The sequence below is a fragment of the Tepidamorphus sp. 3E244 genome, assembly GCF_046159835.1.
Classification (GTDB): Bacteria; Pseudomonadota; Alphaproteobacteria; order Rhizobiales; family Tepidamorphaceae; genus JACKJK01.
The window spans coordinates 113,642-169,772 of sequence record NZ_JBJXCY010000001.1; the positions used below are offsets into that span (position 1 = coordinate 113,642).

Consider the following 56,131-nt stretch of genomic DNA (forward strand, 5'->3'; position numbering starts at 1 on the left):
GAACGCGTTGGAAACCGAGCGCCGCGTCGCGCTCATCGAGCTGGCGCTGGCCAACCCGCCGGTGAAGTTCGACACAGTGGTCGCCTACGGCGCCGACGGCAGCCCGGTTGCGACCGGCAGCATCAGCCGGCCAACGCCTGCCGCGCACGCCGCACGCAAGGTCATTGCCGACATGACGGAGACGCCGTCACCATCAACCGTGCAGGGTCTGCGCGGCACGATCGAGCCGGCCGTCACCGAGTAGAAGCCTCAGGAGGCTGCGTCGAGAACGCCGGTGGGGCAGGTGACGCCCGTTCCGCCGAGCCCGCAATAGCCGCCCGGATTCTTGGCGAGATACTGCTGGTGATAGGCCTCCGCGAAATAGACCGTCGGCGCCGGTTGGATTTCGGTGGTGATGGTGCCGTAGCCCGCATCGTTCAGGCGCGACTGGTAGGCCTTGCGCGAGGCTTCCGCCTGCGCGATGTCCGCCCGGTCGTCCAGATAGATGCCGGAGCGGTACTGCGTGCCCACGTCGTTGCCTTGGCGCATGCCCTGCGTGGGGTCATGGCTTTCCCAGAACGTGGAAAGAAGCGCCTCCAGCGACACTTTCTCAGGCTCGTAGACGACGAGCACGACCTCGTTGTGCCCGGTCTGGCCGCTGCAGACTTCTTCATAGGAGGGGTTCGGTGTGTGGCCTGCGGCGTAACCAACCGCGGTGGTGAAGACGCCGTCCATCTTCCAGAAGACGCGCTCGGCCCCCCAGAAGCAGCCGAGGCCGAAGATCACCTGCTTGGCGCCTTCGGGGTACGGACCCTTTATCGGGGTCCCCAGAACGAAATGGTCGATTGCCGTCTGGATCGGCGTGTCGCGTCCCGGCAGCGCATCGGCTGCGGACGGCATGGTCACGGATTTGCGTAGAAAGAACATCTCTCGGCACCTTTCGTTAGATGCCGATATGGGGTGGTGCTCAGCGCAGGTCTAGCCCGGCGCGCACCTTCGTGCGCCGGCGGCCAAGGAAGGCAAAGATCAGCGCGATCACCATGAAGACCAGCGCTGCCGGCGATTTCAGGATCGACAGCATGATCGGGTCCCACAGGTAGGGATGGATGTTCCGCTCGATGATCGCCTGCGTCAGGTTCAGACCCGGCGGGGAATAGGCAAACCACATTTCGCCCAGCGACGTGATGACGAGTTCGGACGCCGCGATCGACAGCGCGCCGTCATGCACCATGGTGATGAGTGCGGCCGCGAAAATGATGAAGCCCAGGAGGCGGGCGAGAAGCCGGAACATGTTTGCCGTTGAAACCTTGCGCGCCCGCCGCCGACGGGCCGTTGAATTGCCTCGTCTCAAGTTAGTCAGCGGAAGGGGTATCAGCAAGTGCGGATCACGGAAACTTTGTCGTGTTCATGCAGTTGCAACACTTCGCGCACTCGCTTAAACACGGCCCCTGACTCTGGAAACGGGCTGCCCCGTCGCACCTGTTTGCCGCCAATGCCGGACCCTGTCCGCATCAGTGGCATGGAGCTTGACCCGGTTGGTCGAAGGCGCACGGCTTATCCCCTTGAGGATATGCATCACTTGAGATGGTGACGTACGCTTGAATACGACGACCAGGGACCTGCGCTTCGTGTGAGTTGGTATGGAGAGGTGGCCGAGTGGCTGAAGGCGCACGCCTGGAACGCGTGTATACGGGCAACCGTATCGAGGGTTCGAATCCCTCTCTCTCCGCCATCCCGTCCTGGCAGGCATTTCCGACTTCCGAGTAGAATCGAATGCCAATCCGGGACGACCGGGCTGCGAATTGTTCTCGCGGTGAGGCGGATTGCGTTACGATGGCCGCTCGGCAATCGGTCGACGACCGTGATTCAGCAAGCGGCAGCCATTCCATGAGCGACGAGAAGATCAAGGGCCCGGCGTCCTACTTTCCCTCCATCGAGACGAAATACGGCCAGCCCATTTCCCATTGGAAGGATATGGTCCGCGCAGGGCTTCCCGCGAAGCACATGGAACTGGTCGCCATGCTGAAAGAGCAGCACGGGCTGGGGCATGGCCATGCCAATGCCATCGTGGCTCATACCCTTGCCGAGACGAACCCGGACTGACTTCCCGCGAAGTGGGGCCGGATTACGCCGCGCCGTTCACCCCTCGAATGTCCCTGCCTCGCCTTCGCGGTAGCCGGTTCGCGCGGGCAGCGGCGGCTGGCCGCAAGCCGAACACACAACCTCTGGCGTGCGCGGCGTGCCGTCGGCTTTGTCGAGGAAATGCATGGTCGGGCGCGCGCCGGGCATCAGCCAGCGGTCGCCCCACGTCTTCATCAGGATCATCGGCCCGTAGATCTCGAGGCCCATGGCGGTGACGGCGTAGCCCGCACCGCCGCCGGCCGGGCGCGCCACCATGCCCGCCTCGGTGAGGAACTGAAGCCGCTGGGCAAGGATGTTGCTGGCGATCTGCAAGTTTTCCAGAAAGTCCTGGAAGGTGTGGTTTCCGTGGAACATCTCCCGCAGGATGAGGAAGGTCCAGCGGTCACCAACGATGGACAGCAATCGCTCCATGGAGCAGGCGCGCACGCCCATGTGGCCTTGCGCCTTCACGATGCGCCGCCGTCGCGGTTCCTGGCGGCTCTTCGCCCGCCAGTAGTTCGCTTCAAGCCGCACCGCCATGTGGCGCGGGTCCACCCGCTCGCCGGTCTCGGCCCACACGATGCGCGGTGAGAACCAGCTTCGACAGTCATGGTGGAACAGCGCCAGCGGCGGCACGCCCTGCGCCAGCCAGTCATCACCGAAGCGCATGAACCCCAGGTAGATCGGGAACAGCTCGCGCCCGCTTTCGCTTAAAGCGTAGGTCTTCCATGACGAGCCTTCCGCGTGGCTTTCCGTCTCGATCAGCCCGTCCTCGACAAGCTTGGTGAGGCTGGTCGAAAGCGTTGCGCGCGGAATTTCCAGCGTGCGCACGAAATCGGAAAAGCGCCGCGCGCCGAAGAAGATTTCCCGCACGATGAGGAAGGCCCAGGGCTGCGAGAGCAGGGTGATGGTGTCGCCCATCGCGCAGTTGCGCTCGCAGCCGGACGGGACATGCCGGTCCGGCCGCTCACCCGCTGCGGTATCAGGCGTCATGATGGCGGGGGAGGCAGGCGTCACGGTGAATTCGGGCTTTCTCTCGTCAGCGCGGCGATGCCTCGGAAACCTCGCCGGCAAGTTCCATCTCGCGCATGCGAAAGCGTTGCACCTTGCCGCTCGCGGTTGCGGGAAACTCTTTCACGATTCGCACGAGCGCCGGGATCTTGTAGGTGGCGATTTCGCCCTTGCAGGCGGCTCGCACGCTGTCGGCATCGATATCCGCGCCGCTGGCCGGCTTCAACCAGCACGCGACGATCTCGCCATACTTGTCGTCAGGCAGCCCGAAGACATAGGCCTCGCCGATGCCCTGCACGGTGAGCAGGAATTCCTCGATCTCGCGCGGATAGACGTTCTCGCCGCCCCGGATGATCGTGTCCTTGATGCGCCCGACGATCTGCACGTAGCCGTCATCCGTCATCACGGCCATGTCGCCGGAATGCATCCAGCCCTCGGCATCGATGGCCTGCGCGGTTTCCTCCGGCTTTTTCCAGTAACCGCGCATCACCGAGTAACCGCGCACGCACAATTCGCCGCGCTGCCCGCGCGGCAACGTCTCGCCGCTTGCTGGGTCCACCACCTTGGCGTCCAGGTGGGGGTGGATGCAGCCGACGGTCGAGACGCGAATGTCGTTGCTGTCATCCGGCAGCGACTGGAAGGAAATCGGCGAGGTTTCCGTCATCCCGTAGACGACGGTGATCTGGCCCATGTTCATACGTGCCACCGCCCGGCGCATGGTCTCGATGGGGCAAGGCGCGCCGCCCATGCAGCCGGTTCGCAGCGAGGAAAAGTCGCCCTTTGCAAAGTGGGGGTGATCGAGCAGCGCCATGTACATCATCGGCACGCCGTAGAAGGCAGTACAGCGCTCCGACACAATTGCTTTGAGGCAGGCGACGGGGTCGAAGCTCTCGCCCGGCAGGACGATGGCGCTGCCGTGGGTCAGTGCGGCGAGCGCGCCAAGCCCGATCCCGAAGCAGTGAAAGAACGGGACCGGCAGGCAGATCGTGTCGTCTGGAGAAAACCGCTGCCGTTCGCCGACGAAATGACCGTTGTTGAGCAGGTTGCGATGGGTGAGCAACGCGCCCTTGGGCTTGCCCGTCGTTCCTGAAGTATACTGGATGTTGCAAGCGTCTTCGGCGGTGACCTTCTTTTCCGTGTCGATCAGTGCCGCAGTGGAAACTTCGGCGGCTTTGGAAAGGAACTGCGCCCACCCGGTTTCACGGTCCTGCGTGCCGAAAAATACCACGTGCTCAAGGGCTGTGAGACGTGGACGCACCGCCGCGACCGCGTCGACGTAGGAATAGTTGCGGAAGGCAGGCGCAGCGAACAGGAAGCGCGCGCCTGAATCGTTCAGCGCATAGGCCATTTCTTCCGCTCGGAAGGCCGGGTTCACCGTGACGACAATCAGCCCGATGCGCGCCGCAGCATGATGCAGGATCGGCCAGTCGATCCGGTTCGGGCTCCAGATCGCCAGCCGGTCGCCCTTCGCCGCGCCGTGCGCCAGCAGCGCGCGGGCCACGCAGTCCACTTCGGCATCCAGCTCGCGATAGGTCAGTCGCCGGTTCTCGAACAGGCTCGCGATGGCAAGGTTGTCGGGATGGGTTTCGGCAGTACGGCGAAGTGCCGCGCCGATGCTGATCTCAAGCAGCGGCGGCTCGGCGGGGCCGGAGATGATGGAAGGCTCGCGCATCGCTCAGGCCGCCGACCGTTGTTGTGTCGTGGTGGAAAGCGCGCCGTCGAGTGCGGTCCCCTCCGGGTCGGCAAGTGCCGCGGTGCGTGCTGCCGCCAGTTGCGGGGCGATTGCTTCCCCGCGCTGAATCGCCGGCTCCACGAGCTGCGAGAAGATGCGCTCGAAGTTCTCCACGCCGCGCCGGTAGGTGCTGCCATATCCCTTCACGAGGTCGGCACAGCGCGCGGTTTCCACGCCAAATGCGTAGTCGACTTTCGCGGCGCTGCAGACACCATCGATCCAGCGGCGCGTCAGGTCGCACTCGCGCGCGTGCCGCCATGATTTCCGCCGCAGCGCCTTCATCCGCGCCAGCAGCCGGAACATCAGGTGCCCGGTGAGCGTATCTGCGCGCAGGTGCAGCCCGACGTGGAAGCGCTCCAGCCGACCGCGCATTTCAAGGCTGTCGAGCAGGCGCTGCCCCATGCGCTCCGGCAGCAGCGCGCAAAGCTCCTCCGGGCCGGGCTTCAGGTAGTCGGTGACGTGAATGACGGTCTCGTCGCCCGCCATGGATTCCGCGCGGATGCCGGCGAGGCGATCGGGCCGCGTCTTCAGGTCGGCAACCCGCATCACGTCCTCGTAGGTCATGCGCAGTGCGAGGTGGCGCGCGGCCTCGTTGGTCAGCATCCAGCCCCGGCTTGCACCGCCAAGGTCACGGTCGAGATCGGCGACATCGAAAACGCAGGCGAGGTATTGCTCGGCCCAGTCCTGGTCCTGGTAGTCCATACAGCGGGCAAAACCGTTGCCAGCGATGAACCGGGTTTCCAGCGGCAGGTTGGCCACGGCTTTCTCGCTCGCCGTGTCGAGTTCAAGCGCGCCGCGCCCTTCGCTTTGCACGTCCGGCAGCAGACCCTGGCTCGCCGCATCGAAGCCGGTCCGGTATCCGGCCATGTTCGCCTCGACCGCCTTGCCGGATGCCTTCAATGCGTCCTCGAAATGCAGCGGCTCCACGGGTAGCGCACCGGAGCCGGCGAGCGCGCCCAGCAGGATCGAGTTCATCACCGTGCCGGTGCGCTCGGCAACGGCGTTCATGTCGAAGACGATGGCGCGCTTCGAGAAGTCGTGGACGACCTTCAGCGCCCGTTCGGTATCGAAGCGCCCGTCGCCCATCTGGATCTTTTCAGGCGTCGCGAACACCCGGTGCGCCGAGGCGATCATCGTCGTACGGTCCGGCGAGATAAGTCCGTTCTGCACCGCGCGCGCGGCCTCGACGATCTCGGACGCCACCATCACGTCGACGCGGCCCGGAACCGGGTTGAGCGCCAGCACCGGCCGCCGCTCGCCAAGCTCGTCCAGCGGGATGCGGCAATACTCGATGTAATAGGTTGTCGCGCCGGTACGCTGCGCCACACCGGGGATCGACGTGCCCTGTGCATAGAGCCCCGCGCGCCATAGCGCGTCGGTGATCCATCCCGCCAGCACGCCGCCGCCTTCGCCACCCAGAGCGGCGATGAGGATGGAGCCTGTTTCGTCGCGCGTTGCGCTCACCGTGCCATCTCCCGCGCCGGGCTGATCGCACCGATGGCCATGCGGCGCACGCGCGCCAAAGCCCGGTCGAACCAGTTCGGGTTCTGGATGATGTCGGTGCGGTAGAAGGAGGGGCACAGGATTGCCGCGTGGGCGATCTCGCCGCAATTGCCGCAGCCCAGGCACCCGTTGGTGACATGCGCAACCGGGCTGGTGCGCAGCGGATCGCGCGGCTGCTTGATGGTCAGCGTCGGGCAGGCCGAAAGCCGGATGCAGGAATGGTCGCCGGTGCAGGTGTCCTCGTCGACACCGTAGCGGGTCCGCACCACGCGCTTTCCGCTGGCCAGCGCCTTGGCGGTCTTCGGCTTCTCGCGCCGCTGCCGCGCCAGCATGCACTCGCCGTCGGCGATGATGACGCGCAAGCCCTTGCCCCTGGCGCGCACGGCATCCTTCAGCGCGTCCACCATCCGCCCGACGCGGTAGGCGGGGATCTCGCGCACCCACTTGACGCCGATGCCCTTCAGCGCGGCGGCAATGTTCATCTCGCTTGCCTGGTCGCGCGAGTTAGTACCCGTCGACGGGATGTGCTGGTGACCGGTCGCGGCGGAATAGCCGTTCTTGAGGATGACGAGCACGCCTTCGTCCTTGTTGTAGACGTGGTTGGCGACGGACGTCGTCAGCCCCTGGTGCCAGAACCCGCCATCGCCCATGATCGAGACGACCGGATTCTTCATCATCGACGACAGCCCCGTCGAGGAGGCGAGACCCAGCCCGTAGCCGAGGATCGTGTTGCCGACCTTGAACGGCTCCAGGGTTGCGAAGCTGTGGCAGCCGATATCGGCGCTGACGTGCAGCTTTCCGACCTGCTCCTCGACGAGATTGATCGCGCCGAAAACGGGCCGTTCCGGGCAGCCGGTGCAAAAGCCCGGCGGGCGGCCCGGCACCGGTTCGCCGAGCACGTCCAGGGCTGCGCGCTTGCGGTCATCGATTGCCTTCACCGCCTTCATTGGCGGTGCGGCGGCGATCTGCGCCGACTTGGCAAGCCCGAGAAACTTCGAGATGCCTTCCATCAATACGCCGGCAACATATTCGCCCGCCATCGGCAGCACGTTCTTGCCATGGACGCGGGTGGAGACGTCGGCATCCGACAGCAGCGCCTTGATGTCCTTTTCGATGAAGTTCGGCTGGCCTTCCTCGACGACGAGGACGGCCCGCTTGTCCTTGCAGAACTCCTCCACCTCGTCTGGCACCAGCGGATACACGCAGTTCAGCACGTAGAGCGGGATATCGCTGTTGCCGAACGTGTCGGCGAGGCCGAGTGCGCGCAGCGCGGCGATGACGTGATTGTACATGCCGCCCTGCAGCACGATGCCGATGTCGGAGGCCTCGCCGGCGCGCATTTCGTTGATCTTGTTCTCGGCGATGAAGCGGATCGCCGCCGGCCAGCGCACGTCGACCTTCAGCTTTTCCTGCACGTAGGTCGCGGGCGGCAGCGAGATGCGGTCCTTGTGGAAGACCGGCTCGGGAATCACGTTATTGAGATTGAATTCCGGCTGCTTGTTGTCGCGCGCGGTGAACGCGCCGGTCATGTGGCAAACGCGGATGCGCAGCTCCATCAGCACCGGCGTGTTGGAGGCCTCGGAAAGCTCGAAGCCCTTCTCCACCATGTCGACGATCAGTTGCAGGTCCGGGCGCGGGTCGAGCAGCCAGAGCTGCGACTTCATCGCGATTGCGTGCGTGCGCTCCTGGATGATGCTGGAGCCTTCGCCGTAATCCTCGCCGATGATGACCAGCGCGCCGCCGACAACGCCGGGCGATGAGAGGTTCGACAGCGCGTCCGCCGCGACATTGGTCCCGACGATGGACTTGAAAGTGACAGCGCCCCGGATGGGATAGTTCACCGAGGCCGACAGCATGGCTGCCGCCCCGGCCTCGTTGGCGTTGGTTTCCAGATGAATGCCGAGATCGCGCAGCAGGTCGCCGGCGTCGCCCAGAACGTCCACCAGAGCGGAAACGGGCGCGCCCTGGTAGCCGCCGACATAGGACACACCCGATTGCAGCAGCGCCTTGGTGACCGCGAGAATGCCCTCGCCGGTAAAGGTCTCGCCGTCACCGAGGGTGAGTTGTTCGACCTCTTTGCGGAACGAGCGCTCGGGCATGGCGGTGGACCTCAGGCCTGGTCCTGCTTCATGGCCGCGATGCGTTTCTTCAGCTTGTCGAGCGGCATGACCGCGCGCTGGTGCGTGAAGGACCCGATGACGGCGCCCTTGCGGCTGACCTCGGCTTCGAACTCGGCACGCCGGCCGTCGAACTGGGTCATGTGCACGCGAATGTGAACCGTGTCGCCCTCCACCGCACCGCCAAGATGCTGGAGCTGTGCGCCGACGCCGACGCTGTCGTTGCCGTCCGCCAGGTGCTGGAGCAGCAGGTCGCGGCAGGCCATTTCTACATCGAGCAGCATCCGCGGCGTGCCGTAGACGCGCAGGTCCGGCCCGAGAAATGTCACCAGCCGAGCCTCGTCGATCACGAGGTCGCGCTCCAGTACGTCGTCACTGCTCATCTTGGCTCCGTTGTGGTTCATATATGCAAATCAGCGCTGGCGTCTTTTCCAGTCATGGAAAGCGTATACGCATTGCCCCCCACAATAAACCCGTGCAACCATCCTTCGTAACACGATTTTTCCCCACCATGCGCCGCCTTAATTGCGAATATGAACCACTTATGCGATGAGATGGTCATTGGAATTGTCGCAGGCAGGAGATGCGGTCATGACGGGTGCGCAATCGGAGATCATGGACGCGGGGCGAGGCGGCCCTGACCTCACCGGTGATTTCGACGTGGACAGCGCAGCCTTCTCGGACCACTGGACCGGGCAACTTGCCGAACTCGACGCCCTGCCGCCAAAGGCGCAGCGCAGTGCGGCGCAGCAGGAGCAGGCCGTGGCCCTGTTGAAGGCAGGGCGCGAAGCGCGAAAGGCTTATCTCCGGCGTCACGCCGCCGCACTCTATCGCGCGCTAACCGATGATCTGACACGACACGTGCGCATGGAGGCGCTTTGCTTCGATGCCGCCGACAAGGTTCCGGGGCTGGTGCCGGACCGGGCGCGGATCGAGGCGGAGAACCAGCTCGACCAGAAGGACAAGGACGGCCACGAGATCGACCAGGGCTACCTGTTCAACTACTTTCTGGCGGATCGCGACTGCGGGCTGCACCTGTGCCACACGATGATGCTGCCGCGCGCCGAGGCACTGGAGCTCGCGCCGCGCCTCAAGACCGAGGATCGCATCGACCTTGGTACGGCGGTCTACGAGCGCAAGGGCGACGTCTCCACCGTTTACATCAAGAACCCGCGCTACCTGAACGCCGAGGACGACAGCACCGTTCACAGCGTGGAGACGGCTGTCGACCTCGCGCTGCTGGACGAGCGCACGTCGATCTGCGTGCTGCGCGGCGCGGCCATCGACCGCGGCAAGTACGAGGGTCGCGGGGTCTACTGCACCGGCATCAACCTCACGCAGCTCTACCGCGGCAACATCTCCTACATCTGGTACCTCGTCCGCGAGTTCGGCTTCATCAACAAGATGTATCGCGGCCTGGCGCGCGACGGCGTTCCCCCCGACGAGATCTTCGGCGACACGCACGAAAAGCCGTGGGTTTCACTGGTCGAGAAATTCGCCATTGGCGGCGGCTGCCAGTACCTGCTGGTCTGCGACTACGTGCTGGCCGGGTCCGATGCCTACCTCACGCTGCCGGCCCGCAAGGAGGGGATCATCCCCGGTGCTGCGAACCTGCGCATGTGGAAATTCACCGGCGACCGGCTGACGCGGCAGGCGGTGATGTATGACCGGCGCATCGACTGCGACACAGCAGAAGGCAGGCTCATCTGCGACGAGGTGGTGCCGCCTGAGCAACTGGAATCCGCGCTCGCCGACGTGACGTCGCGGCTGACGAACTCCGGCGTGGTCAGCGCGGCGAGCAACCGGCGCTGTTTCCGCATCGCCGCCGAGCCGCTGGACGTCTTCCGTGAGTACATGGCGGTCTATGCCCGCGAGCAGGCCTATTGCCACTTCTCGCCGGCGCTCATTTCCAATCTCGAAAGGTTCTGGAACGCAAGCCAGCGCGCGGCCTGAGGGTTGGCGCCGGCGCGCCTCACGGTTCGTTCTGGTAGGCTCGCGCCACGCTCTCCACGTCGCCCAGCGCGACGTAGTGCAATTCGCGTGCAAGCCGCAGCATGGGCTTGGTGAGGAAGAACAGCGAGCCGAACAGGAAGCACCAGATCGCCGGGGTCTGGTACTGCTGGAAAAAGAACAGCGCGGAGCCTGCGACGAACAGCACCGCAGCGGTCACGTCTGCCGCCGTGAACGCGATTTCATAAGCCGCGTAAACAGCTTCATGGCGCGGTGTCTTGCGCCGGTTGTCTGGATCGAAGATAGCCATGGCTGCCTCCGGTTTCGTCGGATGAATGTCAGCGCGTCAGCGAAGCCCGGTCAGGATTTCGCCAGTTGCCTGATTGAGCGTGAAGACGATGATGCGCGGCACCTGCACGTCGTTCTCGAAGATGCTGCCCGGCACCGTGAACGTCAGCCCGGTCGCCGGATCGTAGCTCGCGTCCAGCTGCCCGAAGTCCAGCCCCGGAAACCCGATGCCCGGCGCATACGAAATCACGCGGCACTGCCGGTCGCCGAGTTCGCTGCGCGGCGGCGACAGCACCAGTGAATGCAAGGCCCCCGCAGCCGGTTCCACGGTGTCCAACAAAGCGATGCGGACCTCCCCGTTGGAGAAGGTGCGCGTGTAGTCACCCCACGGTTCGACGAGGTTGCGCGCCGAGGCGACCCAGTCGCAATCGTTGACGCTTTGCGCCTGCCCAGCGAATGGATACAGCGTCGCTGCGGCCAGTGTTGCGAGGCCAACTGCCCCTGCCCGGAATGGGCGTGTCGGAACTGATCTTGCCAATTATCCATCTCCTGTCCTTGCCAGCGACGAGGGGCCAGAATGCCTCGCCGCGCGGCTTGCGTCAGCCCTCGAATTCGCCATTGAGAAAAGCCGGTATCTGCGCACCGTTTGCCGCGTGCTTCACGATCCGGTCTGCTGCCGACAGCGCCAGGCCGATGGCGACGTCCATGTCGATATACTTGAAGGTCGCCAGCCGCCCGACGAAGCTGACGCCCGATGTGCCCCGCGCCGCCGACACGTAGTCTGACAGCGTCGATGACCCGTCCGCGAGATTGACCGGGTAGTAGAGCCGGTCGCCGGGTCCTGCTTCGCGCGGTATCTCATACGAGATGATCGTTTCGTCGTGGCTCTCCCACGGCGCGAACCACTTGTGCTCGGTGATGCGCGTCTGTGGAACATCCTCGCCGGGATAGTTCACGCTCGTCGCTGGCAGTGCCGTCCCTCGCTGGCGTTCGTGCCGGAAGTCGAGCGTGCGATAGGCGAGCCGCCCGTGGGCATGGTCGAAATAGGCATCCAGCGGGCCCGTATAGATCGTGTGATCGAAGCCGGCTTCTGCCCGGAATGCCGCCGCGTCGCAGCCGTATTGAACATCGATGCCCGGATGATCGAGCATCGCCTGCGTCATCGCGGTGTAGCCCTCGCGCGGAATCGCGATGCGGGCATGGTGGAAGTAGTTGTCGTCGTGGTTGAAGCGCACCGGCAACCGCGCAAACACCTTCGCTGGCAGGTCCGTCGGCGCGCGGCCCCACTGCTTGCGGGTGTAGCCGCGAAAGAACGCGCCATAGAGTTCCGGCCCGATGGTTGCGAGCGCGGCTTCTTCGAAGTTGCGCGGCTCATGGTCGAGCACGACGCGACGGCTGGCGATGAAGGCCTCCGCCTCCGCGCTGTCCATCTGGTCTTTGAAGAACGCGTTGATCGTGTCGAGATTGATCGGGATCTGGAAATGCTGCCCGTCGTGACTCGCCACCACCTTGTGGCGATAGGGCATGAAGTCCGCGAACCGCTCGACGAAATCCCAGACGGCTGGATTGTAGCTGTGGAAGATGTGCGGCCCGTGATGGTGCACCATGATGCCGGTTTCGGCGTCACGCGCCGTGTGGCAGTTGCCGCCGGGATGGGCCTCCGTCTCCAGCACGCGGACGTTCGCGCCGGCCTCGGCCAGTACACGGGCGATGGTTGCACCGGAAATGCCGGCGCCCACGATCAGGAAATTCACGTCACCCGCTCCAACCTTGCCCACTGCCGCAACGCAGGGGTCGGGTTACAGGATCGAGCGTTGGAGGTCGAGTGATCGGAATGCTGCTTTGATGACCGCCAAAAAAAAGAGGCGGTACCGCAAGCGGCACCGCCTTGTTCTCACAGAGGGGAGAGAAGGTCGTGTGGGCCGGCGGCCGAAGCCGCCGGAACCGTGTCAGTCTCAGGCAGCCTTCTCGGCTGCGGAATTGCGCGCCAACAGGGCGTTGACGATTGCGATCGTCTCTTCGGCTTCGTCGTTGGCGAGGCCGAGCTGCTTGCCGATCTTCTGCACGAGGCAATCGACGCGCTCGATCTGGGTCGCACCGCTGTCCACGGAACGGGCAGCAGACGAGGGCTTCAGCAGCTTCTTCGCCGCATTGGCGTATTTCTCGAAGGGCACCTGGTCTTCCGGATCGGCGCCGAGCTTGCGGGCGATCTCGTCAACGTAGTGGTACAGGCCCTCGGACTTTTCCGGGTTCGTGTGCACCGCGTCCTTGATGGAGCGCAGGCCGTCCTTGGTCATGCAGCGATAGTTGCCGGTGATGAGCATGCTCCACTTGGCAAGCGGCACGAACAGGGAATCGAACTTCTTCAGCTTCACCGGCACGTCGTTGCCGTCGATCGTCACGGCGGCAATGTCGTCTTCCATTGCCTGCAGCATCTCGTTGTGCTCCGGGCAGGCGAAGGCGGCAGCCTTGAAGTTGGTCGGCAGGCCGACCTGCAGCACGTTGGCTTCGCATTCCGGCGGGCGGAAAGCCTGCGGATCGGGGCTGCACAGCGTGACGAGCTCCGGGTCGAACCCGTCCCACACGCGCGGATTGGCGTAGCAGCCTTCCAGGTCGTCGCAGTTGATGCCTTCGATGCGGCGCAGGTAGGCCAGCGGCGGCATGTTCATGATGGACAGGCACGGCACGCGGGCCTCCGCGATGCGCTTCATCAGCGTGGCAACGCTGGATGCGCCATACTGCGGCTCGGACATCGCCAGGCCGACCATGTCGTAGTCGCCCGGATTGGCATCTTCCGGCGTCACGGCATTCAGCTTGCCCGGCAGGTCGCCGGAGCGGATCGCGCGAAAATCGTCTTCGCCGCGCAGCTTGATGCGGACTTCCGTGCCCTTGGAATTGATGAGTTCGGCGGTCTGCGTGCGGCACACGAGCGTTACGTGGTGCCCGGCCATGAGAAGCTTGGTTCCCAGAAGCGAGCCGTAGGACGCGCCGAGAATGAGGACGTTGTAAGCCATGTTATGTTTCCTCCTCGTGTGCGGGGTTTTCGCGTTTTGCAGTGCTGACTGCGTAGCGATTCAACACCTGATTGATGAAAAGGTAACAGTCGGTGACTGCAAAGGCAGCATAATTCGTGTAAATGTGATACCAGTGTAATTGACATTACCAATGTTTTGTTAAAATGTTAATTTATGTGAATTCTGTTAACGCGGGTCTCGAGGCATGGAAAAAACACTGATTGGGCCGCAGTTGCGCCAGTTGCGGCGCGAGCGCGGACAGACCCAGGCCGAGATGGCGCAGGCACTGGGCGTGAGCACCGCCTACGTCAACCTGTTGGAAAACAACCAGCGCAGCCTGTCCGTGAAGATGCTCATGGCCCTGTCGACCGCCTATGGCGTCGACTGGCGCGACCTGATGAAGGACGATTCCGCGCACCGGCTGGCAAACCTGCGCGATGTCAGCCGCGATCCTATCTTCGGCGACGACGTGCCGGATATCCAGGAGTTGCGCGCAGCCCTCGACCACGCGCCCAAGCTCGTCGAGCAGTTCCTCAGCCTGTATCGCAGCCACCGCGCGGCGCTGGACAAGATGATGCAGCTTGGCAGTGAGGCGAGCGCGGGCGACCTGCTGCGCTCGGCGCCCGAGACCGTGATCCACGACTTCTTCCGCGATCACTCCAACTATTTCCATGATCTGGAGAAGGCCGCGGAGAACCTGCGCGACAGCGAGCCCTTCGGGTCCGACGATGTCTACTACATGCTCAAGCGCCGCCTGCAGGAACGCCATGGCACGCAGGTGGAAATGCTGCCCGTCGGCAAGATGCAGGATACGTTGCGCTACCACGACGAGAGCGCCGGCATCGTCTACCTGTCGGAAGTGCTGGACTACCAGAACCGCTCGTTCCAGCTTGCCCACACCCTGTGTTTGATCGAATTCGCGGTGACGCTCGACAAGCTGACGCGCGATTCAGGCGTCATGTCGGAGCGCGAGATCACCCGCTGCCAGGTGGAACTGGCGAACTATTTCGCCGCCGCCTACCTCATGCCCTACAAGGCCTTCTACAAGGCAGCGGAGGACACCCGCTACGACGTCGACATGCTGGCTGCGATGTTCGGCGTGTCCTTCGAGCAGGCCTGCCACCGGCTGACGACATTGCAGCGGCGCGGCTGCCGCGGCGTGCCGTTCTTCTTCCTGCGGGTGGACAAGGCGGGAAACGTCACCAAGCGCTTCAACTCGACGTCGTTCACGCTCGCCGAGTATGGCGGCGCCTGCCCGGTGTGGAACATCCATACCTCGTTCCGCACGCCGGGCATCATTATCCCGCAGTTCGTCGAACTGCCTGACGGCGAGCGTTACTTCACCATTTCACGCACGACCGAGCGTCCGGCCTTCTCCAGCCAGACGCAGGACCGGCGGCTGGCGCTGGCGCTGGGGTGTGAACTCAAGCACGCGCCGAAGATCGGCTATGCCCAGTCATTCAACCTGGAAAACGAGGCGCTGTTCAGCCCCATCGGGATCAACTGCCACCTGTGCCCGCGCCAGGCCTGTTCCCAGCGCGCGCACCAGCCGATCCTCGTCGACCTGCCGATCGACACCCGCCGGCGCGGCAACACCCGCTACGAGAGCTGATGCTCCGTAGGCTTATTTCTCGACGATGACGTCGAAGCCGCCGAAGATCATCCGCATTCCGTCAAATGGAACGGTATCGGGATCGAACATCGGCTTCATCTCTTCCATGGCGGCGGCCATGCCTTCGTCGCGCACCTTGCGTGACGGCCAGCGGATCCACGAGAACACCACCGTTTCGTCGGCTTCCTTCTTCACCGCCATGGGGAAGGACGTGACCTTGCCGTCCGGGACGTCCTCGGCCCAGCACTCGATCACTTCCGTCGCACCATTCTTGCGGAACGAGGCCGCGGCCTTCTCCGCCATGTCGATGTAGACGTCCTTTTTGTCCGTCTTCACCGCAACGAGAAACCCATCCACGTAGCTCATCGATCTTATCCTTTCAGGCAGCGGCAAGCGCGGCTGCATCGATCTTGGTCATTGTCATCAGCTTCTGCATAACGCGGGCCGCCCGATCCGGGTCCGGTCCGCTCATCAATTCCGGCAACACCTTCGGCACGATCTGCCAGCAGATGCCGAACCGATCGGTCAACCAGCCGCAGCGTCCGGGCTTGCCCGCGCTGGTCAGCGCGTCCCACAACCGGTCCACCTCCGCCTGATCCTCGCACAGACCGAGATGGAGAAGGAGGCGTTGAAGTCCTGGTCGGCATTTCCGTTCATCGCGATGTAGACGGTGCCGCCAAGCTCGAACTCCACCAGGACCGGGCGGCCATTGTGGTTGCCCACGCGGCTGAGGATGCGGGAGCCCGGCAGCAGGCTCACGTAGAAGTCTGCCGCCTCTTCCGCCTCGCTGTAGAACCACAGGGTCGGCGCGGCCCCGCCGGTCTTGCGCTTGTCGGTCATCTACACCTCCAGCGACTTCGCCAGTTCTTCAAGCTGGTCGGTGGCCTTCCCCCAGCCTTCCTCGAAGCCCATCTTCTCGTGGCTTTCATGGTCCTCGGCGCTCCAGTGGAGGGCGCGCGCGAGGTAGCGGGTCTTTCCCTCGCCGGCATCTTCCAGCTCGATGATCGTCGTCATGAAGGCCTTGCCGGAGGGCTTCCAAGCCTGCGTGTAGGCATCGGTCATCACCAGCTTTTCGTTCTCGACCACCTCGAGGTAGACGCCGGGATTGGGAAATTCCTCGCCTTCGGGACTGCGCATGGTGATGAGGATCTTGCCGCCGGGACGCACGTCGAGTTCGGCCGACGGCGTCTCGTAGGGCTTGGGCGTGAACCATCGTTTCAGCAGTTCCGGCTCCGTCCAGCAGCGCCAGACATTCTCGCGGCGCGCATCCAGCACGCGGTCGATGGACAGTTCGTACTCGTGGGTCGGAGTGGTCATTCGTCGGGCTTTCGGTTGGTGTGGGGGATCACATGGCGTCGAAGGCGGCCTGCATCTCGGCAGGCGTCATCTCGCGCAGACGGTGGGCGAGGGACCAGCGGTGTCCGAACGGGTCCTCGATCACGCCGTAGCGGTCGCCCCAGAACATGTCGGAAGCGGGCATCACTACCTTCGCGCCAGCGACCTCCGCCCGGTTGATCCACGCGTCGGCATCGTCGACGCAGAGATGGATCGTGACGGGCGTTCCGTTCAGTTCCTTCGGCGAGCGCGTGCCCCATTCCGGATGCGCTTCCGCCAGCATGATGGTGACGCCGTTGATGGTGACGCTTCCATGCAGCAGCGTGCCGGCCTTGTCGGTCAGCCGAACGGGATCGGTCGCGCCGAATGCCGTCTCGTAGAAATCCATGGCCTTATGCGCGCTATTGCAGACCATGTGCGGCGCCATGGCGAAGGGGGCTGGGCCATTTTCTGTTTGCTCGGACATCTTCCTTCAGTGCTCCGTTTGTTGCTGGCGCGCGGCGGCAACCGCATCGGCCGGAAAAAGCGATGAGACATAGGCAATCAGGTGATCGACGCTCTGTTCGGCGATGGCTTGGTCGTTCTTCGCCTTGGCGAGGATGAACGCGCCCTGCAGCACGGCCTGCGTGTGCCATGCGAGGCTTTCAGGCGACCAGGCTGCATCGGGCGCATGCATTGCCTTCGCCGCTGCCAGGTCGGCCGTTATCGGCTCGGTATGCAGCGCGATGGTGTGCTCGCAGGCAATGCGGATGGCAGGGTGCGACTCGTGCACTTCCTGCAGCATCGTGCCCGCCACGCAGCTGATCTCGGAGATGCGCCCGTCGAGGATGTTGCGGCGCAGGTCGAGATAGCCGAGCACCCGCGCCAGCGGATTCTCCAGCGCGCGATGGGGCGCTGCGGCGAACATCCCGCCCGTCACCTCCGCCCAGTGCTGTGCGGCGGCGATGCCGAGGTCTTCCTTGCTGGCGAAATGGTGGAAGAACGCGCCCTTGGTGACGCCCGCCGCCTTGCAAAGGTCGTCGACGGTCGTCGCGCCGTAACCCTTGCTGCGGATCACGTTGAAGGAGGCATCGAGGATGCGCCGTCGGGCTTCGCCCCGGGGGATGCGTGGTTGCTTGCTCATGACGATATACATACCGACCAGTTGGTATGGTTGTCAATGGCATGGTGTCGCTGAGGAAGAACCGGTCCGCTGAATGCGGCGCCCGAGGATGTTCAGTCGTTGAGGCGCTTGGCCGCCTCGTGCCGAACGGTTTCGATGATCCGCACGTCCCTTCTCGGGAAGGGAATGTCGATTTCCGCTGCCTTCAGTGCATCCCACAGCGCGAGATAGACATTGCCGCGCACATTCGTGATGCCGTTCGAGGGATCGTGAATCCAGAACCGCAAAAGCAGGTCGATGGCGGAATCCCCGAAGCCGACGATGTGGCAGACAGGCGCCGGACTCTGTGAGACGCGCTCCACATTTGAGGCAGCCTCGCGCGCGACCTTGCGGACCTGGTGCGGATCGCTCTCGTAGGAGACGCCGAAGGCGATATCCAGCCGCACGAGGTTGTTGGTGTGCGACCAGTTCACCACTTGCCCGGTGATGAGATCCTCGTTCGGGATCAGGTATTCCTTGCCGTCACGTGTGACGACCGAGACGTATCGCGCCCCCAGCGAGGAGATCCAGCCGAAGGTCTCCCCAAGCGAAATCACGTCGCCCGGCTTGATCGACTTGTCGACCAGCAGGATGACGCCGGACACGAGGTTGGAGACGACCTTCTGCAGGCCGAAGCCCAAGCCAAGCCCGATGGCGCCCGACAGCACGGTGATGCTCGTCAGGTCGAAGCCGATGGACTGCAGCGCGATGATGATCGCGGTGCCGAACAGCAGCAGGCGCGCCATCTTGTCGGTCAGCACCCGCATGGACGGCGACATGTCGTTGATGGCCTCGACGCGCCGCGAGATGGCACCCGAAAGCCAGCCGGCCGCCGTGAGCAGGACCGCCAGCATGAGTGCGGCCTTCACCACCAGCAGCAGCGATATGCGCACTTCGCCAAGGTTCAGCGCGAGCCCGTCGAGAACCTGCGACGCCCGCTCGGTCTGACCCAGCACCGTGAGCGCCGCAAAAATCCAGACAGACCACGTGACGATGAACCGGAGCAGCTTGTTGCGCACCAGCCGTGAGGCGATGGTTACGAACACCCAGGCGGCTGCGAGGTTGAGCGCGATTCCGAGATAGAAGCTGCGGCTCGGCCATGTCATCGTGCGCATGGCAAACAGCGCAAGGCCGATCAGCAGCACGAAGATGATGGGGCGCAGCCGCCGCGCGACGACGAGGATCATGCGCATCCGCGACGGGCGCTTGTCATCGAACCCGCGCATCCAGGCGTCGATTCGCGGCTCCAGTCGCTGTGAGATCACGTGCGCGATGGCAAGGCAGGCGAGAATGATGCAGACCTGGATGATCGACCAGGGCTGCGTCAGCCTGTCTGCCAGGATGGCAAGCTGCCGGAAGGCATCCGAAATCCTGCTTTCGAATCCGGTCAGGTCCATCGCGCCACCGGCAAGTGGCGTCGCAGACGCAAAAGATGACACGAAGCGGGTTGCAGGTTTGGCATGATCGTTCGAAATTTGGCGCATCGCGATGGCTTGCGCAATGCACACCATTTGTCGGCGCGGCGCGAGCCCACACGGAGACCGGATGACCGAGACGCTTCCGAGATTTTTGACGACGAAGGAATTGGCCGAACTTCTGCGCATCGGCGAGCGCAAGGTCTATGACCTCGCGACCAGCGGTGAAGTGCCCTGCACGCGGGTGGTCGGCAAGCTCCTCTTTCCGCGCGGCGAGATCGAGGCGTGGATCGCGCAGGCCCGGTCCGGCCCGGCGGCCATCGAACCCCTGCCGGCGATTGTCGCGGGCAGCCACGACCCGCTGCTGGAATGGTCGCTGCGCCAGTCAGGCTCGGGGCTGGCCGCCTTCATGGATGGCAGCATGGACGGGCTGGAGCGCATGGCCCGGCGCGAGTGCGCGGCAAGCGGCACCCATATTCACGAAGCCGACGGGCAGTGGAATGCCGAGACGACGGCGCGCCTGCTCGTGGGCAAGCCCGTGGTGCTGGTCGAATTCGCCAGGCGCAGTCGCGGCCTGATCCTGCCGAAGGGAAACCCGGAGAACGTCGCCGGCATCGCGGACCTGGCAGGCCGCCGATTCGCGCAGCGCCAGCCCGGTGCCGCGAGCCAGGTCTGGTTTGAAGAGCTGGCGAAAGAGTCCGGCCTTGATCCGCAGGGACTTTCGTTCGCGGCCAACCCGGCGCGCAGCGAAATGGACGTTGCGCTCGCGGTGCTGGACGGCAAGGCCGATGCCGCGTTCGGGCTGGAGTCCATGGCGCGGCAGTTCCGCCTCAAGTTCTTGCCGATCGCGCAGGAACGCTACGACTTGGCCGTCTGGCGGCAGGCCTATTTCGAGCCGGCAATGCAGGCGCTGATGCGCTTCCTTGGAACCGGGGAATTCCGCCAGCACGCCGCCGGCATGGGCGGCTATGACACGTCCGCAGCCGGCACGGTTCACTACAACGCCGGCGGTCTGTGACGGGCCGGCTGTGCGCCGGCCCGCGAATTGTCTGCCTCAGTCGTCCGACACGGTCGAGAAGCCGTAGGAGGCGAGGATGCCTTGTCCTTCCGGCGACAGGATGAAGGCCGCGAGCGCAGCCCCGGTGTCCGGCGCGCCCGTCAGCACGGTCAGGCCGTAGTCGGCGCCGACCGCGATCTCCTCCGGGATCTGGACGATTTGCAGGCTGTCGCTGTCCTTCTGCGCCAGCAGCGCGTTGGTGCAGTAGGTCAGGAAGATGTCAGCCTTCTTCTCGCTCATCACCCAGCCATAGGGATTGCGCCCTTCCGGCGGCTTGGCGGAATCCTCGCTGCCCGTCAGCTTCAGTGCCTTGGCTTCCAGCGTTTCCTTCGCGCCGCGCTTCACGCCGTCCGCCTTGGCAAACAGCGCAAAGGCATAGTCGCCTGCGGGATCGGATTTCGGCGTGGATGTGCCGACGCGGATGTTCTCGTCCAGCATCGTGTCGAGCAGCGTTTCGGTTGAAACCTCGACGTCCGGCTGCGCGATGGCACACAGGCGGTTGCGCGCGAACAGGGTCACGTCGCCCGCCTTGCCGGCTTCGGCCAGCGTCTTCGGGTGCTTCATGTTGGCCGATGCGAAGATATGGGCTGGCTCGCCCTCTTCGATGCGCTCGCGCATCAGGCCCGATGGGCCGAACTGGGTGGTGACGGCAGTGCCGGTCTGCGCGGTGAAGGCGTCGGCAACGTCGCTCAGGGCGGCCTTCAGGCTGCCGGCTGCGAAGAGAACGACATCGTCTGCCGCAAGTGCGGGCCGGGCGAGCGTCAGCATCGCGACGGCCATGAACATGGCTGTACGCATGGTCTTGTCCTTGGTGTGTTGGGGGAGGGGAAGCGAACCGGGCACGGCGCGTTTCACGCCGCGCCCGTCGTCAGGTCAGCCGTTGACGGCTTTGGCATTCGGGAAGAAGAGCTGCTGCCCGTCGATCTTGAAATCGGCAATCGCCTTCTGGCCTTCGCCGCCGATGAGCCAGTCGATGAACGCCTGGCCTTCCTCGGCCTTCACGTTGGCATGCTTTTCCGGGTTCACGAGGATGACGCCGTACTGGTTGAACATCTTCGGGTCGCCTTCCACCGCGACCTTGTAGTCGCCCTTGTTGCCGAAGGAGATCCAGGTGGCGCGGTCGGTCATGACGTAGGCATCCATGCCGACGCCGGCATTCAGCGTCGCGCCCATGCCCGAACCCGTCTCGCGGTACCAGTCGCCCGAAGCCGAGCCGACATCAACCCCGGCCTGCTTCCACAGGCGAAGTTCGGCCTTGTGCGTGCCGGAATCATCACCGCGCGAGGCGAACGCCGACTTGCTCTCGGCGATCTTCTTCAACGCCTCGACGACATTCTCGGTGCCGGCGACACCGGCCGGGTCGGAAGCCGGGCCGACGATGACGAAGTCGTTGTACATGACGTCGTGACGCTCGACGCCCCAGCCATCGGTCACAAACTTTTCTTCAGCCGGCTTGGCATGGACGAGAAGCACTTCACCGTCGCCGTTGGCGGCGTTCTTGATGGCCTGGCCGGTGCCGACGGCAACGACGCGAACCTCGATGCCGGTCTTCTCCTGGAACTGCGGCAGGATCGCATCGAGCAGGCCGGAGTTGGCCGTGGACGTCGTGGACTGCACGACGATGAACTTGTCCTGTGCCTGGGCGCTGCCGAGTGCGCCGCCGGCGAGTGTCAGCAGCGCGAGGGCTGCCAGGAATGTGCGTCTGAACATGGACGTCTCCGTGGTTTGATCTTCTGGTTGGTCAGATGACCAGGCCGCCGGCGAGGAAAGCGCGCGCGGCGTCCGATCGGGGTTGGTTGAAAAAGTCGGTCGCGGGTCCGTGCTCGAGGACGCGTCCGCGGTGGATGAAGACCACGTCCTCGGCCAGCCGCTTGGCCTGGCCGACATCGTGGGTGATCATCACGATCTTCGCGCCGTTGCCGGTCGCCGTGCGGATCAGGCTTTCGATGGCGTGGGTCGAAGCCGGGTCGAGGCTCGCGGTCGGCTCGTCGAGAAACAGGATGCGCGGCTCGGTGGCGAGCGCGCGAACCATCGCGAGGCGCTGCTGCTCACCGCCGGACAGGGTGCGCGCCGGCTGGCGGGCAAGGTCGCCCAGCCCGGCGAGGTCGAGCCAGCTGGTAACGCGCCGGGGTCGCTCGGCCCGCGCGACACCGCGCAGTTTCAATACGTAGTCGACATTGGCGGCGACGGACCGGCGCAGCAGGACGGGCCGCTGGAAAACCATGGCCTGCCGGGCGCGTGCTGCCTCGTCGGCTACGGCGCCGTTCCAGCAGATGGTGCCGGTGGTCGGCTCGCTCAGCCCGTGGAGCAGCCGCAGCAGCAGGCTCTTGCCCGCGCCGTTTGGGCCCATCACCACGGTCGGCCCGCCATCGCGGATGGTGAGTTCCTCGACATCGACGAGGTCGCGCCCGTCGATGACCAGCCGCAGGTCGCGCGCGACCAGCGGTAGCAGGGGCCGGTCGGGCGCCTGCGCAACCTCGCGGGGGAAGATCGTGGGAATGGTTGCTGTCGCGTCGCTCATGCCGGCCTCACGCGAAAGCCGCGCGGCGCGCGGTCGAGCGAACGGTGCCAAGCAGGGCGTTCACGCAGATGGCGATGGAAATCAGGATCGCGCCCAGCGCCAGCGCGAGCGCGAGATTGCCCTTGGAGGTTTCCAGCGCGATCGTCGTCGTCATGACGCGGGTGACGTGGTTGATGTTGCCGCCGACGATCATCACGGCCCCGACCTCGGCGATGGCGCGCCCGAAGCCTGCAAGCAGCGCGGTTGTCAGCGTGAAGCGCGCATCCCACAGCAGCGTGGGAACGCTCTGCAGCCGCGACACGCCGAGCGAGCGGAGCTGGTCGGCATATTCGGAATCCATGTCCTCGATCACCTGTCGCGTCAGCGCGGCGATGATCGGCAGCACCAGCACGACCTGCGCGATGATCATCGCGCCGGGCGTGTAGAGAAGTTGCAGTACGCCCAGCGGCCCGGCATTGGACAGCATCAGGTAGACCAGCAAGCCGACAACCACCGGCGGCAGGCCCATCAGCGCATTGAGCAGCACGACCAGCGCGCCGCGGCCCGGAAAGCGGGCCACCGCGAGCGTGGCGCCAAGCGGCATGCCGAGCAGCGCGGCGATGGCCACGGCGCTGAGGCTGACCTGCAATGACAGCGCCACGATGCCCCACAGAACCGGGTCGCCGGAGAGCAGCAAGGACACCGCCATGCTGAATGATGATGCAAAATCATGCATGAATTACAAAAGACTCACCAGAGTTCGTTCGAATAGCCAGAATTTGCAGTAAATCGGGAAAGATGTCCACAGGCCCCGCTTTGAAAAGGCGCCGCGCAAACCCGATATCAATTGGCGAAACAGCGAAATCGTTCGCAAAGGCGTGCGGATTCGAACGCTTCGCGCCGATTGGCGACCGACTTCGCAGCAAAATGAGTTGCCGACTGCGCGATAATCGATGCGAGGGTCGAGGCAAGCTCATCGTGAAGTGCGCGCGCGCTTTGCGGGAAAGGATCGCCGTGAAGATCGAAACCGCCATGCAGGCTGACCAGGTGCCGTCCGGTGTCTTCAGCCATCCCGATTTCGCCGGCCACAAGGCCGTGAACTATTGCAGCGACGCAGCCAGCGGGTTGCGTGCCATCATCGCGGTGCACGACACGACGCTTGGTCCTGCTCTCGGCGGTTGCCGCAGGTGGGCCTACGCGAGCGAAGCCGAAGCCCTGAAGGACGTGCTGCGCCTGTCGCGCGGCATGACCTTCAAGAACGCAGCGGCCGGGCTCGATCTCGGTGGCGGCAAGGCGGTGATCCTGTCGGACGGCAACGACGCGACACCCGACATGTGGCGCGCGTTCAGCGAGGCCGTAAACCGGCTCGGCGGCGACTACATCACTGCCGAGGACGTCGGCACCGGCCAGGCGGCTGTCGACTATATCGCCGAAACCAGCGCCCACGTGCGTGGGACGTCTGCCTCCGGACTTGGCGATCCATCGCCCTACACGGCGTGGGGCGTCCATATCGGCATGAAGGCCGCAGCGAGACACGCGCTCGGTGCGGAAACCCTCGACGGCCTCACCGTCGCGGTACAGGGCGTGGGCAATGTCGGCGCGGACGTCGCGCGCATGGCGAAGGCAGATGGCGCCAGCATCGTGATTGCCGATATCCGCGAGGATGCGGTCGCGGCTCTGGCAAGCGAATTCGACGCGCAGGTGGTCAGCGTCGATGAGATCCACGCCGTGCAGGCGGACATCCTTGCACCCTGTGCGCTCGGCGGCGCGCTGAACCCGCGCACCATCCCCGATATCAAGGCCCGCGTCATTGCCGGTGCCGCCAACAACCAGCTTGAGACGCCCGAAGATGCCGCGCGTCTCCAGCAGCGCGGCATCCTCTACGCGCCGGACTTCGTCATCAATTCCGGCGGCGTGATCTCGATTGCGCTGGCGGACAGATTCGCATCTCCCGACGCCATGAAGGAGCGCGTGGGGGAGCTAGGCGGCATCCTGTCGGAAATCTTCGCGGCATCCGATGGCGGCGAAGGCACCACGGATGCGGTCGCCATAGCTCGCGCAAAGGCGCGGCTGGCGGCAGGGCGCTGACCCGCGATCATTGATCCGATCGCGCGGTGCGCAGCGGTGCGCGCGACAGATCGTTGTTAAGCGAGACGAGCCGTTCCATCAGCGTCAGCAATTGCCACTGCTCGCTGCGTGCGAGACCCTGCAGGATGCGCTTCTGTGCGGCCTTATAGGCGCTGGCTGCTTCAAGGATCGTCTGGTTGCCGGCGGGCGACAGAAACACCTGCTTGGAGCGCCGGTCATGCGGGCCGGAATGGCGCTCGATCATTCCCTTTCGTTCAAGCCGTTCCAGGGCGGTCGCCATGGTTGACCGGTCGAAGGCGACGGCGTTGGTCAGCCCCGCACCGTCGATGCCGGGCTGCGCGCGTATGGCCAGCATGATCTCGAATTGCGCCGGCGTAACATCATGGGGCCGCAACGCCTCGCCGGTCACCGCGATGGAAATCTGCTGCGCGCGGCGCAGCAGATGCGAAGGCTGGTCGTAGAGGTCGGGAAGGGAAATGGGCACATGGAACTCCGCGCTTTTCCGGCGACAGGTCTTAACAGAGTGCTAATCAGTTTACTGAAAGTCAGTATACTGACGAAATCAATGATTTGCAATTTTGGTGACGGCTTGCGGGGTGCCGGGTTAGCGTGTCAAGCCGTCTTTGAACGAGTGGACCAGCACCGATGGACTTCATATTCGAACCGCCGCAGCGCGTGACCTTGCCGGTCGAGGGAACAGACGCTGTGTTTCCCGTCCGGCGCGTGTTCTGCGTTGGTCGCAACTATGCCGCCCACACGCGGGAGATGGGGCACGACCCGGACCGTGAGCCGCCGTTCTTCTTCTGCAAGCCGGCCGACGCAGTGGCGACGGGACCATCCATTCCCTATCCGCCACAGACCAGCGACATGCATTTCGAGATCGAGCTTGTCGCCGCAATCGGCAAGGGCGGCTCGGATATTCCGATTGCCGACGCGCTGTCCCACGTCTTCGGCTACGGCGTCGGGATCGACCTCACGCGCCGCGATCTGCAGGGCGAAGCCAAGAAGCTCGGCCGCCCGTGGGATTGGGGTAAGGGGTTCGACAACTCAGCCCCCATGTCTGGTCTGAAGCCGGTTTCGCAGACTGGCCACCCGGAGACGGGCCGCGTCTGGCTTTCACTCGATGGGGACATGCGACAGGACGGCGATCTGTCCGAAATGATCTGGCCGCTGCCGGACATCATCTCCCTCATCTCGCAGTCCATGCGGCTGGAGGCCGGCGACCTCATCATGACCGGCACGCCCGCAGGCGTCGGGGCCGTGCGCCCCGGCCAGACGCTCAAGGGTGGCGTTGAAGGGGTCGGGGAGATCGAGGTCTCCATCACCTGAGACCGGCAGGCGAGTGCCGGCGCGCGGGGCAGCGCCCCTTTGCCGGCACATTTACCCGGTCTTGTCATGCCGGTCCGTGCAGCGGACAGTACTGACATGCAATTCTCAACGTGGCCCGCGGCGCGGCGCCGCAAGGAAACGGAACCGATTATGCGATTTCTGAAGACAGCTTTGATTGTGGCGTCGATCGCGCTCGCGCCGATCGCCAGTGGGTCCCTTGCGCAGGCGCAGGATGCCGAGCGCATGGCTGCGGCGCAGAAATACCTGGAGACGCCGACGGTTCAGAAGATGATGAGCGACATGCTGTCTCCGCAATATGTGAGCGCGATGCTGCAGCAGATGCAGGTTTCCGCCAACGTGACGGATGAGCAGCGCGACAAGCTTGCGAAGATACTCAGCGAGGAGTTTGCCAAGATTCGTCCGCAGATGGAGCGCGTCATGCTGGAATCGACCGCGGCGAACTTCACCGTGAACGAGATCGAGGCGCTGACGGCCTTCTACAGTTCCGAGGAAGGCGCCGCCATTGCCGAGAAGATGCAGCCCTACATGGCGCAGGCCATGCAGCAGATCATTCCGCTCATGCAGTCCATGCAGCAGAGTTTTATACAGCGCGTGCAGGCCGAGATGGGCGAATCCTCCGAAGGCAAGTAGAACGCCCCCTATTGGCAGCCTGAGCGGGAGTTTGGCCGGTGAGCGACCAGGTGATGACAATTGTGATGAGCGCTGCAGCCGGCATCGGCGCAATCATCGCGTTTATCGCAGCAATCGTGACATCCTATGAGATCGAGCGTCGCAGCGACGGCAAGATCATGCGATACGGCGTGCCGCGCTACACGAACATGGTCCGCACGGCCATCGCGGGCCCAAGCGTCGCCAAGGACGAGGAAACGCGGGAACTTGTCAAGAAGCTGCGGATGCGGCTGCTGTTCGTCTTCGCGCTGATGGCGCTGCTTGCCCTGACGACGCTGCAATATTAGTCGGCTCAGAGAATGTGATCGCGTGCGGCACAGGGCTCGAACAGCAAGCTGAATATGCTGGAGTGCAGCATGAATTTATGCTGCGCAACAGGGGTGCAGCATTTCGCAGGCCATGCTGCGCGGTAAGGTATTGATCTGCTGGCGTTATCTCCGGCCCAGTCGGGGTGGTCCGAGGCGCAGCATTCAGCCCATGAACTGACCGCCATTCACCTCGATCACCTGTCCTGTCACGTAGCCGGAAAGGGCCGGCGCGGCGAGGAACAGGTAGGTGCCCGTGCAGTCGCCGACGGTGCCAAGTCGTTGCAGGGGAATCGCCCTGGCGGTCGCGGCAAGTTTCTCAGCGCTCGAGTAGCGGGAATGGAAGTCGGTGTCGATTGTGCCGGGTGATACCGCATTGACGCGGATGCCGCGCGGGGCAAGCTCGCGGGCAAGGCTCCGGGCATAGGTCGACACAAAGGCTTTCGATGCCGAATAGACGGACGATCCGGGGCTGCCGCCCGTCCGCGCGGAAATCGAACTTGTGAAGATCACGGATGCGCCGTCGGCGAGGTTGTCCAGCAGTGCCGAGGTGAGCAGAACCGTCGATCCGGCGTTCAACCGGTTCACCTTGTCGAAATGAGCCGCCGTCATCTCCCCGGTCATGACGCGGCCATGCATCGTGCCGGCATTGTGAATGAAGACGTCGACGCGCGGCATGGCCGCAGAGATATCAGCGGCCAGCCGTGCCGTGTCGCTCTCGTCTTCGAGATCGGCATCGAGAATTGTCAGGCGCGCTGCGTCCTCCGCATCGAGGCCAGCAACAAGCGGATCGCTGTCCTTGGCCGGATCGACCCCGCAATGCGCACACACGCGCGCGCCGAGATGAAGGAATGCGCGGGCGACGCCGGCCCCGATGCCGCGCCGCGCGCCGGTGATCGCAACATCGACCCCGGCGAAGGCGTTTTGCCGAAACAGATCCGTCACTTTGCCCCGGTCCATGCTGTCATGCCTCCCGATCCTGCTGACAGGATGCCCGCTTTCGACTAGTTTCGATATCCCTGAAAAGCGAAAACGACACGACCATGCTGATCGAACGCCAACAGACGATCCTCGAAAAGGCCCGCCAGCAGGGGCGCGTCAGCGTCGATGAGCTTGCCGAAGAGTTCGAGGTGTCGCCGCAGACGATCCGCAAGGACCTGAACGAGCTCTGCAACCAGCGGCTCCTGTTCCGGGTTCATGGCGGCGCCATGATCGCGCCGTCGCGCGAGAACATGGGATACGAGGCGCGACGCACGCTCGCGCGGTCGGAAAAGCTTGCCATTGCCGAGCGTGCCGCCGCGATCATCCCGGATTCCGCATCGCTCTTCATCAATATCGGCACGACGACGGAAGCCGTCGCGGATGCGCTCGTGCGTCACTCCGGGCTGATGGTCATCACCAACAACATCAATGTCGCCAATTCCCTGCGGATTTACCCCGGCATGGAAGTGGTCGTGGCTGGCGGCGTCGTGCGCAAGGCGGACGGCGGCATCGTTGGCGAGGCGGCCGTCGATTTCATCCGCCAGTTCAAGGTGGACTTCGCGGTGATCGGCGTCTCCGCAATCGATTCCGACGGCGCGCTGCTCGACTACGACTTTCGCGAGGTGAAGGTTGCGCAGGCGATCATCGCCAACGCGCGCCACGTCATCCTGGTGGCGGACTGCAGCAAGCTGGAACGCCGCGCGCCCGTGCGCATCGGCCATATCTCGCAGGTCCACAGCTTCGTTACGGATCGCTGCCCGGACGAGAACCTGCGCGCGATCTGCGCGGAATCGGAAGTCGACCTCATCGAGGTCATGTCGGAGACGGACGCGGAATAGCGCGCTCGGTTTCACTTGACTTTCGTTTGCTTCGTAATAGGCTTCGATATTAATGATAATTGCTGCAATGCGAAATTACATTCGCAAGTGCAGCATAAGTCTGCGCGCGGTTCGGCGGCTGAAGCTGCACGGCTCAGAATGCGCAGCGGGGAGGCAGGGCAGGCGTGGCGCAAGGCTGCGACATCTTCGTCATTGGCGGCGGCATCAACGGCTGCGGCATCGCGCGCGACGCGGCGGGCCGGGGCTATGACGTGTGCCTTGCGGAGATGGATGACCTGGCAAGTGGGACCTCCTCCGGCTCCACCAAGCTGGTTCACGGCGGCCTGCGCTATCTTGAGTTCTTCGAGTTCCGCCTCGTGCGCGAGGCGCTCATGGAGCGCGAACGGCTCTGGGCCAACGCGCCGCACATCATCTGGCCGCTGCGTTTCGTTCTGCCGCACCACTCCGGCCTGCGTCCGGCCTGGATGCTACGGCTCGGGCTCTTCATGTACGACCATCTCGGCGGCCGGAAGAACCTGCCCGCAACCCGCACCGTGGACCTTGCCAACGGCCCGCTCGGCGAACCGCTGAAGCAGGACTACCAGCGCGGCTTTGAATATTCCGACTGCTGGGTCGACGATGCCCGCCTCGTGGTGCTGAACGCGCGCGACGCGGAAAATCGCGGCGCGGAAATACTCGTGCGCCACAAGGTCGTGGGTCTCAAGCCCTCCGGCGACGGGTGGCAGGTCACGGTGCGCGATGCCGAAGGCGGCGAACGCACGATCGCCGCGCGCTGCGTCATCAATGCCGCCGGTCCGTGGGTCGACGAAGTGCTGCGCGGCGCTGCCGGCCGCAACGGCGCGCACAATGTCCGGCTCGTAAAGGGCAGCCACGTCGTCGTGCCGAAGATCTACGAGCACGACCGCTGCTACATCTTCCAGAACGCCGACGGGCGCATCCTCTTCGCCATTCCCTACGAAGACGACTTCACCCTGCTCGGCACCACCGACCGCGATTTCGAGGGCGACCCGGCCGACGCCGCGATCTCCGACGACGAAGCCGCCTATATCTGCAATGCGGCCTCGGAATATTTCCGCAAGCCCGTCGAGGCGGGCGATGCCGTGTGGACCTATTCCGCCGTGCGCCCACTCTACGACGACGGCGCGAGCAAGGCGCAGGAAGCCACCCGCGACTACGTGATCGCGCGCGACGAGCAGGCAGCCTCACCGCTGTTCAATGTCTTCGGCGGCAAGATCACCACCTACCGCCGTCTGGCTGAATCCATGCTGGAGCAGGTGGAGGACGTGATCGGCGCGCGCGGCAGGCCGTGGACGCGGGATGCCGCATTGCCCGGCGGCGACATGCCGCTCGACGGCCAGGCGCAACTGGCCGATGAACTGTCGCGCATCTTCCCGTGGCTTGCTCGCGAGATCATTGCCCGCATGGTGCGACAGTACGGCACCGATACGCGCCAGATGCTGAGCAACGCCAAGTCGCTGGGCGACCTGGGCGAAGAATTTGGCGCCGGGCTCTATGCTCGCGAAGTGGAATGGCTCGTGACCAACGAATGGGCCCGCACCGCAGAAGATATCCTGTGGCGGCGGACAAAGCTCGGCTTGCGTTTTTCTGCGAGCGAAACTGCGCGGCTGGAAAAATTCGTGCACAATGCTGTCAAGGAATTGTCCGCACCCGGCAAAGAACCGGGGCGGCGCAAGGCCGGGGATGCGGCGGCATGACGAAACGCGCGAACCAGCGCTTCGCATGCAGCACCTGGCCGGCCGGGGAGGTGCGCGATGCTTGAATTGCGCAACGTGTCGAAGGTGGTGGGTGAGGACACCCACATCGACGACGTGTCGCTGATGCTGACGGCCGGCAGCCTGAACGTGCTGCTGGGGCCGACGCTTGCCGGCAAGACGACGCTCATGCGCCTGATGGCAGGGCTGGAGCAGCCCACCAGCGGTCAGGTGCTGGTCAACGGCACCGACGTTACCGGCTGGCCGGTCCAGAAGCGCAACGTCGCGATGGTCTACCAGCAGTTCATCAATTACCCGACGCTGAGCGTCTACGAGAACATCGCGTCTCCCTTGCGGGTTGCCCGTGTCGCCAAGGACGAGATCGACGCGCGTGTTCGCAAGGCCGCCGACCTGATGCAGCTCGGCCCCTATCTTGACCGCACGCCGCTGAACCTGTCCGGTGGCCAGCAGCAGCGCACCGCGCTCGCCCGCGCGCTGGTGAAGGGTGCGGAACTGGTGCTGCTGGACGAGCCGCTCGCCAATCTCGACTACAAGCTGCGCGAGGAACTGCGCGCCGAACTGCCGCGCATCTTTGCCGAATCCGGCGCGGTCTTCGTCTACGCGACGACCGAGCCGTCGGAAGCGCTGCTTCTGGGCGGCAACACCGCGACCTTGCACCACGGTGCGGTGACCCAGTTCGGGCCGACCATCGAGGTCTACCGAAACCCGGTCGACCTCACGACCGCGCGCACCTTCTCCGATCCGCCGATCAACACCGCGAAGGTGGAAAAGAGTGGCGCAACGCTCTCGTTTGCCGATGCCGCAGGCGGTGCGAGCGTCCCCGCAGGCAGCGATCTGCCGGACGGCACCTACACGGTCGCCTTCCAGCCGCACCACCTGCTGCGGCGCGACCCCGGACGCGGGGCGCTGAAGTTCACCGGCACGGTCGCCGTCACCGAAATCACCGGGTCGGAAAGCTTCATCCACCTCGATGTTGGCGATGCGCGCTGGGTGTCGCTGGTCCACGGCGTGCACAACCACCCCGTTGGCGAGACCATCGACGTCTGGGTCGATCCCGCCCGCTTCATGTTCTTCTCGGCCGATGGCGACCTCGCGCGCCCGGCCGAGCAACCGGCAGCGGCTTGAGGGAGGGGCGAATGGCACGCATCGAATTCGACAAGATCCGCCACGCCTACATGGCGAACCCCAAGAGCGAAGCCGACTACGCGCTGAAAGAGCTCTCGATGACGTGGGAGGATGGCGGCGCCTACGCGCTACTGGGCCCGTCCGGCTGCGGCAAGACCACGCTGCTCAACATCATCTCCGGCCTGCTCCAGCCGTCTGAAGGGAAAATCCTGTTCGACGGCAAGGACGTGACCGGTCTGAGCACGCAGGAACGCAACATCGCGCAGGTGTTCCAGTTCCCGGTGATCTACGACACCATGACGGTGAGACAGAACCTCGAATTCCCGCTGCGGAACCGCAACGTCCCGCGCGACGAGATTGCCCGGCGCGTCAACGACACGCTGGAGATCATCGACCTCAAGGACAAGGCGGACCGCCGCGCCCGCCGCCTGACGGCGGACGAGAAGCAGAAGATTTCGCTGGGTCGCGGGCTGGTGCGCTCGGACGTCAACGCGATCCTGTTCGACGAACCGCTGACCGTCATCGATCCGCACATGAAGTGGGTGCTGCGTTCCAAGCTGAAGGAACTGCACCAGCGCTTCGCCTTCACGATGATCTACGTGACCCACGACCAGACCGAGGCGCTCACCTTCGCCGACAAGGTCGTCGTCATGTACGAGGGCGAGGTGGTACAGACCGGTACGCCGGCGGAACTCTTCAACAATCCCAAGCACACATTCGTCGGCTACTTCATCGGTTCGCCCGGCATGAACGTGCTGCCCTGCGCGGTGGAAGGCGACCGCGCCCATGTGGGTGGCCACGAGATCGCACTGCCCGTCGGCGCGCCTTCCGGGGCATCGAAACTTGAACTCGGTATCCGCCCGGAATTCGTGACGCTTGCGAAAAACGGGACCGGCATCCCGGTCTCGGTCAAGCGCGTCGAGGACATCGGCCGCTTCCGCATTCTTCATGCCGATCTCGCCGGGACCGACATCGCCGCGACCCTGCCGGAAGGCACGGAAGTGCCCGCTGACCCGCAGGTGATCCTCCAGCCCGCCAACGTCAATCTCTACGCGGATTCCTGGCTCGTGGAAAAAGGCGGCGCGGCATGAACAAGACATGGAACAACAAGGCCTGGTTCATGGTCGCCCCGGTCCTGATCCTGGTGGCCTTCAACGCCGTCATTCCGTTGATGACGGTCGTGAACTACTCGGTGCAGGAGACCTTCGGGAACAACCTGTTCTTCTTCGAAGGGGTGAAGTGGTTCCGTGAGGTCCTCCACTCGGAGCGGTTCCACGCGTCTCTCCTGCGCCAATTCTTTTTCACCGGCACAATATTGCTCATCGAAATCCCGCTCGGCGTCATCATTGCGCTGGCCATGCCGCGAAAGGGCATCTGGGTCCCGGTCTGCCTCGTGCTGATGGCGCTGCCGCTGCTGGTGCCGTGGAACGTGGTCGGCGCGATGTGGAACATCTTCGCGCTGCCAGACATCGGCCTGATGGGCTACGTCATCAACGCGCTCGGCATCGATTTCAACTTCACGCGCCAGCCGGTCTCGGCCTGGTTCACCGTCATCATCATGGACGTGTGGCACTGGACCTCGCTGGTCGTGTTGCTGGCCTATGCGGGTCTTCGCTCGATCCCCGATGCCTACTACCAGGCAGCGCGCATCGACTCCGCATCGCGCTGGGCCGTGTTCCGGCATATCCAGTTGCCGAAGATGAAGCGCGTGCTGACCATCGCCGTGCTGCTGCGCTTCATGGACTCGTTCATGATCTACACCGAACCCTTCGTGCTGACCGGCGGCGGGCCGGGCAACACGACGACCATTCTGTCCATTGACCTGGTGAAGGCAGCGCTTGGCGAGTTCAATCTCGGCATCGCTGCGGCCATGAGCATCATCTACTTCCTGATGACGCTGCTTGTGTGCTGGGTCTTCTACTCGGTGATGATGCGGGGAGAAGACGAATGAAGCGCGCCTCGGCCCTGATCCCGATCATCTACATCGTGTTCCTGATGCTGCCGATCTACTGGCTGCTGAACATGAGCTTCAAGACCACCAACGAGATCCTCGGCGGCTTCTCCATGTGGCCGAACGAGTTCACGCTGGAGAACTACGCCAAGATCTTCACCGACCCGACCTGGTACAACGGCTACATCAACTCGATCACCTACGTGGCGATCAATACGGTGCTGTCGGTCTCCGTGGCGCTGCCGGCGGCCTACGCCTTCTCGCGCTACCGCTTCCTCGGCGACAAGCATCTCTTCTTCTGGCTGCTGACCAACCGCATGGCCCCGCCGGCGGTCTTCGCGCTGCCCTTCCTGCAGCTCTACTCGGCCATCGGCCTGTTCGACACGCACCTGGCGGTCGCGCTGGCGCACTGCCTGTTCAACGTGCCGCTGGCCGTGTGGATTCTCGAAGGCTTCATGTCCGGCGTCCCGCGCGAGATCGACGAGACCGCCTATCTCGACGGCTACTCCTTCCCGAAGTTCTTCGTGAAGATATTCATGCCGCTGATCGCGTCGGGCATCGGCGTCACGGCCTTCTTCTGCTTCATGTTCTCGTGGGTGGAGATGCTTCTCGCCAAGACGCTGACATCGGTCGCCGCCAAGCCCATCGTCGCGACCATGACGCGCACCGCCTCCACGTCGGGCTACGAGCTCGGCCTGCTGGCAGCCGCCGGCGTGCTCACCATCATCCCCGGCGCGATCGTGATCTGGTTCGTGCGCAACTACATCGCCAAGGGCTTTGCCCTAGGGAGGGTGTGATGGCTAGTAGCACTATTCAACTCAGCGATTGGATTGGCCTTTACGCAGCTCTATTGTCGACCGCTCTCGCTTTAGTCGGAGCGGTGAGGTGGTTACTTGCTGGTCCAAAACTAGCCGTCACCGTTTTCAATCCTCTCGAGACCAGTATGGGAGGAAATAGCTCGTTTCTTTGCATAGTAACGAATTCAGGGAGCACTCCAACAGTTGTCCAAAGTCTGGATGTGTCATTTCGAACAGCTCGATGGTTTTGGGGGAAAGAGATCGGAAAGGCGGAGTTCAACGAAGGCTCTAACTGGAAACCGTCGGTTAAATTGGTTCCGGTGGAAAACAAGGTCAATACGTTCCGCGAAGAGCCAAACGTAATTCAACCGGGCGAAGAGATTCGCGCACCGGCCAGGGCCGTCCAAGAATACGACCCACACACTCATTGGATTCGAGTTGCTGCGACACCCCGAAACTGCCGATGGAAGTTTGTCGGCTGGGCCGCTCCGTCCCGAATGAACTTGTCGGATTCCTCCACCAATATTGAGGGAGGAAGCAATGTTTGACCTCTCATGGATGGCATGGACGTGGCAGACGGTGTCGTTCTTCGCCGTCATCGCGCTGCTCATCTCCGGCATGGCCGTGTGGGAATGGGCGCGTCCGGGCGGTGCCCCGCGCGACGGCGTCCTCGGCCTGCACACCACGCGCGGCGACCGGCTCTTCGTGTCGCTGCTTGGCAGCGCCTACATCCACCTCGCTTGGCTTGCCTTCGCGGCCGGCCCGCTGTGGTGGGCAACCGTGATTTCGCTGGTCTTCGCCGTGGTGGTTTTCCGCTGGGTGTAAGGCGAGGGAAGAAAACCGGGGCGGGCAACCGACATGCCCGTTCCGAAAATCCGCTCCGGAGCAAATTGCGGGTTCCGGGCCGCGGGCAAGAACACGGGTACACCCGTGAGCCAAGACCGCAACGGGAGGAAGCTGAAATGAAACGGCATTTGCTGACGACGGCAGCCGTTCTGGCACTCACCTGGCTACCCGGCCAGGCGATGGCAGACATGGCCGCCGCGGAAAAGTGGATCAACGACGAATTCCAGCCGTCCGTGCTCACCAAGGACGAGCAGAAGGCGGAGATGGAATGGTTCATCAAGGCGGCGGAACCCTTCGCCGGCCTGGAAATCAACGTTCTGTCGGAAGGCATTCCGACGCATGACTACGAGTCCAAGACCCTGACCAAGGCCTTCGAGGAAATCACCGGCATCAAGGTGAACCACCAGATCCTCGGCGAAGGCGAAGTGGTGCAGGCGGTTCAGACCCAGATGCAGACGAACCGCAACCTGTATGACGCCTACGTCAACGACTCCGACCTCATCGGCACCCACTCGCGACTGCAGCTCGCCTACAACCTGACCGACCAGATGGAAGGCGACTGGAAAGACGTGACCTCGCCCACCCTCGATCTCGAGGACTTCATGGGCACCCAGTTCACGACCGGCCCGGACGGCAAGCTCTACCAGCTTCCCGACCAGCAGTTCGCGAACCTCTACTGGTTCCGCAAGGACTGGTTCGACCGCGAGGACCTGAAGGCGCAGTTCAAGGAAAAGTACGGGTACGAGCTGGGCGTTCCGGTGAACTGGTCGGCCTACGAGGATATCGCCGAGTTCTTCACCAACGATGTGAAGGAAATCGACGGCGTCCAGGTCTATGGCCACATGGACTACGGCAAGCGCGCGCCCGACCTTGGCTGGCGCATGACCGACGCATGGCTCTCGATGGCCGGCGCCGGTTCGCCGGGTGAACCCAATGGCGTGCCCATCGACGAGTGGGGCATCCGCATGGAAAAGGGCTCGTGCAACCCGGTCGGCGCTTCGGTGTCGCGCGGTGGTGCGGCCAACGGCCCGGCGGCGGTCTACGCCATCCGCAAGTGGGACGAATGGCTTCGCAAGTACGCCCCTCCCGGTGCCGCATCCTACGACTTCTACCAGTCGCTGCCGGCGCTCAGCCAGGGCAACGTCGCCCAGCAGATCTTCTGGTACACGGCCTTCACCGCCTCGATGGTCGCGCCGAAGTCGGAAGGCAACAACACCGTCGATGACGACGGCAATCCGCAGTGGCGCATGGCTCCGTCCCCGCACGGCCCGTACTGGGAAGAAGGCCAGAAGGTCGGCTACCAGGACGTGGGTTCGTGGACGTTCCTGAAGTCCACGCCGGATGACCGCGCCAAGGCGGCATGGCTCTACGCGCAGTTCGTGACGTCGAAGACCGTGGACGTGAAGAAGTCCCACGTGGGCCTGACCTTCATCCGCGACTCCTCGGTGCGCCACGAGAGCTTCACCGAACGTGCGCCCAAGCTCGGCGGTCTCGTCGAGTTCTACCGCTCGCCGGACCGCGTGCGCTGGTCGCCCACAGGCATCAACGTGCCGGATTATCCGAAGCTGGCCCAGATCTGGTGGCAGCAGATCGGTGACGTGAACTCCGGTGCGTTCACCCCGCAGGAAGCCATGGACCGTCTCGCCAACGAGATGGACGTGACGATGGCGCGCATGGAGCAGGCCGACAAGGCCGCCAACGTCTATGGCGGTTGCGGACCGCGCCTGAACGAGCCGAAGGACCCGTCCGAGTGGCTCGGCAAGGGCGGCGCCAAGGCCAAGCTCGAAAACGAGAAGCCGCAGGGCGAGACCGTCAACTACGACGAACTCGTCGCGCGCTGGCAGAACAACTGATCGGCTTAAGCGCTGATCGAGGACAAGGGCCGTCGCCGGAGAACCGGCGGCGGCCATTTCATGTGAGGTGTTCAGCCGACGGCGGCAACGCCGAGCGCGACGAGGATGTAGCGGGCGGTCTTGGCAAAGGCGACGATGAGGACGAACAGCCACAGCGGCGTGCGCATGATGCCCGCGACCACGGTGATGGGATCGCCGATAATGGGTGCCCAAGAGGTCAGCAGCGTCCACACGCCCCAGCGCGAATACCAGCCCTGGAGGCGTTCGAACTTCTCGCGCGAGATCGGGAAGTACTTGTGGCCGAGCCAGTGGCTGAAGAAGCGCCCGAGCACCCAGTTGATGACGGAGCCGAGCGTGTTGCCGATGGAGGCGACCGTGATCGCCTGCCACACCGGAACGTCGCCGAGCGTCAGCACGCCGACGAGCACCGCTTCCGAGACACCCGGAATGAGGGTCGCCGCGCCCAGCGCCGAGAAGAACAGGGCGGCGAGCTCACCCCAGGTTTCGGTGTCGAACATCAAGCACGTCGTTTCGTGTGAAGCGGCAAGGTGATTAACTCAGCAGTTCGGCAGGGCGGGCACGAAGATCCGCTGCAAGGCTGGCGGGAGGTCCACAATGAGCGGATACATTCTTTCCATAGACCAGGGAACGACGTCCTCGCGCGCGATCGTGTTCGATGAGACCTATGCCATTCGCGGGGTGGGGCAACAGGAATTTACCCAGCATTTCCCGAAATCGGGCTGGGTCGAGCACGACGCGAAGGAAATCTGGACCTCAACCGCCAACGTTATCCGCGCGGCCATCGCCTCTGCCGGGATCGACGCGCGCGACATTGCCGGCGTCGGCATCACCAACCAGCGCGAGACGACGGTGGTGTGGGACCGCGAGACCGGCGCGCCAATCCACCGCGCCATCGTCTGGCAGGACCGGCGCACGGCGGAGATCTGCGCCGCGCTGAAACGGCAGGGCGCGGAAGACGCCGTCACCGAGAAGACCGGCCTGCTGCTCGACCCGTATTTTTCCGGCACCAAGCTCGCGTGGATACTGGACGAGGTCGACGGAGCGCGCGCCCGCGCCGAAAATGGCGAACTGGCCTTCGGCACGGTCGATACGTGGCTGATGTGGAACCTCACCGGCGGCAAGGTCCACGCCACCGACGCGACGAACGCGTCGCGCACCATGCTGATGAACATCCACACCGGCGAGTGGGACGAGCAGCTTCTCAAGCTGCTGCGCGTGCCGCGCGCTGTACTGCCCGAGATCTGCGACAGCGCGCACGACTTCGGCACCTGCGAGACATCCATCTTCGGGGCCGCCACGCCGATCTGTGGAATCGCGGGTGACCAGCAGGCGGCGACGGTGGGGCAGGCCTGTTTCCAGCCCGGCATGATGAAGTCGACCTACGGAACGGGGTGCTTTGCGCTGCTGAACACCGGCACGCAGGCCGTTCCCTCCACCAACCGGCTACTGACGACGATCGCCTACCGCATCGGCGGCGAGACGACCTATGCGCTGGAAGGCTCGATCTTCGTAGCCGGTGCCGCTGTGCAATGGCTGCGCGACGGCCTCGGCGTGGTGAAGCAGGCATCCGACAGCGGTCGCATGGCAGAAGCAGCCGACCCCAACCAGGACGTCTACCTCGTGCCGGCCTTCACGGGGCTTGGCGCGCCGCACTGGGACGCCGAGGCGCGCGGCGCGATCTTCGGGCTGACGCGCGGCACTGGGCCGAACGAACTCGCCCGCGCCGCGCTGGAATCGGTCTGCTACCAGACCGCCGACCTGCTCGATGCCATGCACCGCGACTGGAGCGGCGGCGACACGGTACTGCGGGTCGATGGCGGGATGGTCGCGAGCGACTGGACCATGCAGCGCCTCGCCGACATCCTCGACGCACCCGTCGACCGGCCCCATGTGCTGGAGACGACGGCGCTCGGTGCCGCATGGCTCGCCGGCTACAAGGCCGGCGTGTGGCCCGACATGGACGGCTTCGCGGCAAGCTGGAATTGCGAACGCAGGTTCGAGCCGGGCATGGACAACGAGACGCGAAGCCGAAAGATTGCGGGTTGGCGCGATGCCGTGCGCCGGACCCTGACGACCAACTGAGGAAACCGAATGTCCCCCACATCCCCGCTCAGCTTCGCCCGCGTGAATGGCGTCAATATCCATCACAAGCTGTTCACGCCGCCCGGTGGCGGAGACGACGGCAGGCCGGTTATTGTGCTGATCAACTCGCTGGGGACGGATTTCCGCATCTGGAACACGGTGATTGAGGCTATCGAGAACGACTGGCGCATCCTCGCCTATGACAAGCGCGGCCACGGCCTGTCGCAGGCCAAGCCGTTTCCCTACGCGATGGACGATCACGTCGACGATCTTCTCGGCCTGCTCGATCATCTCGGCATCGACCGCGTCGTGGTCGCCGGCGTCTCCGTCGGCGGCATGATCTCGCTGGGGCTGCTGGCGCGCGCGCCGGGCCGGGTTGCCGGTGCGATGCTGTGCGACACCGGCCACAGGATCGGCACGCGGGAACTCTGGGATACCCGCATCGAGACGGCGATGGAACAGGGGCTGCACCCGCTGGCGCAAGGCACGCTGGAGCGCTGGTTCCCGGAACCCTTCCGCGAGCAGTATCCCGAACAGCTCGTCGGCTGGCGCGCCATGCTGACGCGCACCACGGCGGCAGGCTACGCGGGCACGTCTGCGGCGATCCGCGATGCCGATTTCACCGAGGCCGCGGGCCACGTCGCCGTGCCCGTTCTCTGCATCACCGGCGAACATGACATGGCAACCCCCACCGAACTTGGCCGCGAACTGGCCGGGCTGATTCCCGGTGCGGAATTCGCGCAGGTCGATGGCGCAGGGCATCTGCCGATGATCGACCAGTCCGCACAGCTCATCGAACTGATGGGCGGCTTCCTGAAAAAGTTCGAAAGCGGCGCTGCATGAGCGTTTCGCCACTCGACTCCGCGCTGCATGTCGGCGGGTTGAACGATCCGCAGGTTTCCCAACTTTTTTCCGACGATGCGCAGATCGCGGCCATGCTGCGGGTCGAAGGTGCGCTGGCGCGCGCCCAGGGAGCGCTCGACATCATCCCGTCCGATTGCGCCAAGCGGATCGAGGAAGTCTGCGAGGCATGGTCCCCGGACCCGGGTAACTTTGCACCCGGTACCGCGCGCGACGGCGTTCCGGTGCCGGTGCTGGTGGCAGGCCTGCGCAAGGCGGTTGGCGAAGAGGCGGCCTCTTATGTTCATTTCGGCGCGACTTCGCAGGACATCGCCGACACGGCCTTCCTGTTGTCGTTGAAGAGCGCGCTCGACGTGGTCGGCACCCGCATGGACGAACTCGTCGCCATGCTGGCGAACCTTGCCGACGCGCACCGCCCGACGCTGTGCCTTGCGCGAACGCGCGGGCAGGCGGCGGTGCCGACTGTCTTCGGTCTGAAAGCCGCCAACTGGCTGGCCCCGATTGCGTTCGCCCGCGACGAGATGGACCCCGCCCGCGAGAACGTGCTGGCCGTCTCGCTCGGTGGCGCGGCGGGCACCATGTCCGCGCTCGGTCCTGCTGCCTTTGAAACCGCAGCGGCCATGGCCCGCATCCTGCGGCTCGGCGAGCCGGCCGCTCCATGGCATGCCCAGCGCGAGCGCATGGCCGGCATCGCCAACTGGGCGGCGATGGCCTGCGGTGCATTCGGCAAGATGGGCGCCGACATGATGGTGCTGGCGCAGGGCGAGGTTGGCGAGATCGGCTTTGAAGGCGCTGGCGGGTCCTCCACCATGCCCAACAAGGCCAACCCGGTCTCGGCTGAACTTCTGGTCGCGCTGGCAAACCATGCGTCAGCGCTGGCGTCTTCCGCGACCCATATGCAACTGGCCGCCAACGAGCGTGACGGTGCGGCATGGATGTTGGAATGGCTGACGCTGCCGCCGCTGGTCTGCGCTTGCGGGGCGGCTTCAGCCCGCGCGCTGGAAGCCGTTGGCGCGCTGCGCGTCGATGCAAGAAGGATGCGCGCCAATCTCGATGCGACGAACGGAACGGTGCTGGCGGAAGCCGCGACCTTTGCTCTGCTCGAAGCGGGCTACTCGCGGACAGAGGCCGCCGAACTGGTCAAGCGCGCCTGCAGGCAGGCAGGGCCGGCTGGCGGCCTGATCGTCGTCCTGCGCGAACTTGTGCCGGGCAGGCGCATCGATTGGGACGCGCTGGAAAACCCGGCCAACGCCATCGGCCTCGCCGATGAACTGATCGACCGCATCATCGCGGAAGCCGGAAGCGACGGCGACTGACGCTGCCTCTCAGAACGGCAGCCCGACGTAGTTTTCGGCAAGCGACTTCTGCGCAGCTTCCGACCCGCTGAGATAGTCCAGTTCGGCAAGCTGCACCCGCGCGCCGAAGGCGTCGTCGTCGTGAAACCGGTGCAGCATCGACGTCATCCACCACGAGAACCGCTCCACCTTCCAGACGTGACGTAGGCGTTCGGCGGAATAGTTGTCGGCGAGGCTGGGGTCACCGTCCTTGATGAGCGCGGTCAGCGCGCGCGACAGCACCAGCGCATCGGCAGAGGCGAGGTTCAGTCCCTTCGCGCCGGTCGGCGGCACGATATGCGCGGCATCGCCCGCAAGGAACAGCCGCCCGTGCCGCATCGGCTCGGCGACGAAGCTGCGCAGCGGCGCGATGCTCTTTTCGATGGACGGGGCGCGCTGCATGCGCTCGGCTGCCTCCGGTCCGAGGCGCACGGCGAGTTCGTCCCACACCCGCTCGTCGCTCCATTCGTTCAGGTCCGCATCGATCGGGCACTGGATGTAATAGCGGCTGCGCTTCGCCGACCGCATGCTGGCGAGCGCGAACCCGTTCTCGTGGTTCGCGTAGATCAGTTCGGGCGAGCACGGCGCCACATCGGCAAACAGCCCCAGCCAGCCGAACGGGTAGACCCGCTCAAAGGTGCGGCGGATATCGTCAGGAATCTGTTTGGCGGCGATGCCGTGGAACCCGTCGCAGCCCGCGACATAATCGCAGGTGATCTCGCCGCGCTGTCCGTTCTGCTCGTAGGTGATGCGGACCGGGCCATCCGCGATGTCTTCCATCGCGATCACTTCGGCCTCGTAGAGCGTCGGCGCGCCGTCCCCGGCGCGTGCTTCCATCAGGTCTCGGGTGACTTCGGTCTGCCCGTAGACGATCACCTGTTTCCCCGTGTGTCGGGTGAGGTCGATATGAAAGCGGTCGTTGCCGGCGACGATGTCGAACCCGTCGTGGAACAGCCCGTCGCGCTTCAGCCGGGCATCGCACTGGGCTTCGTCCAGCGCGCGCACGGACGCGCCGTCGAGCACGCCGGCGCGGATGCGCGACAGCACGTAGTCACCGGATCGGCGCTCGAGAATGATGGTGTCGATTCCCTGGAGATGCAGCAGTCGCCCCAGCAGAAGGCCCGCAGGTCCCGCCCCGATGATTCCCACCTGGCTGCGCATGTTTGCCGTCTCCCCGGCCGTCTTCTTGTGCAAACACTTTCGCCGAGACGGCTAGAAAACGCCAGAGATTGGGCGGGCCTTGCCAATGCAACTTTCCGCCATAAAACCAAGAGAAGGTTGCCGAAAATTGCGCTGAAGCCCGCAATCGCTGACTAATCATTTCCTTTCGCTACGTACTTTTACGTATGGCGTGCAGGTTGTGCCGCCATGATCTCGTAGCGTAAGCTCCCGTCAGCGGGGGCACCACGACCGGGAAACCGGCCAACGGTGAGGAAGGCCATGAGAGGGATTTCCGCGAAGCGGATCACCTCGGCGCGGCAAGCGGGATGCACCTTGCGTTCCATCGGGCTTGTCGCGGCGTTTGCCACAGCGGCACTAATCAGCACTTCAGGTTCAATCGAGGCACAGGAAGGCGACGAGTGGGAAGGGATCATGTATCCCGGCCAGCTTGTCACGACCGGCTTTCCGGGAACCCACGTTCCCGGCGGCGAGGTGCCGCCCGGCCCTGAAATGATCGACGAAACCTTCATCGATACGCAGCGCGCCGCGGTGCGGATCATCGACGTGTCCTTCCCCGAGGACCCGCCGAGCGGTCAGCAACTCGATGCGCCGACGATGTTCGAGGTCCCCGTCGCCGATACCGGGCTTGTGTTCGGCACCGCGATGGATGACCTGAAATATCCCAACATCTACGTCACGGCGACGTCGGCCTTCGGCCTGCACATCGTGCTGCCGGACGCTGACGACGACACCCGCCCCGAAAGGCTGATGAACGGTGCGCCCGGCGCGCAGTTCATGGAAGGCCAGTGGGGCGCAGCCGACCCCGCAGGCGGGCCCGGCTCGGTCTGGAAGATCGACGGGCGCACCGGCGAGGTGACGCTGTTTGCCAACATCGCGCTGGAAGGCTTCGCCAATACCGGCGCCGGTCTCGGCAACATCGCCTTCAGCTCGCGGCACGGCTCTTTCTACGTGTCCGACCGCGACACCGGCACCATCCATCGCCTCAACCGCAACGGCGAGGAGCAGGACACCTTCGATCATGGTGTGGCCGGCCGCAACGCGGCGGGCATGAGCCCGCGCCCGTTCGATTCCTCCAGGCGTCTCGACATCGCCGACGGTGCGTTCGATGCAACCGATTCCGGCACCTGGATGCTGCCCGACGCGCGCCGCCGTGTCTGGGGCCTCGCCGTTCATGGCGGGCGCCTCTACTACGCGGTGGCTGCCGGTCCGCAGATCTGGTCTGTCGGTCTCGCGAAGGATGGCAGCTTCGGCGACGATCCGCGCTGGGAGGTCGACGTACCGCCCGCGCCGCGTCCGTTCGAAATTTCCGACATCGTGTTCGATCCGCAGGGCCGCATGATCCTGGCCCAGCGCGGTACGGAGACCGGCGGATACGACTACAAGACCTTCGCCGAGGAAGGCGAGGCGCGTGTCATCCGCTTCGTACTCGAAGACCCCGACGATCCGGCAACGGAGTCCCGCTGGGTCGAGGCGCCGGACGAATATGCCATCGGCTTCCGTGGTGATCTGCGCAACGCCAATGGCGGCGTGACGATCAACTACGACTACACCTCCGACAACTACCTCAACACGGCTGCCTGCGGCGGCTACCTGTGGTCAACCGGCGAGCAGCTTCGCAACCCGGAAGCAGCCGCCATGCAGGACGCGCTGCGTCCCGGGGGCGCGCTGGAGATCGACGGTCTGCAAGGCAACGACCTGCGCCTCGTGAAGCCGCAGAACGTGCCGCCCTTCACCGCCTACTACGCCGATTTCGACGGCGAGACGGGCGTTGGCGACACCTTCGGCCACATGGGCGACGTGGAAGCCTTCCGTGTCTGCGAGGGCGCGTTCCGCCCGCCGGTGGACTTCGGCGGCGATCCCGTTCCCCGTGACCGCGCCTGCCTGACGCTGGAGCGTCGCTGGAGCTGCGATGTCGGCCCCGACGGACGCTACTACCGCCTCTATGTCCGCAACCGTTCGAGCCTGCCGCTCGACCAGGTGCAGACGACGACGCCGACGCCCGGCTTCTCGGTGCTGCCGCGCCGCCAGCCGCTTGGCGACGGAAACCTCACGGTTGCGGTCGACGGACCGCCCGGAGACGCGTTCGAAATGGACGTCTGCGTCTTCCGTGGCGCGGACGCGGCTGCCGGAGGCACGTTCCCGTGCTGCAAGGCGACCATCGTCGACGTCTATCCGGAAGTCCTCTGCGAGGGACCGGACGGCGGCATCTTGTCAGACGAAGAGCTTGAAGCTCTGTGGCTTGGGGAGTGATGACGATGCTTGAAGCTTTCGTTTTCTCCGCCCGCAACTCGAAGGCACGCGTCTTTGCTGCCCTTGCGTTCGCACTCGCCTTCGTCCTGTCCGCGCTGTCTGTTCAGCAGGCGCGTGCGGCGGACGAGATCGCCGGCTCCTTCACGCAGTCGGCAACCTATGACTGCCGCACCAACACGGTGCGCTACGACATCAAGGTGACTATCCCGCCCGAAATCCAGGCCGCTGTTCAGGCCGAGGGTGGGGGTCAGCTCGTGTTGCAGATCACCAGCGACCTGCCTGTCGGCCTGAAGTGGATTTCTTCCACCATGGTTGCGGACGGGATCGGTTTGGGTGCTGGCGGCGACGTCATCGAGAGCCGTCTGCGCGACAGCGACCGGCTGAATTCCAACCGGATCGCTCTGCTTCCAGTGGATGCCAATGGCGACGGTGACGTCGGCACCATCCACCTGACCGGCATCGCCGAGGTGCAGCCGGGCATGCCCCTGCCGCACACCTTCGCCCACAAGGCGAACCTCGACGTGCTCATCCATTCCGGTGGCGGGTTCATCGACTATGCGCTGGGCCTGGAATCCGAGCCGCCCGGTGGCGGTCTCGGCACCATCACCAAGACCGGCACGCCGACCGAGGTCACCGTTGACCCCGACGCCTGCGTGCCCGACCCGGCCGACCCCGGTCGCCCGGATCGCGGCGATGCCTGCCTGTCCGGCAACGCGGTCGTCTATTGCGGCGAGAAGGACGGCGAATACACGGTCATCGTCTCCGGCGAGACCACCTCGACCGACTTCGTCGTCGTCTCGGTGCTGACGCCGGGCGTCTCCATCGACGTGATGGGTTCGCTGGAAACAGAGGTCGCGGTCCCGGCCATCGCCGGAACCTACTACACCGAACTCGCCATCGTCGGTGCGACGCCGGGCAGCGCCATCACGCTGTCGGTCGATGGCGGCGGTGATGTCGGCGTGGTCGAGGATCTGCCGGACGGCTTCGCCCTGTGCTGCTCGACGGAACTGGTCGTCGTCATTCCGCCGGAATGCGAGGACCGTCCCGGCGGCGACCCCGACCCGCAGTCGGACTGGGATCTTGAACTTGAGAAGATCTACAACGGCCAGGGTCCGTGCAATGGCGGCGAGGCATGCGACTTCAAGATCCGCGTCACCAATCTCGGCCCCGATCCCCACAAGGGTGACATCAAGGTCGTGGATTCGGCGGAAGGAAAGCCGTTCGTCTTCGCTCCCGTGATCGCACCCGCCCCGTGGGCCTGCGTGGGCGACGAGACCATGCTGGAATGCACCTACCCGGATGCGGACCTGCCGGTGAACGGTTTCGTCGAACTCCCCGTTCGGGTCATCTCCACCCTGAAGAAGCTGGGCCCTGTCGAGGTGGAGAACTGCGCCGAGATCGACCAGCGCCCCGGCAGCAAGGACAACAACGCGTCCAACGACGAGGATTGCGCCAAGTCCCCGATGCCGCTTCAGGACGGACCCGACGACAAGGTGCCGCCGCCGCAGCCGGACCCGGAACCCGATCCGGAGCCGCAGGCCGACCCGAAGAAGGATCTGTCGATCCGCAAGGTCGCGCCCGGTAGCTGCCAGGCCAATGGTGACTGCACGTTCACGCTGACCGTGCGCAACGAGAGCCAGGACGAATACAATGGCGACCTGGTCATCTCCGACGTCCCCGCCGGTCCCGGCATCACCTATGAAGGCCACTCGCCTTCGGACTGGGATTGCGTGCAGGCCAGCAACGGCATCGCGTGCAGCCGTCCCGACACGGTCCTCGCCCCCGGCGAGTCAGTGTCGTTGGCTGTGACGCTGGGCGTGCCCAACAACACGACCCTGCGTCGCGATGGCCTTGAGAACTGTGGCTATCTCGGTGGCGAGGCCGCAGGCAGCGTGCGCTCCGGCGCCGATACCCGGGCCGTCCAGCAGGCACTCGACGAGCTTGGATACGATCCCGGCCCGGTCGATGGCCTGTATGGCGGCCAGACGGCAGCTGCCCTGCGGCGGTTCCAGGAAAACAACGGCCTGCCCGTGACCGGCACCATCACGCCGGACACGCTGGACCGCCTGGGCCTGACCGGTGACGATAGCCTTTCGGCACCGTTCGTCGACGACTTTGCCGACGACAATGCCTACTGTGTTACCACCAAGGTCACCGCTCCGCCCGCGCCCAAGTGCGACGCCGGCGAAACGCTGAAGAACGGCCAGTGCGTCTCGGTCTGTAAGCGCGGCACCGAATGGCGCAACGGCCGCTGCCGGCCCGTCGTGGTCAACTGTCCTTCGGGGCAGGAGTACCGCAACGGTCGTTGCCGCGACATCGTGGTCAAGTGCCCGCCCGGAACCGAGTTCCGCAACGGTCGCTGCCGCACGGTCCGTGTCGACTGCCCCGCCGGCCAGGAATTGCGCAACGGTCAGTGCCGTCCAATCGTCTGCCCCCGTGGGCAGCGGCTGGTCAACGGCCGGTGCGTGCCCATCCTGGTCTTCTGCAAGCCTGGCGAGACCCTGATCAACGGTAAGTGCGTGAAGCCGCAGATCTGCCCGCCGGGCACCCAGATGCGCAACGGCAAGTGCCGCCCGATCCGCATCACGTGTCCGCGTGGTCAGCAGTTGGTGAACGGCCGGTGCCGTCCGATCGTGATCACCTGCCCGCCGGGGACCCAGATGCGCAACGGCAAGTGCCAGCCGATCCGCATCACCTGCCCGCGTGGTCAGGAACTTCGCAACGGTCGGTGCCGCCCGGTTCGCACGGGTCCCTCGGAGATCAACCCGCAGCAGACGCGTCCGATCATCTGCAAGCGCGGGGAGACCCTGGTGAACGGTCGCTGCGTGCGAGCACAGATCCGGATCCCGAACATCGGGACGATCCAGATCCAGTGATGCCGGATTGAGTGACGAGAACATCGGGCGGGCGCTTCGGCGCCCGCCTTTTTTCGTTCTAGCGCCGCTTGCGGGCCTGTTGCAGCACGAAGGAGATGACCTGCGCCACGGCGGCGTATAGTTCGTGCGGGATCGTCTCGTCGAGTTCCACCTGTGCCAGCGCCTCGGCGAGAACGGGGTTCTCCTCGATGTGGATGCCATGGGCCTTGGCGCTCTCGATGATGCGTCGCGCGGTCTCGCCGTGCCCCTTGGCAAGCACGGTCGGCGCATCGCCGGTTCCATGGTCGTAGCCGAGCGCCACCGCGAGATCGCGGCCGGTCGGGTCCTTGTCGCGAGAGCCACTCAATGTCTCAGCCCTCCCGGTTGTAGAAGCTGCCGGCGACGGCCTGTTTCTTCGCGCGCGGGATGTCCGGCGGGCGACCGGCCTCGATGTCGATGCTGTCGACATCCAGTTCAGCCGCCGTCAGCGCATCCGACAACAGGCCCGCATTGCGCTTGAGCAGCGCGAGCGTCTCGTCTTCCTCCGCCCACAGCGCGACGGACACGTTGGGTGGTGCGTACACGATGCTGGCGGCGATCGCCCCCGCCCCGTCGAGGTCAAGTGACAGCCGCACGCGCCACGCGCGCCTGTCTTCGTCCTTGTCGTTCTGGCGGCGCTCTTCCGCGATGCGGATACCGGCAATTGCGGTCCGTCCGGCATCGGCAATGGGCAGGGCCATCTGCCACACGCGCCCGCCAGGCTCTTGCGCATCCGTGCGCGGCTGGCCGTCGCCGTCGGGAAGGCTCGCGATCTGCAGCAGCCGCATCCGGTTGAGCGCGCCGTCGGTCTCACCGAGCAATTGGCGCATCATTTCCGGAATCGGTACGTTGGGGCGCAAGGTCGCCGTGGCGGGGCGCTCGGCTTGCGGGTTGCTGCCCCGGTCCGGTGCCTTGCCGGCGCCCGGCTCGCCGCTCGTGCGGGCCTCGTCACCAAGGAGCGAAGACAGCACGGATTTCAACCCGAGCAGCGCCGCTTTCAGGTCGCCGCCAGAAGGCAACTGCCGCGCAAGGCTCGATTCAAGGAAATTGCCGCTGCGCTGCAGCCCGGCGCGCAACTGCTGCCCGTCGCCGAGCGCATCCGAATTGACACGAAGCCCGAGCAATTGCCGCGCTGCCGCCTCCACGCCGGGATCGAGTTTCGATTGGCCGGACGCACTGACAGCGGCCTGCAGATTGGCAAAGAGCGGCGCGAACCCCGACTGAGTCGACAAGGCCTGCGCGCGCGCGGTCGCAACGGCCTGAATCGTCGTTGGAAGGGAAGGGGCCTGCGCCGTTGATGCGGCCTGTGCCGGTGCGCCCGTCTGGACTGCTGTCGATGGGGTTGGCTGCTGGCCTGTTGGCGCTGCGCTCGCGCGCGCTGCCCCGGTCGGGGCCGCGCCGCCGGGCGTTGTGGCCTGCGTCGTTGTGCTTGCAGGCGCGGTTGCCGGGCCCTGCGATGCTGTGCCGGAATTGCCGCTTGCCGGAGCGCCGGTGCCAGTCTGCGGCAGATTGCCGGCGGTTGCGGTGCCGGCCGGTGGGGACGCCGGTTGCCCCGTCGGCTGCGCGACCTGTGCCGTGCTGCCCTGGGCAGGTTGTCCCGTTGTTGTTGGCGCGCCTTGCGGTGCCGCGCCCGTTGGGCCTGTTGCGGCGCTTCCCGGCGTCGGCGGCTGTGTCGACACGCTCGCAGGCGCGGGCTGCGCGGCCTGTGCCGGTTGGGCAGGTGCTTGCGGGGCGGCCGGAGCCTGCGCGACTGGTGACGCCGGTCGCGGCGCATCCGCCGACAGGGTGACGCGAACGGCCTGCGTCTGGGCAGGTGGTTGCTGCTGCGTGCCCGGTTGTGCGGTCGATTGCGCTGGCGTCGCGGGAGGCTCTGCCCCGCGCGGCGCGGCGGCGGACGGTGGCGGCTGCTGCGGTGCCGGTGTCTGTGTTGTCGAGGCCTGCGTGGTGCCGCTGGCTGGTGGCTGGCCGGTCTGGGTGGCGGCAGGTTGCGCCGTTGGTTGCGAGGTTGTCTGCGGCTGGGCCGTTGGCTGGCCTTGCGCGCGGCCTGCCTGCTGTGGCGGCTGGTCGAGCAGGCGAAGCTGCACCTCAGCGCCCTGCCGCTGCACCTGCAGGTTGACTGTCGTGCCGGGCTTCAGGGCGAGCGTCGTCACCACGTCGAGCACCGCGCGCCCCACGGCGAGCCGCACGCCATTGGCAAGCCCCTGCTGCACGCGCGCGGTCAGCACGTCGCCGGACTTCAGCTCGCCCAGCAGGGTCGCGGTTGCGGCATTGGCCGGGGTGGCATTGCCGCCGCCCCCCGCCGGTATGCCGCCGATCGCCATCGGCCTAGTCCTGCGCCAGGAACTGGTCGGCGGAATGGACCAGCTTGGGGTCCGGCATGCCGATCAATTCGGTGTCGCGATCTTGGTAGATGAACTCGTTGAGCAGGCAGCGCATCACGTTGAGCCGCAGCCGCAGCTTGTCGTTGGCCTGCACGATGGTCCACGGCGCATGCACCGTATCGGAGCGCCGCAGCATGACATCGCGCGCCCGGGTGTAGGCATCCCACAGCCCGATGCCCTTGATGTCGATATCGGAGAGCTTCCACTGCTTCAGCGGGTCATGTCGGCGCGCGTGCAGCCGCTTGAGCTGCATCTCCTGCCCGATATCGAGCCAGAACTTCACCAGCCGGATGCCGTCATCGGTCAGCATGCGCTCGAACGATGGCACCGCGTGCAGGAACTGCCGCGTTTCCTCCGGCGTCGAGAACCCCATCACCGGCTCCACGCCCGCCCGGTTGTACCAGGAGCGGTCGAAGATCACGATTTCGCCGGCGGTCGGCATGTGCTCGACATAGCGCTGGAAATACCACTGCCCCTGTTCTTCATCAGTCGGCTTGGACAGGGCGACGACACGCACGATGCGCGGGTTGAGGTGCTGGATCAGCCGCTTGATGGTACCGCCCTTGCCGGCGGAATCGCGCCCCTCGAAGACAATGGCGATCCGCTCGCCGGTCTCCACGATGTGGCGCTGCAGTTTCATCAGCTCGATATGCAGCTGCACGAGTTTCTTGTTGTACTTCTTGCGCTTCATGCGCTCGTCGTACGGGTACCCGCCGGACTCGAAGGCATCTTCCTCGACCCAGGCGGGAAGCTCCGGGTCATCGATGTCGAACGGCTCCACCACGTCCGTGGAAGCTGACTTCTTGCTCTTCTTGCCCATGCCGTCTCCAGATTGCGGATTTGTTCCGACCCTATCATTCAACCGTTACCGATAGTAGATAACACCAACGGTTCAGGCCTTTTCACCGCTTCTCCAGATTGCGAAACGATGCTCGACCCGACCCCGGTTTCCCGGACGAACGATACGCAAGCCCCGCGCCGCGAGGGCACGGTGTCGGCGTTTGCGCAACTGTGGCCGGCATTTGCGGGCGCGGCCATCGCGACGGGCGCGTTCGCCAGCGTCGGTACGCTCGCCCTCCCCGTGGCAATCCCGCTTTGCCTGCTGCTGGCGCTCGCTGCGTGGGGGTTGCGCCGCCAGGCGGTGAACGAGGCGAACCGGAACAAGACCGCCGTGACCATCGCCGAGCAGGCGCCTGCGGTCGACTTCGCACGGCTGATTTCGGCCCTGCCCGACGCGGCCCTCCTCGTGGATGGCGACATGCGACTGCGTGCGCTCAACGCCACCGCGACCGAACTGCTTGGGGAGCACGCAGCCGGCGCGCCGTTCAGCTTCGCCATTCGCGCCCCGCAGGTGGCCGAAGCCGTGCGCAGCGTCCGCGCCGACCTGGCCCCTGCCCGCGTGACCTACTCCGCCAAGGTGCCGGATGACCGCCTGCTGGAGGCGCACGTCGCACCGGTGCCCGGAGAGGGCGACCCGTCAGGCTTCGACGTGCTGATCGTGCTGCGCGACCTGACCGGCCAGCAGCGGCTGGAGCGGATGCGTAGCGACTTCATCGCCAATGCCAGCCACGAGTTGCGCACGCCCCTGGCGTCCGTCATGGGCTTCATCGAGACGCTGCAGGGCCCGGCTCGCGAAGATGCGGTCGCGCGCGAACGCTTCCTTGGCATCATGTCGACGCAGGCGGCCCGCATGGCGCGTCTTATCGACGACCTCATGTCCCTGAGCCGCATCGAGCAGAAGGTCCACCTGCGGCCGTCAGGCCGGGTCGATCTTGTGAAGACCATCGGCCACGTCGTCGATGCCTTGCAGCCGATTGCCAGTGAAAACGGTGTCGCACTCATCTACGACCCGCCGACTGACACGAGCGCCTTTGCTGTTGCCGGCGAGCCTGACGAACTGATGCAGGTGTTCCAGAACCTTATCGAGAACGCCATCAAGTACGGCGCGTCGGGCGAAAAGGTCGAGATCGCCATCGTGCGGCGGGTGCATGATCGCACCAAGGCCGGGCGCATCGAGGCACGTGTCCGCGACTTCGGCCCCGGTATCGACCCGGAGCACCTGCCGCGCCTGACCGAGCGGTTCTACCGCGCCGACGTCGCGACCAGCCGCGAGCGTGGCGGGACAGGGCTGGGACTGGCCATCGTCAAGCACATTCTCAACCGTCACCGCGCCACCCTGTCCATCAGTTCCGTGAAGGGCGAGGGGGCCACATTCCGCGTGGGCTTCGACCCCTTGTCGTGACGGTTGTCGCAGTCCACAGCGGCCAGATTAAATTCATATTATATTTCAGATACCTGGACTGTCACAAAACCGATATCCAACCGTCATATAAGTTTGATCGAAGGCTCCTAGGGTCCGCCTCGCTAGCCCGCTACGCAACCGCGGCGAGGGCAGCCCGCAATCTCCGGCGAGGGCCGGGGGAAGATGCCGCTCCGCCAATGGTTCGGCCCGCATCACCAACAGGAGAGTCGTCGTGAAGACCACTTCCATCATCGCTATCGCAGCGCTCGCCGTCACCGGCGCAGTCGCCTCCGCGCCCGCCATGGCGCGTGACGAAATCCAGATCAAGGGTTCGTCGACCGTCCTTCCCTACGCCACTATCGTTGCCGAGGCGTTCGGTGAAAACTTCGATTACCCCACCCCGGTTGTCCAGGGCGGTGGTTCGGGCGCAGGCCGCAAGGCCCTGTGCGAAGGCGTCGGCGAGAACACCATCGACATCGCCAACTCCTCTAGCCGTATCAAGCAGTCCGACATCGACAACTGCGCCTCCAACGGCGTGGACGAAGTCATGGAAGTGCGCATCGGCTATGACGGCATCGTCTTCGCCTCCGACATCAACGGCGCGGAATTCGGCTTCACCCCGGCTGACTGGTACACCGCACTGGCCGCGAAGGTCGTCGTCGACGGCAAGCTCGTCGACAACCCGAACAAGTCCTGGAACGAAGTTAACGGCGATCTGCCGGAGCAGGAAATCCTGGCCTTCATCCCGGGCACCAAGCACGGCACCCGCGAAGTCTTCGACGAGAAGGTTCTGGAAGCCGGCTGCGAAGCCACCGGCGCGCTCGAGGCCTACACGGCCGAGAACGGCGGCGACGAGAAAGCCGCCGAGAAGGCCTGCATCCAGCTGCGCACCGACGGCGTCTCCGTCGACGTCGACGGTGACTACACCGAAACGCTCGCCCGCCTCGACGCCAACAAGAACGGCATCGGCGTGTTCGGTCTGTCCTTCTACGAAAACAACACCGACAAGCTGCGCGTTGCCACGATGAGCGGCATCACGCCCTCTACCGAGACCATCGCCAAGGGCGAGTACCCGGTGTCCCGCCCGCTGTTCTTCTACGTGAAGCTGGCGCATCTCGGCGTGATCCCGGGCCTCCAGGAATATGTCGACTTCTTCGTGTCCGACGACATTGCCGGCCCCGACGGCCCGCTGGCCGCCTATGGCCTCGTGTCTGACCCGGAGCTCGCCAAGACCCAGGAAATGGTCGCCGAGGGCGGCACCCCGATGGGCGCGCTCAACTAATCCAACAAACTCGCGGGCGGCGCGGTCTCGCGCCGCCCGTTTCCATGTCCGGGCGAGGGTTACATGAACACTGGTCTTCTCATCCTGATCGTGCTCGCGATTGCCGTTGCCGGATACGTGATCGGGCGCTCGCGCTCGCTCGCCAGCGCCGGTGGCGATATCCGCCTCATGCACTCCCTGCCGCGCTACCACGGCCAGTCGGTTTTCATCTTCGCGGCCGTTCCCGCCTTTCTCACGCTGATGGTCTGGCTGTTGGCGCAGCCGATGATCATCGAGAGCCGGGTTTCCTCCATGATCCCGCCCTCCGAGGTCGCTGACGGCAGCTCGCTCAGTCTCGTCATGGCAGACGTCCACCGCATCGCCGACGGCCTCGACGTCGCGGTCGAGCGCGGCGTGATGACCGAGGACGAACTCGACACCCTGCGCACCGACGTGACCGACGTGCGCAGCCGCCTCGCCGAAGTCGGAGTCGCCATCGGGTCCGATGTCAGCCAGTCGGTATTCGAGGCCGCCAAGGCCTACCGCGACATGGGCCACCTTGGCCGCATCATCATGGCAGCCCTCGTGCTGCTGATGGCTGCCGCCGGTGCCGCGATCGCCTTCTCCAAGATCGCTCCGCGCTACCGGGCACGCAACATTTCCGAAGGCGCGATCAAGGCGCTGATGATCCTGTCTTCCACGGTCGCCATCCTGACCACGGTCGGCATCATCGCCTCGCTGCTGTTCGAGACGATCCACTTCTTCCGCATGTATCCGGCGGAGGATTTCTTCTTCAACCTGACCTGGAACCCGCAGTTCCGCGGCGGCTCCGACCTCGGCATCCTGCCGCTGCTGTGGGGCACGCTCTACGTGTCCTTCATCGCGCTGCTGGTTGCGGTGCCCATTGGGCTGATGGCGGCGATCTACCTCGCCGAATATGCCTCGTCCACGGTGCGCTCCATCGCCAAGCCGACCATCGAACTGCTCGCTGGCATCCCGACCATTGTCTACGGCCTCTTCGCGCTGATCACGGTCGGCCCGATGCTGCGCGACTATTTCGCCCAGCCGCTTGGCCTCGGCACATCGTCGTCCTCGGTGATGACCGCCGGTCTGGTGATGGGCATCATGGTGATCCCGTTCATCTCCTCGCTGTCGGATGACGTGATCAATTCCGTGCCCCAAGCCATGCGTGACGGCTCGCTCGGTCTCGGCGCGACGCGCTCGGAAACGGTCCGCAAGGTGATCCTGCCGGCAGCGCTGCCGGGCATCGTCGGCGCCATCCTGCTGGCCGCCAGTCGCGCCATCGGCGAAACCATGATCGTGGTCATGGGCGCTGGCGCTGCCGCCAAGCTTAGCCTCAACCCGTTCGAGGCGATGACCACCATCACCGTGAAGATCGTCAGTCAGCTGACCGGCGACACCGAGTTCGCCTCGCCCGAAACGCTCGTCGCCTTCGCGCTTGGCCTGTCGCTCTTCGTCGTGACGCTGTGCCTCAACATCGTCGCGCTCTTTGTCGTCCGCAAATACCGGGAACAGTACGAATGACCGAGATTTCCGCTTCCGTCCCGGTGACGACCGGCGAAATGAGCAAGCCGCGCCGCCGCGATATCGGCCTCAAGCGCCGCTACGCCGCCGAACGCCGCTTCAAGATGATGGGTATCGGCGCGGTGTCGATTGCCGTGCTGGCGCTCGTCTTCCTGCTGATCTCGATCCTGTCGAATGGCCTCAGCGCCTTTTCGCAGACGTTCCTGCAGTTCGACGTCACGCTGGATTCCGGCACGCTCGACAAGAAGGGCAATGCCAACCCCAGCGAGATGGCGAAGGTCAGCACGATCGGTTACGGCAACTTCCTGCGCAAGGAACTGGTCGCCGCGCTGGAGCGCAACAAAATCGACACGGGCGGCCTGTCGGACAAGGACATCGCCGGCCTGCTGTCGAAGGAAGCCCCGGCCCAGCTGCGCGACCGCGTGCTGGCCGATCCGGGCCTGCTCAACCAGACCATCTCCTTCAAGACCTACGCCAACGGCCGCGTCGACGGCTACTACAAGGACCGCGTGAGCATGGCGAGCGCGGAACTCGACAGCAACATCAGCCCCGGCCAGCTGCAGCTTGCCGATCGGATGCGCGATGCCGGAATGCTGACCATCGGCTTCAACTGGGGCTTCCTGACAGGCCCGGATGCCTCCGAGCTGCGCCCGGAAGCCGCGGGCCTCGGCATCGCGATCATCGGCTCCGCCTACATGATGCTGCTGGTGCTCGCCATGTCGCTGCCGCTGGGCGTTGCCGCCTCGATCTATCTTGAGGAATTCGC

General features: G+C 64.9%; 54 protein-coding genes, 1 tRNA gene and 1 pseudogene (2 of these 56 cut by a window edge). 28 read left to right on the forward strand and 28 right to left on the reverse strand.

Translation table 11 applies throughout. The features are described from left to right. Positions 1-244 carry the 3' portion of a hypothetical protein gene (locus tag ACKTEK_RS00490; protein ID WP_409163283.1) on the forward strand. It extends 230 nt beyond the left edge of the window, so only the last 244 of its 474 coding nucleotides appear in the window; its start codon lies beyond the left edge, outside the window; it ends in the stop codon at positions 242-244. Positions 245-249: 5 nt separating this feature from the next. On the opposite strand, the gene msrA is transcribed toward ACKTEK_RS00490, so the two are convergent. Both msrA and ACKTEK_RS00500 read right to left on the reverse strand, forming a co-directional pair. Then, the gene (gene msrA / locus ACKTEK_RS00495) at positions 250-906 is read right to left on the reverse strand and encodes a peptide-methionine (S)-S-oxide reductase MsrA (protein WP_409163284.1); all 657 of its coding nucleotides are present in this window, start codon (positions 904-906) and stop codon (positions 250-252) included. 40 nt (positions 907-946) lie between these two features. Next, complete coding sequence (locus tag ACKTEK_RS00500) at positions 947-1,270, reverse strand: hypothetical protein (RefSeq protein WP_409163285.1); 324 nt, start codon at positions 1,268-1,270, stop codon at positions 947-949. 351 nt (positions 1,271-1,621) lie between these two features. Between ACKTEK_RS00500 and ACKTEK_RS00505 the strand changes: the two genes are divergently transcribed. Both ACKTEK_RS00505 and ACKTEK_RS00510 read left to right on the forward strand, forming a co-directional pair. Beyond that, positions 1,622-1,711 (forward strand) — tRNA-Ser (locus ACKTEK_RS00505). Between the two features lie 155 nt (positions 1,712-1,866). Continuing rightward, positions 1,867-2,082, forward strand: coding sequence for a DUF4287 domain-containing protein (locus tag ACKTEK_RS00510; RefSeq protein WP_409164858.1), 216 nt, complete (start codon positions 1,867-1,869; stop codon positions 2,080-2,082). A 36-nt stretch (positions 2,083-2,118) separates the two neighbouring features. Here the strand turns inward: ACKTEK_RS00510 and ACKTEK_RS00515 are convergent, their stop codons facing one another. The 5 genes from ACKTEK_RS00515 to ACKTEK_RS00535 are packed head-to-tail and all read right to left on the reverse strand — an operon-like array spanning position 2,119 to position 8,846. Beyond that, a complete protein-coding gene (locus ACKTEK_RS00515; protein ID WP_409163286.1) occupies positions 2,119-3,117 on the reverse strand; it encodes a winged helix-turn-helix transcriptional regulator in 999 nt (332 codons plus the stop codon). Between the two features lie 22 nt (positions 3,118-3,139). Further along, positions 3,140-4,783, reverse strand: coding sequence for an AMP-binding protein (locus ACKTEK_RS00520; protein ID WP_409163287.1), 1,644 nt, complete (start codon positions 4,781-4,783; stop codon positions 3,140-3,142). Positions 4,784-4,786: 3 nt separating this feature from the next. After that, complete coding sequence (locus ACKTEK_RS00525; protein WP_409163288.1) at positions 4,787-6,307, reverse strand: indolepyruvate oxidoreductase subunit beta family protein; 1,521 nt, start codon at positions 6,305-6,307, stop codon at positions 4,787-4,789. Beyond that, the gene (locus tag ACKTEK_RS00530; protein WP_409163289.1) at positions 6,304-8,445 is read right to left on the reverse strand and encodes a thiamine pyrophosphate-dependent enzyme; all 2,142 of its coding nucleotides are present in this window, start codon (positions 8,443-8,445) and stop codon (positions 6,304-6,306) included. The genes ACKTEK_RS00525 and ACKTEK_RS00530 overlap by 4 nt, the downstream gene beginning before the upstream one ends. 11 nt (positions 8,446-8,456) lie before the next feature. Next, entirely contained in the window at positions 8,457-8,846 is a 390-nt protein-coding gene (locus ACKTEK_RS00535) for a thioesterase family protein (RefSeq protein ID WP_409163290.1), read from the reverse strand. A gap of 208 nt (positions 8,847-9,054) precedes the next feature. Here ACKTEK_RS00535 and ACKTEK_RS00540 point away from each other — a divergent pair, with 208 nt between their 5' ends. After that, entirely contained in the window at positions 9,055-10,416 is a 1,362-nt protein-coding gene (locus ACKTEK_RS00540) for an enoyl-CoA hydratase/isomerase family protein (protein WP_409163291.1), read from the forward strand. Between the two features lie 19 nt (positions 10,417-10,435). Here ACKTEK_RS00540 and ACKTEK_RS00545 read toward each other — a convergent pair whose 3' ends face one another. The 4 genes from ACKTEK_RS00545 to ACKTEK_RS00560 form a co-directional block, all read right to left on the reverse strand. After that, positions 10,436-10,723, reverse strand: coding sequence for a YrhK family protein (locus ACKTEK_RS00545; RefSeq protein WP_409163292.1), 288 nt, complete (start codon positions 10,721-10,723; stop codon positions 10,436-10,438). Between the two features lie 36 nt (positions 10,724-10,759). Then, positions 10,760-11,239, reverse strand: a complete 480-nt coding sequence (locus ACKTEK_RS00550; protein ID WP_409163293.1) for a hypothetical protein — start codon at positions 11,237-11,239, stop codon at positions 10,760-10,762. Between the two features lie 61 nt (positions 11,240-11,300). Beyond that, positions 11,301-12,455 carry a UDP-galactopyranose mutase gene (locus tag ACKTEK_RS00555; protein ID WP_409163294.1) on the reverse strand — a complete coding sequence of 385 codons (1,155 nt, stop codon included), beginning with the start codon at positions 12,453-12,455 and terminating at the stop codon, positions 11,301-11,303. Positions 12,456-12,656: 201 nt separating this feature from the next. Further along, positions 12,657-13,715 carry a ketopantoate reductase family protein gene (locus ACKTEK_RS00560; protein ID WP_409163295.1) on the reverse strand — a complete coding sequence of 353 codons (1,059 nt, stop codon included), beginning with the start codon at positions 13,713-13,715 and terminating at the stop codon, positions 12,657-12,659. A gap of 205 nt (positions 13,716-13,920) precedes the next feature. On the opposite strand from ACKTEK_RS00560, the gene ACKTEK_RS00565 reads away from it, so the two are divergent. After that, positions 13,921-15,327: a short-chain fatty acyl-CoA regulator family protein gene (locus ACKTEK_RS00565; protein ID WP_409163296.1), complete on the forward strand. Its 1,407-nt coding sequence runs from the start codon at positions 13,921-13,923 to the stop codon at positions 15,325-15,327. A gap of 12 nt (positions 15,328-15,339) precedes the next feature. On the opposite strand, the gene ACKTEK_RS00570 is transcribed toward ACKTEK_RS00565, so the two are convergent. The 6 genes and pseudogenes from ACKTEK_RS00570 to ACKTEK_RS00595 all read right to left on the reverse strand — a co-directional run bounded on the left by ACKTEK_RS00570 (position 15,340) and on the right by ACKTEK_RS00595 (position 19,242). After that, entirely contained in the window at positions 15,340-15,693 is a 354-nt protein-coding gene (locus ACKTEK_RS00570) for a DUF1428 domain-containing protein (RefSeq protein ID WP_409163297.1), read from the reverse strand. A gap of 13 nt (positions 15,694-15,706) precedes the next feature. Next, a pseudogene (locus ACKTEK_RS00575) lies at positions 15,707-16,167 on the reverse strand (VOC family protein). Next, entirely contained in the window at positions 16,168-16,644 is a 477-nt protein-coding gene (locus ACKTEK_RS00580) for an SRPBCC family protein (protein ID WP_409163298.1), read from the reverse strand. 28 nt (positions 16,645-16,672) lie between these two features. After that, the gene (locus tag ACKTEK_RS00585) at positions 16,673-17,128 is read right to left on the reverse strand and encodes a VOC family protein (RefSeq protein ID WP_409163299.1); all 456 of its coding nucleotides are present in this window, start codon (positions 17,126-17,128) and stop codon (positions 16,673-16,675) included. A gap of 6 nt (positions 17,129-17,134) precedes the next feature. Then, on the reverse strand, positions 17,135-17,785 hold the full coding sequence (locus ACKTEK_RS00590) for a TetR/AcrR family transcriptional regulator (protein ID WP_409163300.1): 651 nt from the start codon (positions 17,783-17,785) through the stop codon (positions 17,135-17,137). Between the two features lie 92 nt (positions 17,786-17,877). Beyond that, a complete protein-coding gene (locus ACKTEK_RS00595; RefSeq protein ID WP_409163301.1) occupies positions 17,878-19,242 on the reverse strand; it encodes a mechanosensitive ion channel family protein in 1,365 nt (454 codons plus the stop codon). A 106-nt stretch (positions 19,243-19,348) separates the two neighbouring features. Here ACKTEK_RS00595 and ACKTEK_RS00600 point away from each other — a divergent pair, with 106 nt between their 5' ends. Next, positions 19,349-20,236, forward strand: coding sequence for a substrate-binding domain-containing protein (locus ACKTEK_RS00600; protein WP_409163302.1), 888 nt, complete (start codon positions 19,349-19,351; stop codon positions 20,234-20,236). 36 nt (positions 20,237-20,272) lie between these two features. On the opposite strand, the gene ACKTEK_RS00605 is transcribed toward ACKTEK_RS00600, so the two are convergent. The 4 genes from ACKTEK_RS00605 to ACKTEK_RS00620 form a co-directional block, all read right to left on the reverse strand. Next, complete coding sequence (locus ACKTEK_RS00605) at positions 20,273-21,073, reverse strand: molybdate ABC transporter substrate-binding protein (protein WP_409163303.1); 801 nt, start codon at positions 21,071-21,073, stop codon at positions 20,273-20,275. 75 nt (positions 21,074-21,148) lie between these two features. Further along, entirely contained in the window at positions 21,149-21,985 is an 837-nt protein-coding gene (locus ACKTEK_RS00610; RefSeq protein ID WP_409163304.1) for a substrate-binding domain-containing protein, read from the reverse strand. Between the two features lie 31 nt (positions 21,986-22,016). Further along, entirely contained in the window at positions 22,017-22,796 is a 780-nt protein-coding gene (locus tag ACKTEK_RS00615) for an ATP-binding cassette domain-containing protein (RefSeq protein WP_409163305.1), read from the reverse strand. Positions 22,797-22,803: 7 nt separating this feature from the next. Beyond that, on the reverse strand, positions 22,804-23,511 hold the full coding sequence (locus ACKTEK_RS00620) for an ABC transporter permease (protein ID WP_409163306.1): 708 nt from the start codon (positions 23,509-23,511) through the stop codon (positions 22,804-22,806). Positions 23,512-23,789: 278 nt separating this feature from the next. On the opposite strand from ACKTEK_RS00620, the gene ACKTEK_RS00625 reads away from it, so the two are divergent. Continuing rightward, on the forward strand, positions 23,790-24,863 hold the full coding sequence (locus tag ACKTEK_RS00625; protein ID WP_409163307.1) for a Glu/Leu/Phe/Val family dehydrogenase: 1,074 nt from the start codon (positions 23,790-23,792) through the stop codon (positions 24,861-24,863). A gap of 7 nt (positions 24,864-24,870) precedes the next feature. On the opposite strand, the gene ACKTEK_RS00630 is transcribed toward ACKTEK_RS00625, so the two are convergent. Then, on the reverse strand, positions 24,871-25,347 hold the full coding sequence (locus tag ACKTEK_RS00630; RefSeq protein ID WP_409163308.1) for a MarR family winged helix-turn-helix transcriptional regulator: 477 nt from the start codon (positions 25,345-25,347) through the stop codon (positions 24,871-24,873). A gap of 161 nt (positions 25,348-25,508) precedes the next feature. Here ACKTEK_RS00630 and ACKTEK_RS00635 point away from each other — a divergent pair, with 161 nt between their 5' ends. The 3 genes from ACKTEK_RS00635 (at position 25,509) to ACKTEK_RS00645 (ending at position 27,169) form a co-directional block, all read left to right on the forward strand. Continuing rightward, on the forward strand, positions 25,509-26,192 hold the full coding sequence (locus ACKTEK_RS00635) for a fumarylacetoacetate hydrolase family protein (protein WP_409163309.1): 684 nt from the start codon (positions 25,509-25,511) through the stop codon (positions 26,190-26,192). Positions 26,193-26,369: 177 nt separating this feature from the next. Further along, positions 26,370-26,843: a DUF2059 domain-containing protein gene (locus ACKTEK_RS00640; RefSeq protein WP_409163310.1), complete on the forward strand. Its 474-nt coding sequence runs from the start codon at positions 26,370-26,372 to the stop codon at positions 26,841-26,843. Between the two features lie 38 nt (positions 26,844-26,881). Continuing rightward, complete coding sequence (locus tag ACKTEK_RS00645) at positions 26,882-27,169, forward strand: hypothetical protein (protein ID WP_409163311.1); 288 nt, start codon at positions 26,882-26,884, stop codon at positions 27,167-27,169. Positions 27,170-27,352: 183 nt separating this feature from the next. Here ACKTEK_RS00645 and ACKTEK_RS00650 read toward each other — a convergent pair whose 3' ends face one another. After that, positions 27,353-28,123: an SDR family NAD(P)-dependent oxidoreductase gene (locus tag ACKTEK_RS00650; protein WP_409164859.1), complete on the reverse strand. Its 771-nt coding sequence runs from the start codon at positions 28,121-28,123 to the stop codon at positions 27,353-27,355. Between the two features lie 107 nt (positions 28,124-28,230). Between ACKTEK_RS00650 and ACKTEK_RS00655 the strand changes: the two genes are divergently transcribed. The 9 genes from ACKTEK_RS00655 (at position 28,231) to ACKTEK_RS00695 (ending at position 37,312) form a co-directional block, all read left to right on the forward strand. Beyond that, complete coding sequence (locus tag ACKTEK_RS00655; RefSeq protein ID WP_409163312.1) at positions 28,231-29,007, forward strand: DeoR/GlpR family DNA-binding transcription regulator; 777 nt, start codon at positions 28,231-28,233, stop codon at positions 29,005-29,007. A gap of 164 nt (positions 29,008-29,171) precedes the next feature. Beyond that, positions 29,172-30,722 carry a glycerol-3-phosphate dehydrogenase gene (gene glpD, locus ACKTEK_RS00660; protein ID WP_409163313.1) on the forward strand — a complete coding sequence of 517 codons (1,551 nt, stop codon included), beginning with the start codon at positions 29,172-29,174 and terminating at the stop codon, positions 30,720-30,722. Between the two features lie 57 nt (positions 30,723-30,779). Further along, complete coding sequence (locus ACKTEK_RS00665; protein ID WP_409163314.1) at positions 30,780-31,865, forward strand: ABC transporter ATP-binding protein; 1,086 nt, start codon at positions 30,780-30,782, stop codon at positions 31,863-31,865. An 11-nt stretch (positions 31,866-31,876) separates the two neighbouring features. After that, complete coding sequence (locus tag ACKTEK_RS00670) at positions 31,877-32,956, forward strand: ABC transporter ATP-binding protein (protein ID WP_409163315.1); 1,080 nt, start codon at positions 31,877-31,879, stop codon at positions 32,954-32,956. Then, positions 32,953-33,816, forward strand: coding sequence for a carbohydrate ABC transporter permease (locus ACKTEK_RS00675; protein ID WP_409163316.1), 864 nt, complete (start codon positions 32,953-32,955; stop codon positions 33,814-33,816). The genes ACKTEK_RS00670 and ACKTEK_RS00675 overlap by 4 nt, the downstream gene beginning before the upstream one ends. After that, positions 33,813-34,613, forward strand: a complete 801-nt coding sequence (locus ACKTEK_RS00680) for a carbohydrate ABC transporter permease (RefSeq protein ID WP_409163317.1) — start codon at positions 33,813-33,815, stop codon at positions 34,611-34,613. Before ACKTEK_RS00675 ends, ACKTEK_RS00680 begins: the two co-directional genes overlap by 4 nt. Further along, positions 34,613-35,161 (forward strand): hypothetical protein, encoded by a 549-nt coding sequence (locus ACKTEK_RS00685; protein ID WP_409163318.1) that lies wholly within the window; start codon positions 34,613-34,615, stop codon positions 35,159-35,161. Before ACKTEK_RS00680 ends, ACKTEK_RS00685 begins: the two co-directional genes overlap by 1 nt. After that, positions 35,154-35,438: a DUF2160 domain-containing protein gene (locus ACKTEK_RS00690; protein WP_409163319.1), complete on the forward strand. Its 285-nt coding sequence runs from the start codon at positions 35,154-35,156 to the stop codon at positions 35,436-35,438. Before ACKTEK_RS00685 ends, ACKTEK_RS00690 begins: the two co-directional genes overlap by 8 nt. Positions 35,439-35,575: 137 nt before the next feature. Then, complete coding sequence (locus ACKTEK_RS00695) at positions 35,576-37,312, forward strand: ABC transporter substrate-binding protein (RefSeq protein ID WP_409163320.1); 1,737 nt, start codon at positions 35,576-35,578, stop codon at positions 37,310-37,312. A 71-nt stretch (positions 37,313-37,383) separates the two neighbouring features. On the opposite strand, the gene ACKTEK_RS00700 is transcribed toward ACKTEK_RS00695, so the two are convergent. After that, positions 37,384-37,830: a YqaA family protein gene (locus tag ACKTEK_RS00700; RefSeq protein WP_409163321.1), complete on the reverse strand. Its 447-nt coding sequence runs from the start codon at positions 37,828-37,830 to the stop codon at positions 37,384-37,386. Positions 37,831-37,927: 97 nt separating this feature from the next. On the opposite strand from ACKTEK_RS00700, the gene glpK reads away from it, so the two are divergent. Genes glpK through ACKTEK_RS00715 form a run of 3 tightly spaced genes read left to right on the forward strand, consistent with a single transcriptional unit; the run spans position 37,928 to position 41,592 of the window. Next, the gene (gene glpK, locus ACKTEK_RS00705; protein WP_409163322.1) at positions 37,928-39,415 is read left to right on the forward strand and encodes a glycerol kinase GlpK; all 1,488 of its coding nucleotides are present in this window, start codon (positions 37,928-37,930) and stop codon (positions 39,413-39,415) included. A gap of 9 nt (positions 39,416-39,424) precedes the next feature. Beyond that, on the forward strand, positions 39,425-40,258 hold the full coding sequence (pcaD, locus tag ACKTEK_RS00710; protein WP_409163323.1) for a 3-oxoadipate enol-lactonase: 834 nt from the start codon (positions 39,425-39,427) through the stop codon (positions 40,256-40,258). Continuing rightward, positions 40,255-41,592 carry a lyase family protein gene (locus ACKTEK_RS00715; RefSeq protein ID WP_409163324.1) on the forward strand — a complete coding sequence of 446 codons (1,338 nt, stop codon included), beginning with the start codon at positions 40,255-40,257 and terminating at the stop codon, positions 41,590-41,592. Before pcaD ends, ACKTEK_RS00715 begins: the two co-directional genes overlap by 4 nt. Positions 41,593-41,601: 9 nt before the next feature. Here ACKTEK_RS00715 and pobA read toward each other — a convergent pair whose 3' ends face one another. Further along, on the reverse strand, positions 41,602-42,771 hold the full coding sequence (gene pobA / locus ACKTEK_RS00720) for a 4-hydroxybenzoate 3-monooxygenase (protein ID WP_409163325.1): 1,170 nt from the start codon (positions 42,769-42,771) through the stop codon (positions 41,602-41,604). Between the two features lie 279 nt (positions 42,772-43,050). Between pobA and ACKTEK_RS00725 the strand changes: the two genes are divergently transcribed. Next, positions 43,051-45,042 (forward strand): hypothetical protein, encoded by a 1,992-nt coding sequence (locus ACKTEK_RS00725; protein WP_409163326.1) that lies wholly within the window; start codon positions 43,051-43,053, stop codon positions 45,040-45,042. A 5-nt stretch (positions 45,043-45,047) separates the two neighbouring features. Next, positions 45,048-47,918, forward strand: a complete 2,871-nt coding sequence (locus ACKTEK_RS00730; RefSeq protein ID WP_409163327.1) for a peptidoglycan-binding protein — start codon at positions 45,048-45,050, stop codon at positions 47,916-47,918. 58 nt (positions 47,919-47,976) lie between these two features. Here ACKTEK_RS00730 and ACKTEK_RS00735 read toward each other — a convergent pair whose 3' ends face one another. Genes ACKTEK_RS00735 through ppk2 form a run of 3 tightly spaced genes read right to left on the reverse strand, consistent with a single transcriptional unit; the run spans position 47,977 to position 51,137 of the window. Then, positions 47,977-48,264 carry an EscU/YscU/HrcU family type III secretion system export apparatus switch protein gene (locus ACKTEK_RS00735; protein WP_409163328.1) on the reverse strand — a complete coding sequence of 96 codons (288 nt, stop codon included), beginning with the start codon at positions 48,262-48,264 and terminating at the stop codon, positions 47,977-47,979. 4 nt (positions 48,265-48,268) lie between these two features. After that, complete coding sequence (locus ACKTEK_RS00740; protein WP_409163329.1) at positions 48,269-50,257, reverse strand: flagellar hook-length control protein FliK; 1,989 nt, start codon at positions 50,255-50,257, stop codon at positions 48,269-48,271. Between the two features lie 4 nt (positions 50,258-50,261). Then, positions 50,262-51,137, reverse strand: coding sequence for a polyphosphate kinase 2 (ppk2, locus tag ACKTEK_RS00745; protein WP_409163330.1), 876 nt, complete (start codon positions 51,135-51,137; stop codon positions 50,262-50,264). A 108-nt stretch (positions 51,138-51,245) separates the two neighbouring features. Between ppk2 and ACKTEK_RS00750 the strand changes: the two genes are divergently transcribed. The 4 genes from ACKTEK_RS00750 to pstA all read left to right on the forward strand — a co-directional run. Beyond that, positions 51,246-52,559, forward strand: a complete 1,314-nt coding sequence (locus ACKTEK_RS00750) for an ATP-binding protein (protein WP_409163331.1) — start codon at positions 51,246-51,248, stop codon at positions 52,557-52,559. A gap of 232 nt (positions 52,560-52,791) precedes the next feature. Then, positions 52,792-53,841, forward strand: coding sequence for a substrate-binding domain-containing protein (locus ACKTEK_RS00755; RefSeq protein WP_409163332.1), 1,050 nt, complete (start codon positions 52,792-52,794; stop codon positions 53,839-53,841). A 63-nt stretch (positions 53,842-53,904) separates the two neighbouring features. Further along, positions 53,905-55,365 (forward strand): phosphate ABC transporter permease subunit PstC, encoded by a 1,461-nt coding sequence (gene pstC / locus ACKTEK_RS00760; RefSeq protein WP_409163333.1) that lies wholly within the window; start codon positions 53,905-53,907, stop codon positions 55,363-55,365. Beyond that, a protein-coding gene (gene pstA / locus ACKTEK_RS00765) for a phosphate ABC transporter permease PstA (protein WP_409163334.1) crosses the window boundary here: on the forward strand, positions 55,362-56,131 show its 5' portion. The gene runs 583 nt beyond the window's last position; 770 of the gene's 1,353 nt are visible here — the first part of the coding sequence; it begins with the start codon at positions 55,362-55,364; its stop codon lies beyond the right edge, outside the window. Before pstC ends, pstA begins: the two co-directional genes overlap by 4 nt.

Excerpts from the sequence above, each read along its gene's own strand:
- msrA (WP_409163284.1), bottom strand. The coding sequence starts at position 906 with ATGTTCTTTCTACGCAAATCCGTGACCATGCCGTCCGCAGCCGATGCG.
- ACKTEK_RS00500 (WP_409163285.1), bottom strand. The coding sequence starts at position 1,270 with ATGTTCCGGCTTCTCGCCCGCCTCCTGGGCTTCATCATTTTCGCGGCC.
- ACKTEK_RS00510 (WP_409164858.1), top strand. The coding sequence starts at position 1,867 with ATGAGCGACGAGAAGATCAAGGGCCCGGCGTCCTACTTTCCCTCCATC.
- ACKTEK_RS00520 (WP_409163287.1), bottom strand. The coding sequence starts at position 4,783 with ATGCGCGAGCCTTCCATCATCTCCGGCCCCGCCGAGCCGCCGCTGCTT.
- ACKTEK_RS00530 (WP_409163289.1), bottom strand. The coding sequence starts at position 8,445 with ATGCCCGAGCGCTCGTTCCGCAAAGAGGTCGAACAACTCACCCTCGGT.
- ACKTEK_RS00535 (WP_409163290.1), bottom strand. The coding sequence starts at position 8,846 with ATGAGCAGTGACGACGTACTGGAGCGCGACCTCGTGATCGACGAGGCT.
- ACKTEK_RS00540 (WP_409163291.1), top strand. The coding sequence starts at position 9,055 with ATGACGGGTGCGCAATCGGAGATCATGGACGCGGGGCGAGGCGGCCCT.
- ACKTEK_RS00545 (WP_409163292.1), bottom strand. The coding sequence starts at position 10,723 with ATGGCTATCTTCGATCCAGACAACCGGCGCAAGACACCGCGCCATGAA.
- ACKTEK_RS00560 (WP_409163295.1), bottom strand. The coding sequence starts at position 13,715 with ATGGCTTACAACGTCCTCATTCTCGGCGCGTCCTACGGCTCGCTTCTG.
- ACKTEK_RS00565 (WP_409163296.1), top strand. The coding sequence starts at position 13,921 with ATGGAAAAAACACTGATTGGGCCGCAGTTGCGCCAGTTGCGGCGCGAG.
- ACKTEK_RS00570 (WP_409163297.1), bottom strand. The coding sequence starts at position 15,693 with ATGAGCTACGTGGATGGGTTTCTCGTTGCGGTGAAGACGGACAAAAAG.
- ACKTEK_RS00580 (WP_409163298.1), bottom strand. The coding sequence starts at position 16,644 with ATGACCACTCCGACCCACGAGTACGAACTGTCCATCGACCGCGTGCTG.
- ACKTEK_RS00585 (WP_409163299.1), bottom strand. The coding sequence starts at position 17,128 with ATGTCCGAGCAAACAGAAAATGGCCCAGCCCCCTTCGCCATGGCGCCG.
- ACKTEK_RS00590 (WP_409163300.1), bottom strand. The coding sequence starts at position 17,785 with ATGAGCAAGCAACCACGCATCCCCCGGGGCGAAGCCCGACGGCGCATC.
- ACKTEK_RS00600 (WP_409163302.1), top strand. The coding sequence starts at position 19,349 with ATGACCGAGACGCTTCCGAGATTTTTGACGACGAAGGAATTGGCCGAA.
- ACKTEK_RS00605 (WP_409163303.1), bottom strand. The coding sequence starts at position 21,073 with ATGCGTACAGCCATGTTCATGGCCGTCGCGATGCTGACGCTCGCCCGG.
- ACKTEK_RS00610 (WP_409163304.1), bottom strand. The coding sequence starts at position 21,985 with ATGTTCAGACGCACATTCCTGGCAGCCCTCGCGCTGCTGACACTCGCC.
- ACKTEK_RS00615 (WP_409163305.1), bottom strand. The coding sequence starts at position 22,796 with ATGAGCGACGCGACAGCAACCATTCCCACGATCTTCCCCCGCGAGGTT.
- ACKTEK_RS00620 (WP_409163306.1), bottom strand. The coding sequence starts at position 23,511 with ATGCATGATTTTGCATCATCATTCAGCATGGCGGTGTCCTTGCTGCTC.
- ACKTEK_RS00635 (WP_409163309.1), top strand. The coding sequence starts at position 25,509 with ATGGACTTCATATTCGAACCGCCGCAGCGCGTGACCTTGCCGGTCGAG.
- ACKTEK_RS00655 (WP_409163312.1), top strand. The coding sequence starts at position 28,231 with ATGCTGATCGAACGCCAACAGACGATCCTCGAAAAGGCCCGCCAGCAG.
- ACKTEK_RS00665 (WP_409163314.1), top strand. The coding sequence starts at position 30,780 with ATGCTTGAATTGCGCAACGTGTCGAAGGTGGTGGGTGAGGACACCCAC.
- ACKTEK_RS00670 (WP_409163315.1), top strand. The coding sequence starts at position 31,877 with ATGGCACGCATCGAATTCGACAAGATCCGCCACGCCTACATGGCGAAC.
- ACKTEK_RS00675 (WP_409163316.1), top strand. The coding sequence starts at position 32,953 with ATGAACAAGACATGGAACAACAAGGCCTGGTTCATGGTCGCCCCGGTC.
- ACKTEK_RS00680 (WP_409163317.1), top strand. The coding sequence starts at position 33,813 with ATGAAGCGCGCCTCGGCCCTGATCCCGATCATCTACATCGTGTTCCTG.
- ACKTEK_RS00685 (WP_409163318.1), top strand. The coding sequence starts at position 34,613 with ATGGCTAGTAGCACTATTCAACTCAGCGATTGGATTGGCCTTTACGCA.
- ACKTEK_RS00690 (WP_409163319.1), top strand. The coding sequence starts at position 35,154 with ATGTTTGACCTCTCATGGATGGCATGGACGTGGCAGACGGTGTCGTTC.
- ACKTEK_RS00695 (WP_409163320.1), top strand. The coding sequence starts at position 35,576 with ATGAAACGGCATTTGCTGACGACGGCAGCCGTTCTGGCACTCACCTGG.
- ACKTEK_RS00700 (WP_409163321.1), bottom strand. The coding sequence starts at position 37,830 with ATGTTCGACACCGAAACCTGGGGTGAGCTCGCCGCCCTGTTCTTCTCG.
- glpK (WP_409163322.1), top strand. The coding sequence starts at position 37,928 with ATGAGCGGATACATTCTTTCCATAGACCAGGGAACGACGTCCTCGCGC.
- pcaD (WP_409163323.1), top strand. The coding sequence starts at position 39,425 with ATGTCCCCCACATCCCCGCTCAGCTTCGCCCGCGTGAATGGCGTCAAT.
- ACKTEK_RS00715 (WP_409163324.1), top strand. The coding sequence starts at position 40,255 with ATGAGCGTTTCGCCACTCGACTCCGCGCTGCATGTCGGCGGGTTGAAC.
- pobA (WP_409163325.1), bottom strand. The coding sequence starts at position 42,771 with ATGCGCAGCCAGGTGGGAATCATCGGGGCGGGACCTGCGGGCCTTCTG.
- ACKTEK_RS00725 (WP_409163326.1), top strand. The coding sequence starts at position 43,051 with ATGAGAGGGATTTCCGCGAAGCGGATCACCTCGGCGCGGCAAGCGGGA.
- ACKTEK_RS00730 (WP_409163327.1), top strand. The coding sequence starts at position 45,048 with ATGCTTGAAGCTTTCGTTTTCTCCGCCCGCAACTCGAAGGCACGCGTC.
- ACKTEK_RS00740 (WP_409163329.1), bottom strand. The coding sequence starts at position 50,257 with ATGGCGATCGGCGGCATACCGGCGGGGGGCGGCGGCAATGCCACCCCG.
- ppk2 (WP_409163330.1), bottom strand. The coding sequence starts at position 51,137 with ATGGGCAAGAAGAGCAAGAAGTCAGCTTCCACGGACGTGGTGGAGCCG.
- ACKTEK_RS00750 (WP_409163331.1), top strand. The coding sequence starts at position 51,246 with ATGCTCGACCCGACCCCGGTTTCCCGGACGAACGATACGCAAGCCCCG.
- pstC (WP_409163333.1), top strand. The coding sequence starts at position 53,905 with ATGAACACTGGTCTTCTCATCCTGATCGTGCTCGCGATTGCCGTTGCC.